Raw genomic sequence first — 56228 nt, 5'->3', positions numbered from 1 at the left:
TGACGGTCAGGATCTGCAGACGCTGGATGCTTCCCGGCTGGGGCTGGCGGGTGGACTCGCTGCTCACGCTCGCTCCTGTGATTCAGTGACGGTTACTCATGGGACTGATGGCCGGCACTCACGTTCAGCTTATTTTCCGCCCGGGCCCGGCCTACATCAGGATGATTTCGTAGGGCAGGCGCAGGCGCTCCAGCAGAATCGGCGACAGCGACGGTTCCAGGCCGATCTCCGGTTCGCCCTGCAACTGGCTGGCGTAGGCGTGGGCCGCGTGGCGCTTGCGGGCCACGGTCCAGGTGTCCAGGCGCAGCTTGCGTGCCCGTTGCCAGGGAATCTGGTGCTCCTCGCGCGAGGACCAATGCCAGGCCCAGATCGGAATCTCGTAAAAGCGTGCGCCCACCTGCCCGGCAGCCTTGGCCGCGGCCCGGCCCACGGCCTCGTGATCGAGGTTGCCGTCGCCGCGCCAGGTGCTGAACACCACATCGCTGTCGCGCAGGTAACGGCTGATGAATGGCACCAATTGCTGTTCGCGCTCGCTCAGGGCGCTGTCGGCAAAGCCGCCACGAATCCACTTCAGACTGTGCAGGGGCAGGCCCAGGCGACGCAGGGCTTCGGCGCTTTCCTGGGGCCGGAACACGCTGAGGCGGCGCTTGGGCCACAGCTCCGAACCTGGGTGACTGGCGCTGCCGTCGCTGATGGAAATCAGTTGCAGGGGGTGGCCATGGTGGGCGAGCACTTGCAGCAGGCCGCCGCTGGCCACCACTTCATCACCGGGGTGGGGGGCGATGATCACGGCCCGGGAGCCGGGTGGAACCAGATTGCCCAGGTTGATGGGGGGAACGTCGGCCAGATGGCGGGCACCGTTCCAGATCTGGCTGGGCCAGCTGCTGTCTATTGCGGTTATGGCTTTCATGAGGTGTCACATCCCTGTTTTCCGGGTCACGGCAATGGCGCCTGAACATCCGTTCAGTGGCGACCCTGGGTTTGCACGCACGCTGATTCCATGGCATCTGCCTCAGCGTGAAGTACCGGTGCTCCATACCTTTGGGGCACCCTGATCCGAGCGCAATCATACTCAGCCCGTGGCTGCCTACACAGAGGATTGAATTGAATTTGTCGATTGCGACCCGTTTCTCAGGGTAGTCGCATTTTGTTGTCAGGGCCGAGGTCCTGACGAAAGCCTGGAATTTGTCGGTGTTTGGCGTGCCAGCGAAGGCATCGGTGAATTGGCGCAGGGTCTGTTCGCCGGCAAGCCGGCTCCTGCGGGTTGTGGTGGATTGTAGGAGCGGGCTTGCCAGCGAAGGCGGCATCGAGGGCGCTGCAAGCCTTGCGCTCAGTCATCCTCTTCATGCTGAAGTTCGAAGAACAGCAGCGAACGCCCGGTCACCGAATATTCGTGACCAAAGGCGAAGCGCTCCTGGCCGCGCACCGCCGGCTGGTGGGTGTCGAGCATGCAGGTCCAGAACTCTCCGGCGGGCACGTGCGGCAGGCGGAAATTGACGATGTCGTGGTGGGCGTTGACCACTAGCAGCACGGTGGCATCCGCCCCGGGGCGGCGGATGCCGGTTTCCTGGGCGCGGCCGTCCAGCAGCATGCCCAGGCAGCGGCCATGGGTATCCTGCCAGTGCTCGGTGGTCATTTCGTTGCCGTCGGGAGCCAGCCAAGTGACGTCCTTGACGCCAATGTCCTCGTTGTAGTTGCCCACCAGGAAACGCCCGCGGCGCAGGATCGGGTAGCTCAGGCGCAGCTTGATCAGGCGCTTGACGAACTTGAGCAGCGACTTGCCGTCGGCATCCAGCTCCCAGTTGACCCAGCCGATCTCGCTGTCCTGGCAATAGGCGTTGTTGTTGCCGTGCTGGGTGCGGGCGAACTCGTCGCCGGCCACCATCATCGGCGTGCCCTGGGCCAGCAGCAGGGTGGCGAAGAAGTTGCGCATCTGGCGCAGGCGCAGGGCATTGATCTCGGGGTCGTCGCTGGGACCTTCGACGCCATGGTTCCAGGACAGGTTGTTGTTGCTGCCGTCCTGGTTGTTCTCGTCATTGGCCTCGTTGTGCTTGTCGTTGTAGGACACCAGATCGTGCAGGGTGAAACCGTCGTGGGCGGTGACGAAGTTGACTGAAGCATAGGGGCGGCGGCCGCGCTGGTTGAACATCTCGCCAGAGGCGGTCAGGCGTCCGGCAAAGTCCGCCAACTGGCCGTCGTCGCCTTTCCAGAAGGCCCGTACCGTATCGCGGAAACGATCGTTCCACTCCACCCAGCCCGGCGGGAATTTACCCACTTGGTAGCCACTGGGGCCACAGTCCCAGGGTTCAGCGATCATTTTCACCTGGCGCAGCACCGGGTCCTGGCGGCACGCCACGAGAAAGCTGTGGCGCTCGTCGAAACCATCGTGATAACGACCGAGGATGGTCGCCAGGTCGAAGCGGAAGCCGTCCACGTGCATCTCCGTGGCCCAGTAGCGCAGCGAGTCGGTGACCATCTGCAGCACGCAGGGGTGGCTCAGGTCCAGGGTGTTGCCGGTGCCTGAATCGTTGATGTAGAAGCGCTTGTCGTCGGGCATTAGGCGGTAGTAGGAGGCGTTGTCGATGCCGCGCATGGACAGGGTCGGGCCTTGCTCGTTGCCTTCGGCGGTGTGGTTGTAGACCACGTCCAGAATCACCTCCAGCCCGGCTTCGTGCAGGTGGGCGACCATTTCCTTGAATTCGGCGATCTTGCCGCTGGCCAGGTAGCGCGGGTCCGGGGCGAAGAAGGCGATGCTGTTGTAGCCCCAGTAGTTGGTCATGCCCTTGTGCAGCAGGTGCTGGTCGTTGACGAAGGCGTGGATCGGCAGCAGCTCCACCGACGACACCCCGAGCTTGCGGATGTGCTCCAGCACGTCATCCACCATCAGCCCGGCAAAGGTCCCCCGCAGGTTCTCGGGCACCGAAGGGTGGCGCATGGTGAAGCCGCGCACGTGGGTTTCGTAGAGGATGGTCTTGTCCCAGGGCACGCTGACCCGCTGGTCGTGGCCCCAGGTGTGGGCCGGATCGATGACCTTGCACTTGGGCACGAAGGGCGCGCTGTCGCGCTCATCGAAGCTGAGGTCGGCGTCAGGATGGCCGATGGTGTAGCCGAACAGCGCCTCGGACCATTTCAATTGGCCCACCAGCTGTTTGGCATACGGGTCGATCAACAGCTTGTTGGGGTTGAAACGGTGACCGTTGGCCGGATCATAGGGGCCGTGCACCCGGTAGCCGTAGATCAGCCCGGGGTGAGCGTCGGGCAGGTAGCCGTGGAAGATCTCGTCGGTGTATTCGGGCAGTTCGATACGTTCCAGCTCCACTTCGCCGGCGGCGTCGAACAGGCAGAGTTCGACCTTGGTGGCGTTGGCCGAGAACAGCGCGAAGTTGACGCCCAGGCCATCCCAGGTGGCGCCCAGAGGGAAGGGCAGGCCTTCACGGATGCGCGAGGGTTCGTTTTCGGGAGTCGACGGGGTCTGCTTGGATCTGCTCATGGTTGCTCCTGCAAAAAGGATCGGAGGGCCAGCCGGAGGTTTTCCGGGGCGCAGCCATCCTGGGTGGCGCAGGGGCGCGCCACCGGTTTAGGGCGATAGACGGGGCGGGAGTGTCGTCAGTGCGCTGGCGGCTTGCGCGGGCCCCGGGGTTTCTTCGCCGCAGCAGGCTTCTCGCCCGGCGGCACTACCACCGCGGCGGCCGACTTGGCCCCGGGTTTGCTCGCGCTCTTGCTGGCCGGCTTGGCCGTGGCAGGTTTGGCCTTGGCGGTCTTGGGCGGCTGGCTGGGGGCCAGGGCCTCGGCCTCGGCGAGCTTGCGGGCCATTTCCCAGTGTCGGGCTTCGTGGCCCTCCGGTTTCCCTTCCGACTCCCAGATCTGATAGGCGAATTCACGAATGCGTTTGTCGTCGGTACTCATCGAAATGCTCCTGGACTGAACTCAATGTTGAATCAAAAGGTTGAGCGGAAAGTCTTGCAATACGGCGCTGATCAGCAATTCCTTGTGGGGTGTGACTGCTCCGGTTGAAAAAAGTCCATTCAGGTTGCGGCCCGAAGCGGTGAACGGTAGTTGCACCCGGGTATCGCCCCATCGCTGCGCATCCACCTGGGGGATTGCACTGTCATCCAGCAGGCCGGCCACCCGGATCGGCACTATCACCACGGCCCGTTGCTCCTGGTATTCACGCATGAACGCCAGCACCCGACCGGCTTCCTGACCCAGCACCGGCAATGGCTGGTAGCTGCCGCGCTGGAACAGCTCCGGGTATTGACCGCGCAGGCCCAGGGTGCGGGCAATCAGGCCCTGCTTGATGCGTCCGTCACGCCACTGGACCAGCCACTGCCGAGGATCGCGCGGGCTGTCCAGAGCCCGTTGCCGGGCCGGGTAGTCCGGCAGTCGGCGGTTGTCCGGGTCCACCAGGCTGAAATCCCAGAAGTCGTTGCCCTGATACAGGTCCGGCACCCCCGGTACGGTCATGCGCAGCAAAGTTTGCGCCAGGCTGTTGAGGGCGCCGCCAGGAGCGATGCTGTTGGCGGCCGCCGCGAGCGACTGGCGCAGGGCCAGGCCTTGCGGCGAGCCCAGCACGGCGCTGACAAAAGCCTGCACTCCCTTTTCGTAGTCAGGGTTGGGCGCTGCCCAACTGCTGTGCAGCTTGGCTTCACGCAGGGCCTTGAGTTGCCATTGCCAGATGCGCTGGGCATAGCGCTCCAGGCCCGGCTGATCCTCAGCCTGCAAATCCAGAGGCCAGCTGCCCAGGAGGGTTTGGTAGAGGATCAGTTCATCGCCCGCCGAGGGGGCGTCGGGGTGCTGGCGCAAGGGTGCGGCCAACAGTCGCCAGCTGGCCACCTGACGGGCATACCAGGGAGCCCGCTCACTGAGCAGGGCCAGGCGCGCGCGGCTGTCTTCGCCGCGCTTGTGGTCATGGGTGGCGCTGGTCAGCAGGTTGTCGGGGAAGCTCTCCAGGCGCTGCTGGCAAGCGCTGTGGAAGGCCGAGATCGGCGCGCTGAACTGTTCGCTGTTGAAGCCCACGTCATTGCGCGCCAGGAGCACCGCCGAGCGGTAGAAGGCGGTGTCTTCCACGGCCTTGGCCGCGGCTGGCGAAGTCAGTTGCTGGAAGCGCACGCAGGCGTGGCGCAACAACTTGCGCGCCCGGCCCGGTGGCTGCCGGCGCCAGCCCTGGCCACCGAGCCAGCGTTCCAGGCAGTCCAGCACCGGCCAGTCGGCCTCGCTCAGGCTGCCTCGGGCACCGTCCATGGCCTGCTGGAAAAACAGCTGGTCCTGGGGGCCGCGGCCCTGGGCGCTGATGTAGGTGCGATACACCGCAAAGTGCACGATCAGCTCCTGCAGCGCCCGGCGGATGGCCCCCAGGGTCAGGTCGCGGCTCATCAGGTCCAGCCGTGCCACTTGCAGCAGCGCCTGGGCCACGTTTTCAAAGTCGCCGGCCAGGGAACCGTTGAGGATCTGCCGGCGTGCCAGCAGGGCTTCCTCGCCGAATTGCGGCGAACGCTGACTGTGCCGGCTCCAGAGTTCCGCCAGCAGCGGCTGGCCGTCGGGCGCCTGTTGCAACAGCGACAGCTGGTTCATGAATTCGTAGCCGGTGCTGCCGTCCACGCCCCAATCGCGATGCAGGGTCTCGCCAGGGCCGAGGATCTTCTCGACGTAGATCGGCAGGTGCTGCCCCGGGCGCAGGCGGTCGACCCGGCGCCGCAGCTTGCGGCAGTAACCCCGGGGATCGGCCAGGCCGTCGATGTGGTCGATGCGCAGGCCATCCACCAGATTTTCTTCGATCAGCTGGAAGATCTTCGCGTGGGTGGCTTCGAACACGGCCGGGCGTTCGACCCGCAGCCCCCCCAGTTCATTGACGTCGAAGAAGCGTCGCCAATTGATGTCATCGGCCGCGGTGCGCCAGCTGGCCAGGCGGTAGCTCTGTTGTTCCAGCAACTGATGCAGACGGGTGAAACCGTCGGCCTGGCGCGAGTCGTAGCGTTGCAAGTGGGCGTCGATGGCCTGGCGTACTGACGGCTGCTGCAGTTGGTGTGCCAGGGCCTGTTGCAGGGGCCGGGCCTGGGTATGGGCGTCGCTGTTGAAGCGCAGCGCAGCAAAACCGTCGGCCAGGGACTTCAGGGCGGCGCTGGACTCGGCGTCCAGCGGCTCGGGGAGGCGCAGCAGTTGTGCGTAGTCCCAGGGGCAGATGGGAAAGTGGTGTTCATGGTGCTGCACATGAAAGCCACCCAGCTCGTCGTCCAGTTGCAGCTTCAAGCTGCCTTCCTGCAGCGCCACGCCATAGTCGCTGCCAAGGAACGGCAGGAGCAGTTGGCCTTCCATCAGCGGGTCCGCCGAGTGCCACTGGATATCGAAGAATTCGCCATAGGGGCTCAGGCGCCCCCATTGCAGCAGGTCCAGCCACCAGGGGTTGTCGCTGCCGCCCACGGCCATATGGTTGGACACGATGTCGAGGATCAGACCCATTTCATGTTGACGCAGGGCCGCCACCAGACGCCGCAGGGCCGCTTCGCCCCCCAACTCCGGGTTGACCCGGGTCGGGTCAACCACGTCATAGCCGTGCTGGGAGCCGGCTCGGGCCCAGAGCAGGGGGGAGGCATAGAGATGGCTGATGCCCAGGCGAGCGAAGTAGGGCACCAGGGGCACGGCGTCATCGAGGGTGAAGCCTTGATGAAACTGCAGGCGCAGGCTGGCCCGCAGCAAGGGCAGGGACGGCAAGGTCATCGGTCACGCTCAAGGGCTTGTTGCCGGGCGCAGGCCAGCAGTTCCAGGCGCCGGGCGGCATCGCTGTCGTCCAGCAGGCGCCGGCTGGCACTGGCCAGGCGCCGGCGCCAGTTGGGATGGCTGTCGAGGGTGCCGGGCAGGTTGGCCTGCTCGTCGATGCCCAGGGCATCTTCCAGGGGCAGCAGCACCAGGGGCGCGCGGGTATGGCCGAGAAAGCGCACGCTGGCGTCCAGCACTTGATCGGCTTCGTGGGCCTCTTGGTGAAAGTTCTGTGGGTCCCTTGCCAGGGCCTGGCGCAGGCCGTCACGTTCGCGCTGGCGGTGTTCGCGCCATTGCCGCGCCCCTTGTTCATCCACCATGCCCAGGTGCAGGTTCCAGTCGATGTCGCGGCCCTGCCACCAGCCGTTGAGGGTCGGCAGATCGTGGGTGCTGGTGGTGGCCAGGGCGTTGTCCGGCCAGTCCAGGATCGGCTTGAAGTGGCAGCCGTGATCCTGTTCGAACAAAAGCACGCGCATGCCGAGCATGGCCCGGGCGGCGAGTTTTTCCCGCAAGCCGTCGGGCACCGTCCCCAGGTCCTCGCCGAGGACAATGGCCTGGTGCCGATGGGATTCCAGGGTCAGCAGGCGCAGCAGATCGTCCACTGGGTAATACAGGTAGGCGCCGTCGCTGGGAGGCGCCCCCAGAGGAATCACCCAGAGCCGTTGCAGGCCCATCACATGGTCGATGCGCAAGCCGCCGGCATGGGCGAAGTTGGCTCGGAGCATTTCGATGAAGGCGCGAAAACCATGGCGCTGCAAACCTTCGGGAGAGAAGGCCGAGATGCCCCAACCCTGGCCCTGGCGATTGAGAATGTCCGGTGGCGCACCCACGGTCAGGGCTGCCAGCAACTGCTCCTGGCGGCTCCAGGCCTGGCTGCCGCCGCCGTCGGCGCCCACCGCCAGGTCGGCGATCAGGCCGATGCCCATGCCGCTGCTGCGGGCCGCGCTCTGCGCCCGTTCCAGGCTGCGGGCGATCAGCCATTGGCAGAAGGCATGGAAGCCGATTTCATGAGCCTGCTCCTCGGCGAACCGGGCCAGGGCCGGGCTCGCTGGGTTGCGCCAGTGTTGCGGCCAGTGGCGCCAGTCCGGGTCTTCGCCGCGGGCGGCGCGCTCGGCCTGGATGGCTTCGAAGCGGCAGTGGTTTTCCAGGGCTTCGCCGGCGCTGCGCCGATAGCTGGCGAAGTCCTCGTGCAAGGGGTGCTGGCCATGGCAGAAGCCTTCGTACAAGGCGCGCAGCGCTTGCTGTTTGGCCTGGGCCGCCTGGGGCCAATCGATCAGCGGTTGCTGTTCCAGTGCCTGCAACGTCTCGCCAAGGCCACAGGATTCGATGGCGCTGCGCCAGGCGCGGTCGCCGAGAATGGCCCCGGGAGCGGCATACAGGCTGTTGAGAAACAGCCGGCTGGAGGGCGAATAGGGGCTGTAGCGTTGAGGGTCGCTGCTGAACATGGCATGCAGCGGACTGATGGCCAGGGCATCGGCGCCGCGCTCGGCGGCTTGCCGGGCCAGCTCTTCCAGCGCCTGGGTGTCGCCGAATCCGCCGTCACCGGGGCGGCGCAAGGCATACAGCTGGACACTCAGGCCCCAGGCACGCGGCGTGGGCTGGGCCACGGCGTCGGCCACGCTGTAGCAGCGTTCGGGGGCCACCGCGAGGATGAAGTGTTCCTCCTCGATGCGCACCGAGTGGTAACCCACCGGGATCTGTCCTGGCAGTACGCTCTGTTCATCGAGCAGCAACGACAAAGGTTCGCCATTTTCCAGTTCGATGGCACAGCGGGTCCCGGGGGCGAAGTACCGAGCCAGGTCCAGGCCCTGGCCGACGTCGGCGGTCAGCAACGGTGGCAGGTGTCGGCTTTGCTGCAGCTGGTGCAACTGCTGCAGGCTGTCGGCGATTTCCTGGTCGCTGTCGGCGGGGTGGCCAAGGCCTGCCAGCACGGCCCGCAACACCCGAGCCTCAACTTTTTGCGGCCGGCCGTTGGCGTCGGTCCAGTCCACTGCCAGGCCGGCGCGGCTGGCGAGTATTTCCAGTTGCGCATCGCTCATAGGCGTTCTCCATGGGGGGCGGTGGGGCAAGGCCCGCTGTCCAGTTGCACCAGTACGCTGAAGGCCGGTAGCCAGCCCTGCTGCCAGTGCTCAAGGGTGTGCGGTGGGTGTTCGAACCAGAGTTGCGCTGTTGCTTCGGGCTCCAGCTCGACCCGGTGCGGGCTGAGGTTGAGGTCGATGCGCAGCAGGCTGCCGTCTCCCAGGCGCCAGCGTGCGCTCAGGGCACCTTCGGCCAGCACTTGGCTGTCCATGGCCTGGGCACCGGGCAGGCGCGGGATCAACTCGCGGTGCCGGATACGTAGCAGGCTGCGGTACAGCTCACGGGTCGTCTCGGCCTGTTTCGACTGGGGCAGGGGGCGTGACGCCTGGAAGGTCGAGAGGGCGTTGGGATCAGGGATGCGCTGGCGCTGCGCGGCGTCGGCAAAGGCGCTGAAGGCGGCGAACTCGTTGCGCCGGCCTTGGCGCACGGCCTCGGCCAGTTCCCCCTGATGGCTGGTGAAGAACAGGAACGGCTCCTGGGCCGCCACTTCATCCCCCATGAACAGCAACGGAATCATCGGTGACAACAGCAGCAACACCGTGGCCGCCTGCAGGGCCTGGGTCGGCGCCAGTTGGTTGAGGCGCTCGCCGAAGGCCCGGTTGCCGATCTGGTCGTGGTTCTGCAGGAACAGCACAAAGGCGCTGGGGGGCAGGTGGCCGCTGGGTTCGCCCCGGGGTTCGCCGTGGCGGTTGGCATGGCCCTGGAAAGCGAAGCCCTGGCTCAGGCAGCGGGCCAGTTGCGCGGTGGGTTCGTCGGCGAAGTCGGCGTAATAGGCGTCGGTTTCTCCGGTGAGCAGCACGTGCAGGGCGTTGTGCCCGTCGTCGTTCCACTGGGCGTCGAAACCCCGTTGCAGCAGGCTGGCCTGGTTGAACTCGTTTTCCAGGTTGAGCCACACATGGCGCGAAGCCGGCACCGCCTGGCGTACTCGCTGGGCCAGTTCATGGAGGAAGTCCGGGTCGTCGATGGCGTGCACGGCGTCCAGGCGCAGGCCGTCGAAACGGTAGTCCAGCAGCCACATCAGGGCGTTGTCGATGAAAAAGTCGCGCACCTGTCGCCGGCGAAAGTCGATGGCCGCGCCCCAGGGAGTGTGCAGATCCTCCCGGAAGAAACCCTTGGCGTAGCGTTGCAGGTAGTTGCCGTCGGGGCCGAAGTGGTTGTAGACCACGTCGAGGATCACCGCCAGGCCCAGGCCGTGGGCGGCGTCGATTAGGGCCTTGAGGTCGTCGGGAGAACCATAGGAGGCTTCCGGGGCATAGGGCAGGACGCCGTCGTAGCCCCAGTTGCGCTCGCCGGGAAACTCCGCCAGGGGCATCAGCTCGATGGCGGTCACCCCCAGGTCCACCAGCGCCGGCAGGGCCTGCTGCACCGCCTTGTAGCCGCCCATGACGCCGACATGCAGTTCGTAGATCACCGCCTCGTGCCAGGGCCGGCCACGCCACTGTGGCTGCTGCCAGGGGTAGACGTTGTGGTCGACCACCAGGCTGGGGCCATGTACATCGCCGTCCTGGGCCCGGGAGGCCGGGTCCGGCACCTGGATCTGCCGATCGAGGGTGAAGCGGTAGCGGCTGCCCGCCGGGCAACGTGCCTGAATCACGAACCAACCGTCAGCCTCGGCCAGCATCGGCAGTGACCGGCCGTCCGCCAGTTCCACGCAGACCTCACGGACATCCGGGGCCCACAGGGCGAACCGGGTGTGTTCGCTGTCCAGCATCACTGCGCCATGGGTCCAGCTGTGCCGGGTGCTTGATGGCATCGATCCAGGCCCCCTTACTGTCTGGCAGCCTGCCCCAGGGCCTTGGCCACCAGTTGTTCGTAGAGTTCGGCGTAGGGTTCCACCGCCTTGCACCAGTTGAAAGGGGCCGCCATGGCCCGGCAGCGCATGGCGTTGAGCAGCGCCGGATAGGCGAAGACCTTGAACGCCCGGGTCAGGGCTTCCTGGTAGCTGGCGACCGTGGATTCGTCGAAGAGGAAACCGGTGACACCATTCTCGATGGTGTCCGCCAGGCCGCCGGTGTTGCGCGCCACTGGCAGCGAACCAAAGCGCTGGGCGTACATCTGGCTCAGCCCGCAGGGCTCGTAGCGCGACGGCATGAGCAGGAAGTCGCTGCCGGCGAACATGCGCCGGGCATCGGTTTCATTGAAGCCGATATTGACCCCGATGCGCCCGGGAAAGCGCCGGGCCAGGGCCCGCATGGATTGTTCCTCTTCCGGTTCGCCGCGCCCGATGATGGCGATCTGGCCGCCGCTGGCGACGATGAATTCGGCCACGCCCTCGGTGAGGTCCAGGCCCTTCTGGTAGACCAGCCGCGAGACCACGGCGAACAGCGGGCCGTTGCTGGCGTCAAGCCCGAACATTTGCCGCACATGGGCGGCGTTGGCCGCCTTGCCGTCCCAGTCGCCCATGCTGAAGGGGCAGAACAGGTGCGCATCGGTGGCCGAGTCCCAGCTTTCGTCGATGCCATTGGGGATGCCACTGAGCAAACCTTGCTGGGTCTTGCTGGCGAGAAAACCGTCGAGTCCGCAACCGAAGGTTGGGGTGGTGATTTCCTGGGCGTAGGTGGCGCTCACGGTGGTGATGTGGCTGGCGTAGGCCATGCCGGCCTTGAGGAACGACAGCTTGCCGTAGAACTCCATGCCTTCTTGTTGCAGGGCGTGTTCGGGAATGCCCAGTTCCGGGCACGAGGCCAGGCTGACCACGCCCTGGTACGCCAGGTTATGGATGGTGAACAGCGTCGGCGTGCGCTGCCCGCGCCAGTGCATGTAGGCCGGGGCCAGACCGGCGGGCCAGTCGTGGGCGTGCACCAGATCGGGGCGCCAGTGGATTTGTGCCAGGTTGGCGGCGATGTCGGCAGCGGCCAGCCCCAGGCGGGCAAAGCGGATGTGGTTGTCGGGCCAGTCGCGGCCATTGTTGGCGCCGTAGGGCGAGCCTTCGCGCTCGTATAGCTCCGGGCAGATCAGTACATAGATCACCAGGCCGTCGGGCATGTCCATGCGCCCGATCTTGCAGGCCGGCAACGCCGCGTGGCCCCCCAGCTCGCCGATGATATGGATGGGGTTCTCGCTGTGCAGCACCTGGGGATAGCCGGGGATCAGCACCCGCACATCGTGCAGGTGGGCCATGGCCCGGGGCAGGGCAGCGGAGACGTCGCCGAGACCGCCGGTCTTCACCAGGTCGGCGATTTCCGAGGTGACGAACAGCACCCGCTTGCGGTTGGGGTTCTGACGAGCCAGCGGCAGTACGGTCTTGCCTCCAGGGATGGAAATCGCCTGGGGGGCACGTTCACCGGCCTGCTGTTGAGGATGCTCTCCCTGAGTGTCCAATGCGGCGCTGATCATAGGTCTCTCCCGTTTTATTGATCTGTTCTGGTGACTCAAGCGCTACTGTCGGGCCATTCCTGTGGCCGGGCGCAATCGCGCCACACATCGATCAGCCTGAGCTGCTCGAGCGCTGCAGCAGAAAGGATGGAGGAGCCGTTGCAAGGAATGCACCAGTGGCAGCGGCCCTACCTTTAACCTGACCTTGGGCCGAAGCGAAAAGTTTCGACTTTTTCAATGCAAAAGTGACCGCTCGGTCACGATGCGAAAAGCAGTCTAGGACAGAACCTAGAGCGGTGCCGGGCGGGGCGGGGTTTTCCCCCGGGGCGGGAGTTGGACAACGGATTTATCCCGACGAAAGGTCGGTCGTGCACCGCCGCAGAGCGGGGGCGAAATGGCCTCGGCGCGAAAACGGTGAGGGCGCGCGAGGGGGTGGTGCAGGCACCTGGCGGCCTTGCCCGAAAATGGGCAAGGCCGCCGCGGGAGAGGCTTGCGGTGTTGCGCTTAGTTGAGCGGACGGATCGGCTGGCCGGCGTGCCAGGCCTGCAGGTTCTCGATCATCTGGGTGAAGAACTGCCGGTAGTTCTGCTGGCTGACATAGCCGATATGGGGTGTGGCCAGGACATTGGGCAGGCGCCGGAACGGATGGTCGGCGGGCAACGGCTCGCGGGCGAACACATCCAGAGCGGCTCCCGCCAGGCGGCCCTGCTCCAGGGCGGCGATCAAGGCCGCCTCATCGACGATCGGGCCCCGGGCGGTGTTGACCAGCAAGGCCTCGGGCTTCATCCAGCCCAGGGCCTGGGCGTCCACCAGGCCACGGCTGCGTTCGCTGAGTACCAGGTGCACCGAGAGCATGTCGGCCTGCTCGAACAGCTCCTGTTTGCTGACCAGGGTTGCCCCGGCGATGGCCGCGCGCTCGGCGGTGAGGTTCTCGCTCCAGGCAATGACCCGCATGCCGAACACCTGGCCGAACTGCGCCACCCGCTGGCCGATGCTGCCCAGGCCGAGAATGCCCAGGGTCTTGCCGTGCAAGTCGCCCCCCAGGCCCTGTTGCCAATGGCCGGCGCGCAGAGCATTGGCTTCATTGAGCAGATTGCGGGTCAGAGCCATGAGCAGGGCCCAGGTCAGTTCCGGAGCGGCGTGCTTGTAACTGTCGGTGCCGCAGACCTGGACCCCCAGGGCCGTGGCGGCCTTGAGGTCGATGGCGGCGTTGCGCATGCCGCCGGTCAGCAGCAATTTGAGCCGGGGCAGGCCTTGCAGCAGGGCTGCGTCGAACACTGTGCGCTCGCGCATCAGGCAGATTACCTGGAAGGGCTGCAGACGCTGGATCAGCGTGGCGTGGTCCGCTGGATAGTCATGCAGGAAGCTGACCTGGCCAATGCCTTGCAGCACCGACCAGTCCACCACGTCGCGGGCCACGTCTTGCCAATCATCGATGACCGCAATCTGTACAGCCATGTTCAGGCTCCTTTCTGGGGGACGGTTCACGTGGCCTGGCAGGGCCTGTTGACGCAGCCGATCATGTCGCAGATTGGCCTCGGGTTCCATTTACAAAAGCCATGGTTAACGGTGTAGGAGCCGGCTTGCCGGCAAAGAGGTCTGTGAAGTGGGCGTTTGTCGTGAGGGCGCTTTCGCTGGCAAGCCAGCTCCTACGGGGGGGCGTGTGCGTGGGCGTGGTTCAGCCTAGCCAGCCCAGGGTCAGCCACACCAGCACGGCGTAGCGGGCGCCCTTGGCCAGGCTGACGATCAGCAGGAAACGCTTGAGGGGTTCGCCCATGACGCCTGCCACCAGGGTCAGCGGATCGCCGATCACGGGCATCCAGCTCAGCAGCAGCGTCCAGTGGCCGTAGCGCTGGTAGTGCACCCGGGCCCGCTCCAGGTGACGCGGGCTGAAGGGAAACCAGCGACGGTCCTTGTAGGTGTCAAGGCGCCGCCCCAGCCACCAGTTGACCAGGGAGCCCAGGACGTTGCCCAGGGTCGCCACCAGCCAGAGCCCGAGTACCGCCAGTTGGCTGTTGTGCAGCAGGCCGACCAGCAGTGCTTCCGACTGCAGGGGCAGCAGGGTGGCGGCGGCGAAGGCGGCGAGAAACAGGCCGAGGTAGGCGCTGGCGATCAACGGGCCGGGTAGTCCGCTACTACGACATCCTGGCCGTCACGGGTCAGGCCGATGACCTGGAAGGCCTCGGCGCCCATGCCGTCCATTTCCATGCCGGGGGAACCCATGGGCATGCCCGGGGCGGCGATGCCCAGCAGGTCGTTGCGCTTGCGCAGGGCCAGGACCTGTTCAGCGGGGACATGGCCTTCGACGAATTTGCCGTCGATCACCGCGGTGTGACAGGACCCCAGGCGCGGGGCGACACCCAAGCGCTGCTTGACCGCGCTCATGTTGCTTTCCACGTGGTCGGTGACGGCAAAACCGTTGTCCTGCAGGTGCTCGATCCACTTTTTGCAGCAGCCGCAGTTGGCGTCGCGGTGCACGTCGATGGGGATCAGTTCGCCAGCCTGAGCCAGGGAGCTGATCAGCAGGGCGGACAGGGCCGCCAGACGCAGTGAAGTTTTCATCGAAAGTCTCGTTGTCGCTGTTGAATAAGGGGCGCTGGCAGGGCCGGGCCCCGCGGGTGCGCGCTCGGGGTGGTGCATTTTGCGGTTTTTTTTGCCAGCTGCCGGGGGCTTTTGTTTCAAGTTGATACCAAGCTCCGGGAGCGGATGAAGGGTTCTAGAATCACATCCGTCACCGCAAAACCAGACAGGCACCGTTGTCCGGGGCGTCATCGTTGCTGGCGTAGTCAGCGGTCCGCGCCTTGCAGGCCGACCACCAGGGCCTTGACGAGGGTGCGTCGGGACGGGGTGTGCCTTGAGGTAGGGAGCGGCATGGCAGGCTTTCAGTCGGTCAGCGGATTGGAGGGGACTCTAATCAGCGCTGGCTGTCAGGAAACTGAGGCGGGCATTACAGATTTGTCAGTCGTCCGGGTGCTCCAGACGTTGCTTGAGATTGCCCAGGGCCTGGGTCGAAAGCTGCTCCATGCGCGCCCGCAGGCTGCTTAGTTGCAGGTCGGTGCAATAGTCCAGCGTGTGCCGCAACAGCGTGCCGTCGTCTTGCTTGTTCAGTTGGTAATGGACAGTGCCGTCCAGGGCCGCGGAGCTGAAGACGACCTTGAACTCTTTGGGAAATACCGCGATCAGCACACGATAGCTCATGGGGATCTGTACCCCGAGGAGATTCATGACTTCGCTGAAGCGGTGACCCGTCGGCAGCGAGCCACACAGACCGGTGTCGGCCCGCAGGCTGGATGGGTGCCACTCCGGCCAGCGCTCCGGTTGGGTGACGTAGTAATAGACAGTGTCGATTCCGGCCTGGATATACAGTTCATGGCTGATGCGCTCTTGCAGCAGATGTGATTGGCGCTGGCCCATGTTGCCCCCCACTTCCTTGTGACCTGAGGCTGCAAATATAGCCCCGCCGTGGCGCGTCGCCAGCGGCGGGGGCCGACCGTTCAGCGGACTTTGAAGCGGCCCATCAGGTGGCTGACCCGGGCATTGGCCTGCAACAGGCTCTGGGTATTGCTTTCACCGGCCCGGGCACTCTCCACCAGCTCCTCGACCATGTGTCGGATGCTGACCATGCTGCGGTTGATCTCCTCGGTCACCGCGCTCTGCTGTTCGGCAGCGGTGGCGATCTGGGTGCTCAGACTGTTGATCTGATTCACCGAGTCGGCCATTTCATCCAGACCGCTGTTGACCCGGGCCGTGGCGTCCGCCGCGGACTGGCAACTGGCCTGGGTGTTTTCCATGGCGCTGACCGAGGAGCTCACGCCCTGGGTCAGGCGGCTGAGCATTTCGTTGATCTGCGAGGTGCTGTCCTGGGTCCGTGCGGCCAGGGCCCGGACCTCATCGGCGACCACGGCAAAGCCCCGTCCCTGTTCCCCGGCCCGGGCCGCCTCGATGGCGGCGTTGAGGGCCAGCAGGTTGGTCTGCCCGGCAATGGCACCGATCACCCCGAGGATCTCGGTGATGCGTTGAGCGTCGGCTTGCATGGCCTCGACCTTGTGGGTGGCATCAGCCACTTCGTCGATCAGCGCGATGACACTGCCGGAGGCTTCGCCTACGACGACCCGCGAGTGTTCGGCATGCTCGTTGGCGCGCCGGGTGAAGTCCGCGGTCTGGGCGGCGTTGGCCGCGACACTGTCGGCCGTGCTGCTCATCTCGGTGATGGCGGTCACTGTCTGATCGGTTTCCGAGGCGTGCCGCATCAGTATCTGTTGGCTGTGGGCCGAGGTCTGCTGCAACTGCGCCAGGCTGCCGGCCATGGCTTCGGTGGCCTGGGTGACTTCGCCGATCATGTTCTGCAGGTACTGGATGAAGTGGTTGACCGAGTGACCGATGGCCCCCAGTTCGTCCTCGGCGCGGATCACGATGCGTCGGGTCAGGTCGGCGTCACCGGTGGCCAGTGCATCGATATTGCCCTTGAGGATCTTCATCCGCTGCACCAGTTGGCGGATCGCATAGACCTGCAGCAGCACCAGCAGGATCACCATGGGGATCTGCAACAGGCTCAGGGTGCTCAGCACGTCGTCGCGCTGGGCAGTGATCAGGTGGGTGGGCAGGGCGCTGGCGAGGAACCAGGGGGTGCCTTCAATGGCGCGCATGAAGAAGGTGCTGGGCACCCCGGCGTTATCGAACTCGATGCGTTGCGCGTTGTTGTCGCGACGTTCCAGGGCGCTTTGGACCTGGGCCGCGAAGGGCGAGCCGGCAGCCAGTTCGCGGATGTTCTTCAGCACGATCGGGCCGTTGATCCGCGAGCTGTTGCTGATGATCTTGCCGTCGGCTTCGACGATCAGCATCTCGGCGTCGAGCTCCTTCTCCTGACGGGCCACCAGATCGTTGAAGAAACCCAGGGTGACGTCGATGGTGGCCACGCCCCAGGGCTGGCCGTCGCGACGGATGGCCATGGCGCAGTTGGTGCGCGGCTCGGCGCTGGCGTCGTCCTTGTAGGCCGCGGCCCAGGCGCACTGGCCGGGAGCGGTCTGCATGCCGCCCTTGTACCAGGACTGGTCGTAGTAGTTGGGCGCCGGGTCGCTGTTCCAGAAGGTGTTGACCACCAGCTTGCCGGACGCATCACGGTGCCAGAAGGTGCTGTGCTTGTTGCGCTCCGGGGTGCGCTGGCCGGGCAGGGGCCAGATCCCGCCGCCGAAGACCTTTTGCTCGCCGTACTGGTCCACCAGGCCCGGCAGGACCTTGTCGATGCTGTCGCTGTCGAGCAGGGGGATGGTCTGGGTGATGCTGCGTTGCTGGGCCTGGACCTTGTTCAACTCGCCCTGAATGCGCTGCGCCACTTCGGCGATGCGATTGAGGGCCACTTGTTCCTCGGTATGGCGCAGCTTGGGCGCCACCAGTTGGCTGATTCCCACGACCGTGAGCACCAGCATCAGGACAATGAACAGGACCAGAAAGAGCGTGTAGCGGGCTTGAATCGTGCGCAAAGCGGGCATGGGACCTGTCCTTACCGAGCGTTTTTTATTGTTTGGAGAGGGTGAGCCTTGTCAGGGCATCCACAGGATGTCGGCGCGGTTTTTGTGCTCTTTAGTACGTTCGTCCAAAAAAGTTGGGTGGTGTTTAAAAAAGCTGTCGCAGGTGACACGCAGGAGGGGCCGACAGCGGCTGAACGGTTCAATCGTGAGCATGAAAAGATGACGATTTGAAGGTTGCGCAAACAGCCGGCGCCGCTTAAATCGGGCCTTTTGGCTAATTGTGTCGAGTTTGTACAAAAATTGTAAATTGCGGAAATAAAGCGTTGTTGGGAAGTCGTCCTGGCGTTGATACTTGCGCCCATTCAGATGATTCAACACGGTTTGCGCCCAGTTTCAGACGCTAGACAAGACTTTTCCGGTCTTCTCTGAGCCAGGCTGAACAGGGGGATTGGCAAGCCGGACTACAGGAGTGTCAGCATGGCAATCGGATACGTTGGAGGCTGGACCAGCAAGGCGGGTCTGTTGGTTCAGGACGGCGGTGGCAGCGGTTCTTCCAAGCCGGTCTCGCAAAGTGCCAAGGTACGGCAGATGTTGAGCCTGGTGGGAAGCAACCCCACCGTGCTGGATATCCGCAAGATGGACCAGTTGAAGCTTCACAAGCAGATCAAGGGTTTCGACCCGACCAACGTGACCACCAAGTCCCTGGGTGGCATGAGCACCTTTCTCAAGAACAATGGCCTGATTTCTGACATCACCGCGCTGAACCTGATCAACGCCGGCGACAAGTTCGACCGTTTCGGCATTCCGAAGAACCCGGATGAGCCGTTCAATGCTCTTGAATACTTTGCGATGAAGCTCGATGACATCCAGAGCAACAACATCAAGGGCAACAAGTACGCCAACTACCTCGTTCCCGAGTACAAGAAGGCGATCTACGTTCTGCAGAGCCTGCAGAGCTATGGCAAGGGCAACGGCACCACGGTGACCGACAAGAACGTTTCCGCCAAAGCCTGACCCACCAACGGCGCGCGCTCCCTGGTCGAGCCCGCGCCGCGTTCCCTGCGTCAGCGATCCAGCAGCGCCATCACCTCCTCGGTGTACCGGGGGCCGGCGGTGGTCTGCGGGCTGAAGATTGCCTCCAGCGAAGTCAGTTCCCCGGCACTCAGGCGGATCTGCAGCGCTGCCACGTTTTCCTCCAGATAGCGCCGTTGCTTGGTTCCGGGAATCGGAATCAGGTAGTCGCCCTGAGCCAGTACCCAGGCCAGGGCCAGTTGCCCGGCACTGACCTGTTTGTCCGCCGCCAGTTGCTGCACCTGCGCCACCAGTTGCAGGTTGCGCTGGAAATTCTCGCCTTGGAAACGTGGGTTGGAGCGCCGGAAGTCATCGGCGGCAAAGTCGTCAGGGCTTTTCAGGGCGCCCGTCAGAAAGCCTCGACCCAGAGGGCTGTAGGGGACAAAGGCGATCCCCAGGCGCTGACAGGCGGCCAGGCAGCCGTTGTCTTCCTGGTCCCGGCTCCATAGCGAGTATTCACTTTGCAGGGCGCTGATGGGGTGTACCTTGTGGGCGCGCTCCAGGGTGCTTGCCGACGCTTCACTCAAGCCCAGGTAGCACACCTTGCCGGCCTTGACCAGTTCCGCCATGGCGCCGACGGTCTCTTCGATGGCCACGTCCGGGTCGACCCGATGCAGGTAATACAGGTCCAGGGTGTCCACGCCCAGGCGCCGCAGGCTGCCGTCGATGGAAGCACGCACGTATTCGGGACGGCCGTTGACGCCGCGGGCATCCGCGTCGCCCGGATCGCGGACGATGCCGAACTTGCTGGCCAGGAACACTTGCTGACGCTTGCCGCGAATCGCCTGGCCGATCAATTCCTCGTTGCTGTGGGGACCGTACATATCGGCGGTGTCCAGCAGGTTGATCCCCAGTTCCAGGGCTCGGTGCAAGGTGGCGATGGCCTCCTTGGGGTCGTTGCCGGTGGTATAGAAATCGCTCATGCCCATGCAGCCCAGGCCAATGGCGGAAACCTGTGGACCCTGATGGCCAAGTTGTCGAGTGTGCATTGCCGATTACTCCGATGAGTGGGGAAGAGCGCTCAGTTTGCTACTCGACAAAAGACCTATAAACCAGCTAAAAGCGCTATCACTATTATCATTATCTAAATAATCGCGAGCCTGTTTCATGGACCGTTTCAACGCCATGCGCGTCTTCACCCGGATTGTCGAGCTGGGCGGTTTCGCCAGGGCCGCCGAGGATCTGCACATGCCGGCAGCCTCGGTCACCATCCTGATCAAGCAACTGGAAGCTCACCTGGGTGTGCAGCTTTTGCACCGCACCACCCGCCAGGTCCGCCCCACCCTGGACGGCGCCGCCTATTACCAGCGCTGCGTGCGCCTGCTGGCGGACCTGGAGGAGGCCGAAGCGGCCTTCTCGGTCACCCGGCACAACCCGCGGGGGCTCTTGCGCATCGATATGCCGGTGGGAATCGGTCGGCTGATCGTGATTCCCGCGTTGCCGGAGTTCTCTGCCCGCTACCCGCTGATCGAACTGGAGATCGGCCTCAATGACCGCCCCGTGGATCTGATCCGTGAGGGGGTGGATTGCGCCTTGCGGGGCGGCCCGGCCCTGGACGACAGCCTGGTGGCCCGGCCGCTGGTGCAATTGCAACAAGTGACGTGCGCCAGCCCCGGCTACTTGCAGCAGCGGGGAACGCCCCAGTCGCCGGCAGACCTGGAAGGGCATCGGATGGTGGAGTATTTCTCCAGCGTCAGCGGCAAACGTTATGGTCTGGAGTTCTACATCGATGGCCAGTTGCGCCCGATGGAGTTGCCCAAGCAGGTGGCGGTCAACAGTGCCGACGGCTACCTGGCGGCCTGCGAAGCCGGTTACGGACTGGTGCAGACGCCGTATTACAACGTTGCCCGACAGTTGCGGGCCGGAGTCTTGCGAGAGGTCCTGGAGGATTTTCCGGTGCCGTCGCTGCCGCTGACCGCCATGTATCCGCCCCAGCGTCATCTGTCCACCCGGGTGCGGGTGTTCGTCGACTGGCTGCTGGAGTTGTTCGCCCGCCCTGGCAATGGCACCTCGCGACCCTGAAGGCTTGCCGCAAAGAGCAGAACGCCCGCGGCGGGGCGGGCGTTGGCTGGGGGAGTGGCAGATTCAGCGGGGCCGATGAACTGGCCGGATGACTCAGCGGTGGTAGTAGCCCGGGCCGCCGTCGTAGTAACGGTGATGCCCGCCATCGCGGGGCATGATGATGCAGCCTGACAGGGTCAGGATTGCCAGCAGGGGAATCAGCAGTGTGATTCGACGGAACATTTCTCAATCCTCAAAGGGCACGGGGAACTCGACAGGACGATGAAGGAGAAAAATCTCCTTCGCGCCTGTACCATGTGACCCCGATTTCCCCGGCGCATCCCCGAATCCGGGTATGTGCTTGGCATCGTTCTTGATACACAGCGGATACATTTTCAGCTTCAGGACCCCGCAATGACCCAGTCACAACGCTTGAAATACTCGATCCTGATTTCCCTGGTGGTACTGGGGATCATGCTTGGCCTTTCCTACCTGCAGAACCACGGCGTCATCAGCGAAAAACTGTTCCAGTACATCGCCATTGGTGTGGCGGTGGTCGTGGTGGTGATCAATGGCGTGATGCGCCGCAAGGTCAAGCCCTGAACCGTGGCTCGACCGTCTCAGGAGAGACCGTCGAGCACCGCTGCGGCCTGCTGGTGCAGGCTGTAGCTCTTGTCGGCATTGAGGGTCAGGACGCCCTCGGTGCACAGGCGCTTCAAGACTTCCCGGACGCTTAGAAACGACAGCGGAATATCCAGTTCCAGCAGTTGACTGTGAACCCCCCGCACACCCAGGGAGCGCTCGCTCTGGGCTGCTGTGAGCAGGGCGTCGATGACTTTCAGGCGAATCAGACTGGTGCGCAGGCCAAAGCTTTTCAGCAGGTGCTTGATTCGTTCATTACTGTTGCGCTCGGCGTTCTTGCCGAAGACACCGGCGCCGGCATTCAGGGAAGGCGTGTTGTTCACGGTGATGCCGTCCATTGGCAGTTGCGGGTTGTACATGCAAAAACTCCTTATCAGAGCCTTATCAGGAAAAGAATGATGGGTGCTCTAGTAACTAGACGTACGAGCACGGCAAATCATGAAGCCCAGGATGTAGAAAATTTGTCGGTATCAAGTTGCTGACATGTCATTGGCCGGTCCGTGCCGACCTCTTGGGGGTAATTTTTTCTGCGCTGATTCGTCCATAGGGTCAGGCAGGCGTCGGTTGATCCGTGCGCGGCTGGATTCCCAGACTGGCGGCGTTGCCAAACCCTTCCTGCACACCAGTCCTGGTTCTGTATTTTTGCATCAGGAGTCGGCGTGATCATTTCCAGGCAGTTACCGCATTTTTGCCTTGCAGCCTTGTTTCTAAGTTTCAGTTGCGGTGCCTACGCACTGGCGCAGCCTGAACAGACCCGTGCCGAGATTCGCCGCACCAGCTTTGGTGTCCCGCATATCCGTGCCAGCGACGAGCGCGGCCTGGGCTACGGCATCGGTTACGCCTACGCCCAGGACAATCTGTGCCTGATGGCCAATGAAGTGCTGACGGTGAACGCCGAGCGGGCCAAGTACTTCGGTGCCGAAGGCCAGACTCTGGAGCAACGGGACAACCTGAGCAGCGATGTGTTTTTCAGTTGGCTGAACACGCCCCAGGCGGTAGCCGGCTTCTGGCAGGCACAGACCCCGGCGGTGCGTGAGCGCATGCAGGGTTATGTTGAGGGCTACAACCGCCAGTTGGCGGAGCGCCGGGTCCAGGGGCTGCCCGAGCAGTGCCAGGGCGACTGGGTACGGCCGCTGGCTACCTCGGACCTGGTAAAGCTGACTCGGCGCTTGCTGGTGGAAGGCGGCGCCGGTCAGTTCGCCGAGGCCCTGGCGGGAGCCACGCCGCCGGGCGTCACCGCCCAGGCGGCACTGAGCGAACGTCGCTGGCAACTGGCAGCAGTCCGCCAGCAAGGTTTTGCCCTGGACCGTGGCAGCAATGCCGTGGCCATCGGCAGCGAGCGTTCGTTCAACGGTCGCGGCCTGCTGCTGGCCAACCCGCATTTCCCCTGGGTCGGCGCCATGCGTTTCTATCAGATGCACCTGACCATTCCCGGTCAGTTGGATGTGATGGGGGCGGCCTTGCCGGGCCTGCCGCTGATCAATATAGGTTTCAACCAGCACTTGGCCTGGACCCACACGGTGGATGCGTCCAAGCATTTCACCCTGTACCGCCTGCAATTGGACCCCAAGGACCCGACCCGCTATCTGCTGGACGGTCGCTCCCAACCCCTGGAGCGCCAGACGGTCACGGTGCAGGTCAAAGGCCAGGATGGCCAATTGCACAGCCAGTCGCGGACGCTCTACAGCTCGGTCTTCGGCCCGGTGGTGCAGTGGCCTGGGGAACTGGACTGGGACCGCGAACATGCCTACAGCCTGCGTGATGCCAACCTCGACAACACCCGGGTGCTGGCCCAGTGGTATGCGATGAACCAGGCCAACAGCGTGACCGGCCTGCAAGACAGCGTGCATCAGTTGCAGGGCATTCCCTGGGTCAACACCCTGGCGGTGGACGACCAGGGCCGTGCGCTTTACATGAACCAGTCGGTGGTGCCCAACGTCACCCAGGCCAAGCTGGCCCAGTGCAGCGATCCACGGATCGGCACTCAGGTCATCGTCCTCGACGGCTCCCGCAGCACCTGTGCCTGGGATATCGACCCGGCGGCGGCCCAGCCGGGTATTTTCGCCGCCGGCCAATTGCCGCAACTGGCCCGCAACGACTACTTGCAGCACTCCAATGACTCGGCCTGGATGGTCAACCCGGCGGCGCCGCTGCAGGGCTTCTCGCCGGTGATCAGCCAGCAGGATGTGCCCCTGAAGATGCGCGCGCGTTTCGCCCTGGATCGCTTGAGCCGGATGCCCAAGGCCCAGGTCAGCGATCTGCAGCATATGGTCACCGATGATCAGGTGTACCTGGCCGGTCAGGTGATGCCGGACCTGCTGCAATTCTGCGCGCAGGACCTGGGCCCCGACGCCCGGCGACTGGCCACGCTGTGCGCCAGCCTCAAGTCCTGGGATCGCAGTGCCGGGCTGCAGACGGGCCTGGGGTTCGTGCACTTCCAGGGCATCATGCAGCCGTTGCTGCAGAGTCCCGACATCTGGCGTGTGGCCTTCGACCCCAAGGACCCGCAGCACACGCCACGGGGGTTGGCCATCAGCCGTCCGTCAGTGGCCCAGGCCCTGCGTGAGGCGATGCTGGCCTCGGCGCAGCAAGTGGAGCAGGCCGGGCTGGGCGCCGATGTGCGCTGGGGCGATATCCAGCAGGTGAGCCAGGGTGGGCGGCCGACCCCGGTGCCTGGCGGCCCGGAAAGCCTGGGGGTGTACAACGCTATCCAGAGCGTGCCGGGTGCCGACGGCAAGCGCGAGGTGGTGAGCGGCACCAGCTACCTGAATGTGGTCAGTTTCGACGAGCAGGGGCCGCGAGCCCTCGGGCTGCTGGCGTTTTCCCTGTCCAGCGATCCGGCGTCGCCGCACTTTCGCGACCAGACCGAGGCCTTTGCCCGGAATCAGTGGAGTGTGCTGCCCTTTACCGAAGCGCAGATCCGCGCCGATGGCCAGTATCAGTCGCAACTGATCCAGGAGCCGCGGCGGGATTGGCAGCCATTGCTCAAGTAGTGGATGTCAGCGGTTGAAGTGAATCGAGGCCGCCCCCGCAACGGGGCGGCCTTCAGCTTTTTGGCGGCGACTGAGGCAACGAGTTGATCACCGGGTTGCCTTCGCGATTGCGCGTCAGGTAGACCGGCAGCACCTTGGGCAGCGAAGTCAGCAGGCTCTTGATCTCCCGGGTGTTGTAGATGCCGCCGACGCGGATCTTGCCGGTCGAGTTGTCAGCCAGTTGCACCGGGGTGTCCAGGTAGCGATTGATCAGCGGCAGGGCATCGCTGAGGGCCAGGTTGTCCAGCACCAGCTTGCCGTTGCGCCAGGCCAGAGAACTGTCGTTGCTGTAGGTCTGGCTGATCTGCGGCGCGTAGTCGCCATCCTTGTAGCGGGCCTGCATACCCGGCTCCAGGCGGAAGCCTTCGCCGGGCAGGGCAGTATTGCTGGTGACCAGCACCGAGCCCTGGAGCAGGGTGACCCGTACCTGATCTTCATACATCCACACGTTGAACTGGGTGCCGGTGACCTTGACCTGGCCATGGGCGGCCTTGACCACGAACGGATGGCTGCTGTCGTGGCTGACCCTGAAGAACGCCTCACCCTTTTTCAGAGTGACCCGGCGCTGATCCTTGTAGTTGCTGTAGGTCAGGCTGCTGCCCAGGTTCAGTTCCACCTGGCTGCCGTCGGCCAGGGTCACATTGCGCAGACTGTCGCCGGCTTCGAAGCGTTCGTAGGACGACGGCAGCCAGCCCAGCTCCCAGCCGCTGTAGGCGGCCAGGGGCAGGGCGCACAGGGCGACGGCAGCGGCCACGCCGTAATGTTGCCAGGTGCGTCGAGGGGCAAGCTTGACCGGAGTCGGTGCCAGTGTGGAGGGAGGCAGTTGATCGGCCACTTCCCATATCTCCCGCATCGCCTCGTATTCGAAAGCGTGCAGGGGGTCGGCATCATGCCATTGCTGAAAGGCCAGACGCTCCGCATCGCTGCAGTCGGCTTCATGCAGGCGCATGCACCATTGCGCCGCAGCTTGGGTAATGGCGTCGTATTCGGCTTCTGAGAGGATCTGTTCGCTCATTGACTCTTCCTGATTTCCCGCATTCTACCCTCCGCCGTAAGGCTTGTAGAACAGGCGTCATGGCTAATGCGCATCAAAGTGAACTTATTTTCATCTGCCACGCCTTGAAAACACGCTGTGTATCGAAAGTGTCTACAAATCGGCAAGCCTGACGACAGTGTCTGTGTGTCAGCAACACTGGCACCTTCCCTGCAACCCATGGGATCGGGTTGACAGGGCCAACAGTCGCCGTTGTTTAATCGACGGGTCACATGCTGTCGCCCCCTCCAATAATTACTCTGGAGCTTCAGATGTCTGCATCATCCCCGGTTGTTGAAACGCCCTGCCAATACCTCTCTCTACCCGCTCTGGTGCAGTTGCTGGAGACGATTTTCCTGCGCCATGGCTGCCGCGCCGAAGTGGCCCGCTGCCTGGCCGAGAACTGCGCCGCTGCCGAGCGCGACGGTGCCCAGAGTCATGGTGTGTTCCGTATTCCCGGTTATGTCTCGACCCTGGCCAGTGGCTGGGTCGATGGTCGGGCGGTGCCTGTGGTGGAGGACGTTGCGGCAGCCTTTGTCCGGGTCGACGCCGGCAACGGCTTTGCCCAGCCGGCCCTGGCGGCCGCTCGCGAGCTGCTGGTGAACAAGGCCCGCAACGCCGGGATCGCGGTGCTGGCGATCCGTAACTCGCACCATTTCGCTGCACTCTGGCCAGATGTCGAGCCCTTTGCCGAAGAGGGGCTGGTGGCCCTGAGCGTGGTTAACAGCATGACCTGTGTCGTCCCCCACGGCGCCGACCGGCCGTTGTTCGGCACCAATCCGATTGCCTTCGCCGCCCCCCAGGCCCAGGGCCAGCCGATCGTCTTCGACCTCGCCACCAGTGCCATCGCCCACGGCGATGTGCAGATCGCCGCGCGCAAGGGCGAGCGCTTGCCCCTTGGCATCGGCGTCGACAGCCTGGGACAGCCGACCCAGGACCCCAAGGCGATTCTCGAAGGGGGCGCCTTGCTGCCGTTTGGCGGCCACAAAGGTTCGGCCCTCTCGATGATGGTGGAGTTGCTGGCCGCGGCCCTGACCGGAGGTCACTTTTCCTTCGAGTTCGACTGGTCCAATCACCCCGGGGCGAAGACGCCCTGGACCGGGCAATTGCTGATCGTCATCGACCCGAGCAAGGCTGCCGGACAGAACTTCGCCGAGCGCAGTCAGGAACTGGTGCGGCAGATGCATGCGGTGGGACTCAAGCGTTTACCGGGGGATCGTCGGCATCAGCAGCGCGAGCGCTCGCTGCAAAAGGGAATCGCCATGGGCGTGGAGCAACTGCAGCAGCTGCGGGCGCTGGCGCAGGACTGAAACGAAAAAAGGGCCAGGCCGCCACTGGCGCGCCTGGCCCTGGAGCGGGGGGCGGTTACGAACGCCGGCCCAGCAACAGGCCGACCACCAGGCCAAAGCCGGCGGAGATGGCCACGGTCTGCCACGGGTGGCCACCGATGTATTGCTCGGTGGCATCCACCACCGGTTTGCTGCGCTCGCGCACGTTGCTGACCGATTCCAGCGCCTGCTTGAGCTTGAGGCTCACTTGCTGGCGCAAGCTTTCACCTTCTTCGCCCACCAGGCTGGCGCTGCCCTTGAGCAGCTTTTCCGATTCTTCGATCAGCGCCTGCAGTTCGCTGAAGGCCTGGTCCTTGATTTGATCGCTTTCCGCTTGCGCGGCAGATTTACGAGCCATGAAGTTTTTCCTTGGAAATATCGCCGCTGGTGCAACGCCAGCCTCTGTTGCTGGGCCGATTGCTGCCTTTGCCAGCGGCTACAGGTGAATGGGTGGCAAGCAATGGAGTTCGGCGCGGGGGCAAAAGTTGCAGCCATTTTGCGCCTTGCTCGCCACCCTTGAGTAAAACCCTCAGCCCCTACAGTGTAAGATGGCGCCTATTTTACGCAGCAGGAATTTCCCATGAGTTTCAATCTGGCTAACAAGACCCTGGCCGAACGCGCCGCCATCGAGGACGAGAAGTCCCGTCTGTTCGACTTGTGGCAGAGCAACCTGGGCAAGGCCAAGGGCGAGGCGGCACGGCTGTTCGGCGAGCGCGGCAAGCGCAAGGGCAAATGGGCCGAGTGGGTTCGTGCAGAACTGGACGGCATGTCGCCGCCGGAGTACTCCAACATGGTGCGCAGTGAAGTCAATCGGCTGATGGCGGCGAACAAGTAATCGCGAAACTCTCGACAATCGCTTCACGCACCTTCACCAGCAGCGGGTCGATCTGCGGGCTGGTGCGCCAGCCCAGTTCGATCGGATAGCGCGGCAGCGCCAGGGGGCAGGGCAGCAGTTGCAGGCCGGTGAACTCGGCGATGCGCCGCGCGGCATGGGCGGGAATGGTCGCCACCGCCTGGCTGCCCTTGAGCAGAAAGGGCAGCGCGGCAAAATGCGTGGTCGAGGCGCAGACCTGACGACTGAGTCCCAGATTCGCCAATCCTTCATCGGTGATGCCGATAAACCCTTGTGACGACACCAGCAGGTGTTCGCGCCGAACGAATTCTTCGAGGTCGATCTGCCGTTGCCCGGGGGCCAGGCTGGCCGGGTCCGCCAAACACAGGTAGTCGCCTTCCCCCAGCACCTGCCGACTGAGCAGGCGCTCGGCAAAGCCACCGGCGCTGATGGCCAGGTCGACGCTGCGCTGCAACAGCGCCTCGGCGACGATCTGGCTGTGGGTCTGGCGGAAGATCAGTCGCAACTTGGGTGCGCGGCGGGCCACGGCTTCGATCAGGCGCCGGCCGTAGGCAATCTCGAAATCATCCGACAGGCCGACCGTCACCGAGCGTCCCTGATAGTCGGCGCTGTCCGGGGCGACCATGGCCAGGCTCTGGCGGCATTTGTTCAGGGCCTCAGTGACCACCGGCTTCAATTGATTGGCCTTGAGAGTCGGCGCCAGGCCGCGGCCGGTGCGAACGAACAATTGATCGCCATACAACTCGCGCAGGCGGCGCAAGGCCGCACTCATGGCCGATTGGGTCACTCCCAGGCGCAGGGCCGCGCGGCTGGCGCTGGACTCGTCATGTAGGGCTTCGAAAGCCTTGAGCAGGTTGAGGTCGACGCTGGCGATATTCATCTGGTTCATATCATTAAGCACTGAGTTGGGGTTTATCGATGATCAGCGGCCGCAGGACAATGCGCAACACCTGATCGTACGAGGAGTCATGTCATGCCCAAGTCCATAGTCGCTGCCCTGCAAATCGGTGCCCTGCCAGAAGGCAAGGCCGCCACCCTGGAGCAGATCCTCTCCTATGAGGGCGCCATCATCGACGCGGGTGCGCAGTTGGTGGTGATGCCCGAAGCGCTGTTGGGGGGCTATCCCAAGGGCGAAGGCTTCGGCACCCAACTGGGTTACCGCTTGCCCGAGGGGCGTGAAGCCTTTGCCCGTTACTTTGCCAATGCCATTGATGTACCCGGGGTCGAGACCGAAGCTCTGGCCGGTTTGTCGGCCCGAACCGGGGCCAATCTGGTGCTGGGGGTGATCGAGCGCAGTGGCAGCACCCTGTATTGCACGGCGCTGTATTTCGATCCGCAGCAGGGGCTCGTGGGCAAGCATCGCAAACTGATGCCCACCGGCACCGAGCGCCTGATCTGGGGCCAGGGCGACGGCTCGACTCTGCCAGTGCTGGACACCCAGGTGGGCCGGGTCGGCGCGGTGATCTGCTGGGAAAACATGATGCCGTTGCTGCGCACCGCGATGTACGCCCAGGGCATCGAAGTCTGGTGCGCGCCTACGGTGGACGAGCGCGAGATGTGGCAGGTGAGCATGCGTCACATCGCCCATGAAGGTCGTTGTTTCGTGGTCAGCGCCTGTCAGGTCCAGGCCTCGCCCCAGGAACTGGGGCTGGAGATTGCCAACTGGCCGGCAGAGCGCCCGCTGATCGCCGGTGGCAGCGTCATCGTGGGGCCCATGGGCGACGTATTGGCCGGGCCGCTGGTGGGGAGCAGCGGGCTGATCAGCGCCGAGATCGACACGGCTGACCTGGTGAAGGCCCGCTATGACTACGACGTGGTCGGCCACTATGCGCGTCCGGATGTGTTTGAACTGAGCGTGGACCAACGCCCCCGATCCGGGGTGCGCTTTATCTGACTCGCCGGCGTTGTTCAGCGTCGGCGGCGCCACTGTTCGCGGGTGATTTCCCAGATGTCCAGGGGGAAATGCCCGCCGACAAAGTCGCCGCTCTCGGAGCGGACCAGGCGCATGCCGCCGCGCTCGGAGATTCGCCGCGAGCCCTGGTTCGGCGCAGCCTTGGGCACCCGCATCAGCGGTTGTTGCAGCACTTCGAACCAGAATTCGTCGACCACGGTGCAGGCTTCGCTCATGTAACCCTGGCCTTGCCACGGCGGGGCCAGCCAGAAGCCGCGGTTGTTGTCGGCTTCGTTCATCAGGCTGATGCTGCCGATCATTTGCTCCGGTTCGCTGCGCAGACGGATTGTCCAGTGCCATTCTGTGCCCCGGGCCATTGCCGGCAGGGCCATGTCCCGCAGGTAGCTCAGGGCGCCGTCGGCCGGGTAGGGCCAGGGCACCACGGCATTGAGGTAGCGCACCACTTCCCACTGCGGGAACAGCTGCTGGATGGCCTCGGCGTCCGCCAGTTCCAGGGGGCGCAGCAGCAGGCGTTCGGTGTGCAGGGTCGGAACAGGGTCGATCATGAGCGGGACTCCTTGTGGGGGTTGCCTAGCCTCAGTCGCTGGCTGAGAAAGTCGACGAAGACCCGCAATTTTGGCAGCAAGTGCCGGCTGCTGGGCCAGAGAATGGAGAACTTGCCGCGCTCTTGCTGATAGTCGTCCAGCACCGAGATCAGGCTGCCGTCGGCCAGGGCGCCACAGACCACGAATTCGGGCACGTAGGCGATGCCCAGGCCCTGGCTTGCGGCGTGGATCAACGACTCCAGGTTGTTGCTGGTCAGGGTGCTGCCCAGTACCAGCGGTGGCGCGCCGTCGGGCAGGCGCAGACTCCATGGCTGCAGCACGCTGCCGCCGGGGAACTTGTAGCGCAGACAGGCGTGCTGCTCCAGGTCCCGGGGGGTGTGAGGGATGCCGCGCTGGGCAAAGTAGCCGGGGGCGCCGATCAGCACGAAGCCGAAGGGGCCGAGGCTCCTGGACTTGAGTTGGGAGTCTGGCAGCTCGCCGCTGCGGATCACCGCGTCGACGCCTTCGGCGATCACGTCGATCAGCCGGTCGTTGAAGTCCAGGTCCAGCTCGATGTCCGGATAGCGTGCGGCGAATTCCGGCAGGATCGGCAGCAGCATGCGATAGCCGATGGCGGGCAGGCTGACCCGCAGCCGGCCCCGGGGCTTGTCGCTGATCCGCGCCAGCTCGGCCTCGGCCTCCAGCACCTCGTCGACGATACGCTGGCCGCGCTCGTAGAACAGCGCGCCTTCGTCCGTCAGGCTCAGACGCCGGGTACTGCGATTGAGCAGGCGTACGCCGAGTCGTTGTTCCAGGCGCGCCAGGGCCTTGCCCACCGCTGAGGCGGACAGTCCAAGACGCTCGCCGGCCCCCACCAGGCTGCCGCTCCGGACTACGCAGACAAACACTTGCAGGCCGTTAAGGTTGTCCATCTCTCACCTCGATTGCAGCGTTTTTGTCCGTAAAGAGCGGAAGAATGCCTGGTTTTTTGCCTATTGCGGCACCTCTATCATGGATTTTTCTGCAAATCGCCCGGGTTGTCAGGGCTGAGAGGTGTGCGTGAATCCTGAACTCGAATTGTCCCTGAGGCCGGCGGCCCGCGCCCGCGAACGGGCTTCCTATGGGGTACTGGCCGCGGTCTGTCTGGCGGCCTTGATGTTGCCCCTGACCTTTGTCGGCGTGGCGGTGGCGACGCCGGCCATTGGCCGCGAACTGGGGGGCAGCCCGCTGGCCCTGAGCTGGACCACCAACGCCTTCATGCTGACCTTCGGCAGTGTGCTGATGGCGGCCGGCACCCTGGCCGATGAGTACGGTCGCAAGCGTTTGTTCAGCCTGGGGGTGGCGCTGTTCGGCCTGAGCTCCCTGGCCCTGGTGTTCGTGCCGTCGCTGCTGTGGCTCAACTTGTTGCGCGGGGTCCAGGGCCTGGCAGGCGCCGCCGCCCTGGCCGGTGGCTCGGCCGCCCTGGCCCAGGCCTTCGAAGGACCGGCGCGAACCCGCGCCTTCAGCCTGCTGGGCACCACCTTCGGCGTCGGTCTGGCCTTTGGGCCGATCCTGGCCGGGGTGCTGATCGAGCACAGCGGCTGGCGCGGGATCTTCGTCTCCGGGGCGCTGATCGGCGGCTTGTCCCTGGGCTTTGGTGTGCCGCGCATGGAGGAGTCCCGGGACCCCGAGGCCCAAGGCGTGGACTGGCCCGGCACCTTGAGTTTCACCCTGGCCCTGGTGCTGCTCACCTGGGGCATTCTGCAGGCGCCCCAGAGTGGTTGGGACAGCCCCTGGGTCCTGTTGTTGCTGGCGGGAGCGCTGTTGGCGCTGGGGCTGTTCATTGTTGTGGAACGCCGGGCCTTTCGGCCGATGCTTGACCTGTCGCTGTTTCGCTACCCGCGCTTTGTCGGGGTGCAAGTGCTGCCCATCGCCACCTGCTACTGCTACGTGGTGCTGCTGATCCTGCTGCCGATCCGCTTTATCGGCGTCGAAGGCTACAGCGAGATCGACGCCGGAATCCTGATGATGGCCCTGTCGGCGCCGATGCTGGTGGTGCCCTTTGCCGCAGGTTGGCTCAACCGCTGGTTCAGCGCTGGCAACCTGTCGAGCCTGGGTTTGCTGGTGGCTGCCGGCGGGCTGTTCTGGCTCAGTCGGATCGAACCGGGGCAGGCCGCTGTCGAGCGGGCCTGGCCATTGCTGGTGATCGGCCTGGGCAGCGGATTGCCCTGGGGCTTGATGGATGGGCTGTCGGTGAGCGTGGTGCCCAAGGAGCGGGCCGGCATGGCCAGCGGCATCTTCAGTACCACCCGGGTGGCGGGTGAGGGCATAGCCCTGGCCTTAGTGGTGGCGCTGCTGGCGGGGCTGTTGCAACACCGCCTTGCAAGCCTCGCGGCGCCGGGAGAGTCGCTGCTGCTGGCCGCGCGGCAGTTGGCCGGTGGCGATCTGAAGGCCAGCGCCGGGTCCTTGCCAGCGTTGACCCGGGAGGGGGTGCTGCACCTCTACTCCGAGGCGTTCAGCCAGCTGTTGCAGGTGTTGATGGTCATCACCCTGCTGTCTGCCCTGGTGGTGAGGGTGGCGTTGCATGAGCCGCGCCACCCGCATCAGGCCGGCGACTGATCAGCGGAATTCGAAGAACTCATAGTGCAGGTTGCCTTCGGGAATCCTGTACTCGTTCATCAGTTCCCGCACCTGGGCCAGCAGGCCCTTGGGTCCGCAGAAGCTGATCTGGATCTGCTGCGGGTCGGTTTCCGTGGCCGTGCGCTTGAGGGTCTGGGCCAGGGATTGAGTGCCGCCGCTGTTGGCGACGAAGTCCACACCACGGGCCTGGGCCATGCCTTGCAGGGTGTCGACGCTGGGAAAGGCCCGAGACGGGTTGTAGCAGTACACCAGGGTCGCCTTGTCGAACTGCCCGGCGGCCGAATCCTGCAGCCAGGAAATGAACGGCGAGATGCCTACGCCGCCGCCAATCCAGATTTCCCGAGCCGCTTCCCGAGGCCGCTTGAAGCGGCCATAGGGCGCGTAGAGGTCAGCGCGCATGCCGGGTTGCACCTGCTTGCGCAACCGTTGGGTGTAGTCGCCGAGGGCGCGGATCACGAATTCGATGCGCCCGTCTTCGGTCTGGGCGCTGGCGATGGTGAAGGGGTGCGGCTCGCGCAGGCCTTTTTCCTGCATCGACAAAAAGGCGAACTGGCCGGCCTTGAACGGAAAGCCCCGACCCAGGGGCTGCAGTTCCAGGTGCAGGGAGTTCTTTTCCACCTTGACCGCGCTCACTTGGTACTCGCCGACCTTGGCCACGAAAGGGTAGAGCAGCAGCTTGTATAGGGCCCCGAGCACCCCGAGGATGCACAGCGCGCCGAGCCAGAGACCCGAGGGCGAGTCCAGGGTGATGGGCGACTTGAAGCTCAGCCAGTGCAGGATGACGATCAAAAACAGCGGGCCGGACAGCTTGTGCCACCAGCGCCACTGGCTATAGGGAATGTTGCGGTTCAGCGCCAGGAGCACGATCAGGCCCAGGGCCACGTAGCTCAGCTGGCGCACCAGGCGGGTCCAGTACTTCGACAGTTCGAGGATCGGCACGCTGTTCCATTCTTCCAGGTTGGCCTTGAACACCAGGTGATAGCTGGCGAACGCCAGGGCCCAGATGCCCAGCCATTTATGCGCTTCGTAGACCCGGTCGAGGCCGCCGAACAGGCGCTCGACAAAACCCCAGCGGGCAGCCAGCAGGCAGGACAGGGCCATGTAGGCCAGGGCGGCGCTGCCCAGGATCATGCTCAGGGTGGCGGAGGTCAGCCAGGTGGCGGAAGGAATCTCCAGCAGGAGGGTGAAGGTGGTGATCAGCAGGACACCAACGATCGTGTGCCAGGTTTTCAAGGGTGCATGACTCCGCTCAGGAAATGCCGTCATGGCGTGAACATCGACTGCCGCAAAGGGCCCCTTTGCAACGGGTGGGTGCTGCCAAAGGGAGCGATGTATGGAGTGGTGTGGCGCTGAGATTAAGCTGGATATGACAGGTTTTTCGCGCGTGACCGGATGCCATTCTAGCGCTTAAACCTTAATTCAAGCTGATGCTGGTCATGGATTCGGTTTTTTATGATTGCTAAAAATGATCGAATATCAATTGCATTTCGATTTCATGTGCAGGGCGTTGGCGCGGCTGGCGGGTAGGAGCCGGCGTGCCGGCGAAGGGGCTCTGGAGACCTGTGCAGGGCCTGGATTGTTTTCGCTGGCAAGCCAGCGGCTACGGGATGGCGTAGGCCCGGCTAGCGCCTGCGAAGTGGCGGCGGATTTGCACTCGGGTGTGCTGCGCAGGCCCTGGCGCGCGTCTAGCAGCCATAGCCCCGCAGCCGTATCGGGGCCCGTGATGATGAGCCCGACCATGCAAGCCCTGTTGAACCAGATCCTCGATGAAGTCCGCCCCCTGATCGGCCAAGGCCAGGTCGCCAACTACATTCCAGCCCTGGCCGATGTGCCGGCCAATCAGCTGGGGATTGCCGTGTATGGCAACGACGGCCAGGTGTTCAGCGCCGGTGACGCCGATACGCCGTTTTCAGTGCAGAGTATTTCCAAGGTCTTCAGTCTGGTGCAGGCCATCGGCCATTCCGGCGAGGCGATCTGGGAGCGCCTGGGTCATGAGCCTTCGGGGCAGCCGTTCAATTCCCTGGTGCAGCTGGAGTTCGAGCGTGGTCGGCCACGCAACCCCTTTATCAACGCCGGGGCTCTGGTGATCTGCGACATCAACCAGTCGCGGTTCGCCGCGCCGGCCTTGTCCATGCGCGACTTTGTCCGGCGTCTGTCGGGCAACAGTCAGGTGATGGTGGATGGCCGGGTGGCCGATTCGGAATACCAGCACCGTGCCCGCAACGCGGCCATGGCCTACCTGATGCAGTCCTTCGGCAACTTCCATAACGATGTGGAGGCGGTACTGCGCAGTTATTTCAGTCACTGCGCCTTGCGCATGAGCTGTGTCGATCTGGCCCGAGCGTTCTGCTTTCTGGCCAACGACGGTTTCTGCAAGCACAGCGGCGAGCAGATCCTCAGCCGGCGGCAGACTCAGCAGGTCAACTCGATCATGGCCACCAGCGGGCTGTACGACGAAGCCGGCAATTTCGCCTATCGGGTCGGCTTGCCGGGCAAGAGCGGGGTGGGCGGGGGGATTGTCGCGGTGGTGCCGGGGCAGTTCACGGTGTGCGTGTGGTCACCGGAACTCAACAGCGCCGGTAACTCCCTGGTGGGCATGGCGGCCCTGGAGCTGCTCAGCCAACGCATCGGCTGGTCAGTGTTCTAGGACTTACCAGGCGCCCGGGTTGCTCAGGCTGATCTGCCCGCGATCGATGAAACGCTGGGTGCCGAACAGGCCGCCGGCCAGCTTGCCTCGCAGTACATAGGGCAGGTTGTCCAAGGTCTGGGTCTGGCTCAGGCCCAGGGTCTGGCGCAGTACGGAAAACGCCGAGACGCTGACTGGAATCACCAGGATGTCCTCCGAGTAACGGCCGATATGCCCGCGCTGGTCGCTGACCCCGGACGCCAGCGGGCGGCCGTTGACTTCCAGGTCCAGGGCGACGCCGTTGTAGTCGATGGCGTTTTCGTTGGGGTTCTGCAGGCGCAGTTTCACCGCGAAGCGCATTTCCAGTTCCTGGCTGGGCAGCGGCTCGATGCCCACCACGTTGATCGCCAGGGGATCGCGGTTGGGCAGCAGGGCACAGGCGCTCAGACTGAGCAGTACCAGGGTCAGGGCGATGAGTTTGCGCATGGAGCACCTGCTTGCAAAAAAAGGGCGGGGTGTACGACGGGCGCCGCGCACGCAGCATAGACGCCCGCCAGCCTCAGGAGTTCGCTTTGCCGCTCATGTCCGGGTCCTGCATGACCTTGAGGGTCGCCGCTTCGGGGTCGAATTCATCCTCCTCCAGCTCGAGGAACTCCTCCGGCAGGAAAATGTTGAGGAAGATCGCGCAGAAGGCGCCCACGGTGATCGGCGATTCGAAGATGTTATGCAGCGCCTTGGGCAGCTCACGCAGGACTTCCGGCACCGCCGCCACCCCCAGGCCCATGCCTAAGGAAATGGCCACGATCAGCACGTTGCGCCGATGCAGGCCGGCTTCGGCGAGGATCTTGATCCCGGCCACGGCCACGGTGCCGAACATGATCAGGGTGGCACCGCCCAGCACCGGCTTGGGCATCAGTTGCAGCACCGCGCCGATCACCGGGAACAGCCCCAGCAACACCAGGAGCCCGGCAATGAAGTAGGCCACGTAGCGGCTGGCCACGCCGGTCAACTGGATCACGCCGTTGTTCTGGGCAAAGGTCACCATCGGCAGGCTGTTGAACACCGCTGCCACCGCCGAGTTGAAACCGTCTGCCAGCAGCCCGGACTTGATGCGTTTGATGTATAGCGGACCCTTGACCGGCTGCTGGGAAATCATCGAGTTGGCAGTCAGATCGCCGGCCGCTTCCAGGGGCGAAATCAGGAAGATCACCGCCAGAGGAATGAAGGCGATCAGGTCGAAGGAAAAACCGTACTTGAACGGCACCGGCACGCTCACCAGCGGCACCTCGGGCATGGCCGCCATGTCCACCCGGCCGAGCATCCACGCCACCACGAAGCCCAGGGTCAGGCCGATGACGATCGAGCCCAGGCGCAGCATCGGGTGGTTGAAGCGGTTGAGCACGACGATGGTCAGCAGCACCAGGGCCGCCAGCCCCAGGTTGCTCGCCGCGCCCAGGTCGCTGGCGCCGTAGCCGCCGGCCATGTCGGTGACCGCTACCTTGATCAGCGACAGGCCCATCAGGGTAATGATGGTGCCGGTGACTACCGGGGTGATCAGCTTGCGCAGCTTGCCGATGAACTGGCTGAGGAACATCTCGATAAAGGCTGCGACAAAGCAGATGCCGAAGATGGTGGAGAGGATCTCGTGGGTGTCGCCGCCACGCCCCTTGACCATGAAGCCGGCGCTGAGCAGCACGCTGATAAAGGAGAAACTGGTGCCCTGCACGCACAACAGGCCGGAACCGATGGGTCCCAGGCGCCGGGCCTGGACGAAGGTGCCCAGGCCGGAGACGAACAGCGCCATGCTGATCAGGTAGGGCAGTTCGCTCTCAAGCCCCAGCACGCCGCCGAAGATCAGGGTCGGGCTGATGATGCCGACGAAACTGGCCAGCACGTGCTGCAGGGCGGCGAAGATCGCCGCGCTGAAATGCGGACGGTCATTGAGGCCGTAGATCAGGTCGGACTTGTAACGGGGAGGGGAACGATCAGGTGCGGTCATGGGAGAAGGCCTGCCAGTGGCGTGCGAATACAGCAAGGCGCACGCCGGAATGTGGACGGGACTTGGGCCGCATCGTCATGTCATCGGACAAGACTTGCGCACCCGGTCAGAAAAAAGGAGGCGCAGGATGCCAGAAAGGTACCGCTGTCAGAAGGGCAAACAGGCGGAAAAGCGCAACTTTGCAGGGATACGAAAGATACTGTTTCTCATTTGCCGTTGTGGAATAATCCGCCTCCCCGATTTGCGGACCTTCCCTCGATGCTGCCCATACCCAGCCTGCTGCGCAGCTTTCAAGAGCACTACGACGACTTGCTGAGGTTTCTCACCCGGCGTATGAGCGATCGCCAACGGGCGGCGGACGTGGCCCAGGAGACCTACCTCAAGCTGCTCAAGGTCGACCAGCAGACAGTGGCGGTGCAGAACGATCGCCGTTTCATTTTTCGCGTTGCCGGCAACCTGGCCATCGATACCCTGCGCCGCGAGCAGCGCCTGGCGGCCAATCTCAGCGACACCCAGGAACACCGTGAAGTGGTGGACCCGGCACCGGCGCCGGAAGCGGTGCTGCTGGCCAAGGAACGCCTGGCAGTGCTCGACGAGGCCCTGCAGCAACTTTCGGAGAATGCCCGTCAGGCCTTGCTGCTCAATCGCCTGGAAGGCCTGACCCAGGCGCAGATTGCGTTACGGCTGGGCGTTTCCGAAAGCATGGTGGCAAAATACATCGGCCAGGCCCTGCGCCATTGCCGCGACTGGTTGCAACAGCATCATGAGTGATTCCCCCTTGCCAGTCGCCGACACCCCCATGACCGAACACCCCGAAAGCCTTGAAGACGCTGCGATCCAATGGCTGGTGTTGCTGCACTCCGGCAGCGCCACGGCGGCCCAGCGCATGGCCTATCAGCAATGGCGCCAGACCAGCCCGGCCCACGCGGCAGCAGCGCAAGCGGCGCAGCAGTTGTGGGGCGACCTGGGCCAGACCCAGGCCGCCCAACAGCACCGGGCGGCGACGCCCCCCCGTTCCTGGCGTGGGTGGCCGGCGCTGGCGGCTTCCCTGGTACTGGCCGTGGCCAGCGGCGTCGGCTGGTTGCAGTGGCCGGCCCTGACCTCGGACTACCACACCGCTGTCGGCCAACAACAGAACATCACCCTGGCGGACGGTTCCAGGGTCACGCTCAATAGCGGCAGCGCATTGTCGGTGGCTTATTCGGCGGGTGAGCGCCGGGTGATCCTGCAAGCTGGCGAAGCGCTGTTCGAGCCCGTTGCCGACCCGCAGCGGCCGTTTGTGGTGCAGGCCGACGCCCAGTCTCTGCACAGTGCCGCCAGCGCCTTCAGCCTGCGCCGCGACGGCAGCCGGTTGACGGTGGTGGTGCGCGAAGGCCAGGTGCAGTTCACTGGCGATCATGCGCCGGTGCTGCTCCAGGCCGATCAGCGTCTGCAGTATCAATCCGGCCAGCCGCTGCTGGCCCAGCAAGCCGTGGACGCTGCCAGTCTCACCGCCTGGCAGCGGGGCAAGCTGATTTTCAACGGTCGCCCCCTGGGGGAGGTGATCGGCGAGCTGGAGCGTTATCAGCACGGGCGCATTCTGATCTCCGATAGCCAGCTGGCGGCCCTGGCCATCAGCGGTGTGTTCGATCTGCACGACCCTCAGGGTTCGCTGCAGGCCTTGCAGCAGCGCTATCCGCTGCAGGTGACCTACCTGCCGTGGCTGGCGGTTTTGCACTGAGTCGATTTTTTTTGCTTGGGGCACTGCAAGTTCTTTCCCGGCCAATCGTCGTAGTGAGACTGAGAAGACAATCATTCTCATTGACGTCATTTCAACGGGCTGGGAAGGAACACGTGAAAGCTATGTTCAAGCTGTCGATACTGGGGCGCGGTCAACACATCATGCGCCGCACATTACTGGCCCAGGCGCTGTTCGCCGGCGCCGTGAGCCCGCTGCTGGCCCAGGCACAGGACGCCAGCTCTGCCAGCCAGGGCAGCAGCACCCAGGAGCGCCGGGTGGCGCTCAAGCTGCCGGCCCAGTCCCTGGATCAGGCGCTGACCCGTTTTGCCGATCAGGCCGATCTGCGCCTGCTGTACACCACCGCTGATGTGGACGGCCTGCAAGCGCCGGCCCTGAACGGTGAGGTTACGGTGGCCCAGGCCCTGCAGACGCTGCTGGCCGGCAGCGGCATGAGCTGGTCCTTCAGCGATTCGCGCACGGTGATCCTGCGTCGCGCCACGGCCCCGGCCGCCAGCCTCAACCTCAAGCCGACCCAGGTCAGCGTGGCGTCGCGTACCAGCACCGCCATCAGTGAGATCCCCGGCACGGTGTGGGTGGTGGAGCAGAGCCAACTGCGTGAGCAACTGAGCACCGGAGTCAGCCTCAAGGAAGCCATCGGCAAGCTGGTGCCGGGCCTCGACCTGGCCCCTGAAGGGCGCACCAACTATGGCCAGAACATGCGCGGGCGCAACGTCCTGGTGATGATCGACGGGGTCAGCCAGAACAGTTCCCGGGGCCTGTCCCGGCAGTTCGACAGCATCTCGCCGTTCAACGTCGAGCGCGTCGAAGTGCTGTCCGGGGCCAGCGCCATCTACGGCGGCGGCGCCACCGGCGGCATCATCAATATCGTCACCAAGAAAGGCGAACCGGGCCCGGCGCGTTTCGAGACCCAGCTGGGGGCCAGCAGTGGCTTCAACAACAGCGACGACCTGAGCACCCGCATTGCTCAGTCGGTGAGCGGCGGCAACCAAGCCATCAGCGGCCGGCTGGCGGTGGCGGGGGAGCAGAACCAGGCGTTCTATGACGGCGCCGGCAAGCAGATCTTCATCGACAACACTCAGACCGACCTGCAGTACAACCGCACCCTGGACCTGATGGGCAGCCTGGCCCTGCAGTTCAACGAAGAGCAGAGCCTGGACCTGCTGGCCCAGTACTACGACTCCGGCAACCACGGCAGCACCGGTATCTATTTCCCCAACCTCAAGTACAAGGCACCGTCCAACCTGGAAGACGCCGAGCTGCGCGGCGGCTATTCCACGGACCTGGAACCGCGTACCAAGCGCCTGCTGCTCAACGCCAACTATCACCACAGTGATGTGCTGGGCCAGGACTTCTACCTGCAGGCTTCGTACCGCAAGGAAGACAACAACTTCTTTCCGTTCCCCTACTACAACAGCGGCAGTCCGGCGGGCTCCAAGGGCGTGTATTTTGCCGCGTCGCAGCAGAATTTCGAGGTCACCAGCCTCAAAGCGCTGTTCGCCAAGGAGTTCGACGCCTTCAAGCTCACCTACGGCGTGGACCTGGACCGGGAGCGCTTCAACGCCGAGCAGAGCACCTTCGACCAGGGCATCTCATCGGGCAGCGGCGGCCTCGACCTGGTGACCCTGAGCAAGGCGCCGCGCTATCCCAGCTATCGGGTCGACGGCCTGTCCGGCTACGCCCAGCTGGACTGGCATGCCACCGATAACCTGACGGTTTCCGGCGGCTACCGGCGTCAGCAGATGGACGTGGATGTCGGCCGCTTCAAGAACGTGCCCGGTGGCAGCAACGAATACGCGGTCAACCTGTACAACCTGGGCAGCATCTATGACTTCAAGAACGGTCATCAGGTCTGGGTCAATTACGGCGAGGGCTTCGATCTGCCGGACCCGGCCAAGTTCTACGGCAAGCCGGGGCTGAGCGTCGGCGACAACCCCCTGGCCGGGATCAAGAGTCGCCAGGTGGAAACCGGCTGGCGCTTCTCCGATAGCGACTGGGAGGCCCAGGCGGCGCTGTACTACATCTGGTCGGACAAGGTGATCACCACCGACCAGGCCACCCTGACCATTGACGTCAAGGACCAGAAAAGCCGCGACTACGGCTTTGAGAGCGCCCTGACCCGGCACTTCCAGAACGGCTGGGAAATGGGCGGCACCCTGCATGCCGTGCGTTCCGAGGAGGAGAACAAGAACGGCGGCTGGAGCAAGCGCGACGCCCGTTACGCCTCGCTGTCGAAACTCACCGCCTTTGTCGGCTGGAAAGGTGACAGCAGCAACGTGCGCCTGCAGGGCAACCACGCCTTCACCCTCAAGGACGATGCAGTCAAGGTCATCGACGCCACTCACAGCGTCGACGCCCCCAACACCATCGACGGTTACACCACCTTCGACCTGCTGGGCAGCCACGACACCGAGTTCGGCACCTTCAGCGGCGGTATCCAGAACCTGCTGGACAAGCAATACAGCACCGTCTGGGGCCAGCGCGCCAAGCTGTTCTACTCACCGACCTATGGGCCGGACTATCTGTACGACTACCAGGGCCGTGGCCGCACCTACACCCTGAGCTGGAGCATGGCCTACTGAGGCGCCCGGGTCTGGGCTCGGCTCAGGCAAAGGCCCGCAGCAGGTCTTCTTCGAAGGCTTGCTGGGCCTCGCCGGGAGCCTGGGCGCGGTGTCGGGCGAGGTAGAAGTCCACCTCGAAACTCAACGCGGGCTGCCCCAGGGGCTTGAGTTGACCGGCGTCCTCCCAGCTGCGGGCAAAGTGGCTGGGCAGGTAGCCGATGTGCTGTCCGGAGAGGATAAAGGCCAGGGTGCTTTCCACCTGTTCGGCCCGGGCCGAGCAACGCGGGTTCTGCAAGGGCTCGTCCGGACCGAGAAAGCGGTAGGGATGGTCGACCTGATTGGCCTGGCGCAGGGCGTCGAGGTCCGGCTGCGCCACCTCGAACAGCGGATGGCCGGCCGCGCAATACAGGTGTTGGGTTTCGCTGAACAGGCGGCGGTAGTCAAAGGCGCGCTGAACCTGGGAGAAATAGCCGATGGCCAGGTCCAGGCGCTGCTGCAGGAGCAAACGCTCCATTTCTCCAGGCATGGCGCTCATCAGTTCGATACGCACCGATTCGTCGCGCTGGCGAAAGTCGCGGATCGCCGCGGCAACCTTCTGCAACACCGACCGGTCCAGGGCTTCGGACAGCCCCAGGCGCACCTCGCCGATCAAGCGCCCGGCGACCCCGTTGGATTGATGGCGAAACACTTCGATGGACTGGAACAGCGGGCGGGTGGCGCTCAGCAGCTGTTCGCCCTTGGGGGTCAGCTTGAAGCCGGCCTTGCCTCGGCTGCACAGGCGGTAGCCGAGACGGGTTTCCAGACGGGCCATCTGCTGGCTGATGTTCGACTGGCTCAAGCCCAGCTCACCCTGGGCGGCGCTGAAGCCGCCGCACTCCACCACGCGGACGAACAGCCGCAATAGCTGCAAGTCCAGATCGTGCAATTGACCCAGCATCAAACATTACTCCTGTGGCATGTCAGCGTAACGAGGTGTGTATTTTTCTAATGTATGGGCCCGGGCAAGCTGGCGCCACCGCTTCTTCGCAGGTGCTCCTCACGCGTCGGTCTTGGTCCTCGCGTAGCGGCAGCCTCTTGCGTCAGCGCCACCCCCGAGGAGAGACCCATGGATATCGCCGATCTCAACGATCAGGCCCTGACCCGCGACAGCCTGTACGGCACCCGGGCCGAAGCCACTTACGCCGGCATCACCAGCTTCATGCGCCGGCGCTACAGCCGTGACTTGCGCGGCGTCGACCTGGTGGTCAGTGGCGTGCCCTTCGACACCGCCACCACCAACCGCCCCGGAGCACGCTTCGGGCCTCGTGGCATCCGCGCGGCCTCCGCGGGCATTGCCTGGGAGCGCCACTGGCCCTGGGCTTTCGACCCGTTCGATCATTTGGCGGTGATCGACTACGGCGACTGCGCCTTCGATCACGGCACTCCGCAATCGGTGCCCGAGCGTATCGAGGCCCATGCCCGGCGCATCCTCGATGCCGGCTGCGGGATGTTGACCCTGGGCGGCGATCATTTCATCAGCTACCCGCTGCTCAAGGCCCACCATCGGCGTCACGGGCCCCTGGCGTTGATTCACTTCGATGCCCACAGCGATACCTGGCCCGATGAAGAGGGGCAGCGCATCGATCACGGCACCATGTTCTGGCACGCCGCCCGGGAGGGCCTGGTGGACCCGAGCCGCTCGGTGCAGATCGGTCTGCGCACCACCCATGACGATCATCAGGGTTTCCAGGTGCTGGATGCGCGGCAGGTGCACCGTCAGGGCTGCGAGGCGATTGTCGCGGCGATTCGTCAACGGGTAGGGGATCACCCGGTGTACCTGACCTTTGACATCGACTGCCTGGACCCGGCGTTCGCCCCCGGTACCGGCACCCCGGTCTGTGGTGGCCTGAGCACCACCCAGGCCCTGGAGATCCTTGGCGGGCTGCGGGGGATCAATCTGGTGGGCATGGATCTGGTGGAAGTGGCCCCGGCCTATGACCATGCCGAGATCACCGCCCTGGCGGGGGCGACCCTGGCCATGGAGATGCTCTGTCTGTATGCCGCCCGGCACAAGGTCGACCGCTGATTCGTGGCCTGTCTTGCCCCGCAAGCCTCCTGACACTGACTGTCAGGAGGCTCTGATATTCTGCGCCGGTGTTTTTTCTCCGGAGTCCACCCAAGGTGTCGCGAGCCAGCCGTTTACTCACCCTGTTGCAGATGCTGCGGGGCAAGAGCCGTCCCGTTACCGCGGCCACCCTGGCGGCGGAGCTGGAGGTGTCCGAGCGCACCCTGTATCGCGATATCGCCGAGCTCACTTCACTGGGCGCGCCGATCTACGGTGAGGCGGGCATCGGCTATGTGTTGCGCAGCGGGCTGTTCCTGCCGCCCTTGATGCTCAATGCCGACGAGACCGAGGCCGTGGTCCTGGGGTTGCGTTATGTCGATCAGCGCGGCGATGAGGTGCTGAGCAAGGCCGCTGCCGATGCCATGGCCAAGATTGCCGCGGTGCTGGCCCCGGCGGCCCAGGACGCCTTGCGCAACCCGACTTTGCTGCCGGGGCCGGCGGGTTATGGCTTTCCGGACAATCCGGTGTCGCTGAACGTGTTCCGCCAGGCGATCCGGCATCAGGCCAAGCTGCTGATCGACTATGCCGACGTCAACCGCACCCCCAGCCAGCGGCTGATCTGGCCCCTGGCACTGGGGTTTCTCAACGAGGCCCGAGTGATCGTCGCCTGGTGCGAGTTGCGGGGCGATTACCGGACCTTTCGCACCGACCGCATTACCGCCGCCCAGGAGCAGGGCCAAGCCTACCCGGGACGTCGCAGCGACTGGCTGCGGACCTGGCGCAAGGGCTTGCAAGGGGATGGCCAGGGCAGTCAATTCACTCCTGACAGGAAGTGACGCAGGGGGCTCTTAACATGGCGCGCTCATCGACTCACCAGGAGCTTTTGTCATGTCAGGAATCGACCCTTCGCTGGCCCCGGCCATCCGTGCTTACGTGGTGGCTGCCAATACCGGCGACAGCTCGGCGGCGGCAGCGATCTTCGCCGCCGAGGCCCAGGTGTTCGACGAGCGAGAACACCGCGTAGGGCCGCAGGAGATTGCCCGCTGGATGGACACCAGCCATCGCCAGCGTCCCCGGCTGCAGGTCCTCGGGGTCCAGCAGCGCACCGGTAAGGTGTTGCTGGACAGCCTGGTCTGCGGGGATTTTCCCGGCAGTCCCCAGACGCTGCGCTACACCTTTCGCCTGGACCCGCAGGGGCGGATTGCACGGCTGGACATTTCCCGCTGAAGCTTGTCGGCCAGTGTATTGGCCGCCTCGCCGGCAAGCCGGCTCCTACATGGAACGGGTGGCGATGGCATACTGCGGCTTTTTTGCCGGGAGGCCAGCGGCTCATGCCATTCGATTCCCCCTTGAGCGCCTATCGACAGGCCCTGGAGCAGGACGGCTTTGTCGCCGACGAGGCACAGGCGCGGGCCGTGCAGGCCTTGCAGAACTGCCACGAGGCCCTGCATCAGGGGCGTACAGCGGTGCAAGGGGTCTATCTGTGGGGGGCGGTCGGGCGGGGCAAGACCTGGCTCATGGATCAGTTCTACCAGAGCCTGCGGGTGCCGGCGCGGCGTCAGCACTTTCATCACTTCATGGGCTGGGTGCATCAGCGTTCGTTCCAGCTCACCGGCACCGCCGATCCCTTGCAGGCCCTGGCCCGTGAGCTCGCCGAAGAGGTGCGGGTGCTGTGCTTCGATGAGTTGTTCGTCAACGATATCGGTGACGCAATCATTCTCGGGCGCCTGTTCCAGGTGATGTTCGAGCAGGGCGTGGTCATGGTCTGCACCTCCAACCAGCCCCCCGAGCAGTTGTATGCCGATGGCTTCAATCGTGAACGTTTCCTGCCGGCAATCAGCGCCATCAGCCAGCATATGCAAGTGGTGGCGGTGGACGGCGAGCAGGATCACCGTCTGCACCCGGGGGCCGCCGCGCAGCGCTACTGGCTCAGGGCCGAGGGCCAGCCCAGTGCCCTGGAACCCTTGTTCCGGCAGTTGAGCGAGGGCCAGTCGGTCTCCACTGCGCCGCTGTTGATCGGCTATCGGCCGGTGCAGGTGGTCAAGGCCGCCGGCAGCGTGATCTGGTGTCGTTTTGCCGATCTGTGCGAACAGCCGTTTTCCGCCATGGACTTCATGGCGCTGTGTGACAGGTTCAGCGCGATTCTCCTCAGCGAAGTTCCCAACCTCAGTGCCCAGCAACGCCCGGGGCGCATTGCCCGAGGCACCGAGGATGGCGCCCAGCGGGTGGTGGCCGGTGACCGCGAATTGCCCCAACTGTCGATCCATGACGACAGCGTGCGTCGCTTCATTGCCCTGGTGGATGAATGTTACGACCGCAAGGTGCCGCTCTATCTGGAGGCCCAGGTACCGATGGACCAGCTGTACACCGAGGGTTACCTGGAGTTTCCCTTCCGCCGCACCTTGAGCCGACTGCAGGAAATGCAGCTGCAACGGTTTGCCACGGCGCCTGGCGCTTGAGGGGGAAGGGCTTCCGGCTGCGGTTCATCCTGGCCAATCATTAGGATTTTTCTGCTGCAAGTGGGTGAAAAATCTTCGTTTGGTCAAATCCCCCAGCCTACAATCGAGGCTGCCTGAGCCCTGAGCGCTCACTTTCAATGCGTTGATCGAGGATGAACATGGACGTTGCCGATGTCGTGGTGCTGCAAGCCAGTTACAGCAACCCGGTGCATGCCGAAGCCATAGGCGTGCTGCTCAATCACTATGCCCAGGACCCCATGGGCGGCGGCCAGCCCCTGGCGCCGGACCAGCTTCAGCAACTGCCGGCAGAGCTGGCCAAGCGACCTCAGGCGTTCAGCGTGCTGGCCTTTGCCGGTGGCCAGCCAGTGGGGCTGGTGAACTGCTTCGAGGGTTTTTCCACCTTCGCTTGCCGGCCCCTGGTGAATGTCCATGATGTGGTGGTGCTGGACAGCTTTCGCGGCCAGGGCCTGAGCAGGCGGATGCTGCAGAAGGTTGAGGACATCGCCCGGCAACGGGGTTGCTGCAAGATCACCCTGGAGGTGCTGGAAGGCAACGCCCAGGCCCAGGCCGCTTACCAAGCCTGCGGTTTCGCCAATGCCATGCTCGATCCCGCCCATGGCCGCATGCTGTTCTGGAGCAAAGCCTTGTAATGCCCACGGTCACGCCCCCGGCTGGAATACCCGATGCCAAGGAAAGCCCTTGGCGCATTTTCCTGATTTTCCTGCGCCTGGGGCTGACCTCGTTCGGTGGGCCGGTGGCGCACTTGGGGTATTTCCGCCAGGAGTTCGTCCAGCATCGGCGCTGGCTGGGAGAGGCGGCCTATGCCGAGCTGGTGGCGCTGTGTCAGTTTCTTCCGGGACCGGCCAGCAGCAAGGTCGGCATGGTCCTGGGCCTGTCGCGTGCGGGCCTGTCCGGCGCGGTTTGCGCCTGGGCCGGTTTTACCTTGCCATCGGCGCTGGCCCTGGTCTTGTTGGCGTTGGGTATTGGCAATGGAATCGCTCCCGGGGTGCTCAAGGGCCTGCTGCTGGTGGCGGTCGCGGTGGTTGCCCTGGCGCTTTGGGCAATGGCCCGTAGTCTGTGTCGCGGGCCTTTGCGCATCGCCATTGCGCTGCTCGCCGCCGGGTGGGTGCTGCACTGGCCGGGCCTGGGGGGACAATTGCTGGTGATGCTGCTGGCGGCGTTGGCGGGAGCCGCGCTGATCACCCCGGCGGCCCGGCCCGAGGCGGATGCCCTGGCGCCTTGGGGCAGTCGGCGCCTGGGCTGGCTGTTGCTGGGGACGGCCCTGCTGTTGTTGCTGTTACTGCCCGGGCTGGCGGCGCTGTGGCCAACACCCTGGTTGCGCTGGTTCGACGGTTTTTATCGCATCGGGGCCCTGGTGTTTGGTGGCGGTCATGTGGTGTTGCCGCTGTTGCAGAGCCAGGTCGTGGAGTCGGGCTGGATCAGCGATCAGCTGTTCATGACCGGCTATGCCAGCGCCCAGGCGGTGCCTGGGCCCCTGTTCAGTGTCGCGGCTTTTATCGGAACGGCCCTCGGCGGCTGGCCCGGGGCGCTGATCTGTCTGGTGGCGATCTTCCTGCCGGGCTTCTTGCTGGTGATCGGTGTGCTGCCTTTCTGGCAGACCTTGCGTCATCGTCGCGATATTCAGGCGGCGCTGGGCGGGGTCAACGCCGCTGTGGTGGGTGTCCTGGCCGCCGCGCTGTACCAACCCCTGTGGACCAGCAGCGTGACCGGGCTCCCGGAACTGCTGGCGGTGCTGCTGGCCCTGGTGTTGCTGCACAGCGGCCGGCTGCCGCCCTGGGCCCTGGTGCTGTTGGGTGCGGCGCTGGGCGGCTGGCTGCTCTAAGCGTCGTGCAATGCCGGGTCGAGCTTGGGAAACACCAGACGGAACTCGGTAAGGCTGTCCGGCACGCTGTCGACCTCGGTGCGCCCCTGATGCAGGTTCATGATCGAGCGCACGATCGCCAGGCCCAGTCCGGTGCCGCCTTCGGCTCGGGTGCGACTGCTGTCGACCCGATAGAAACGCTCGAACAGATGGGGCAGGTGGCAGGCGGCGATACCCGGTCCGGGATTGCTCACGGCAAGGCTCACGCTCTGCAGTTGGCGCTCGATCCGCAGGTCGATTCGGCCCCGGTCCGGGCAATGGCGGATGGCATTGGACAGCAGGTTGGAAATGGCCCGCTGGATCATCAGGCGATCCCCCAGCACCCAGGCGTCACCGCGCAGTTCCAGCTTCAGTTGCCTGTCCTCGGCGCTGAGGGCAAACAGGTCCATGACCCGTAGCGCTTCCTCGGCCAGGGATACCCGGGCGAAGCGCGCCTGGGACGCCGGTTGGCTGACCTGGGCCAGGAACAGCATGTCGGCGACGATCCGCGTGACCCGCTCCAGCTCCTCGATGCTGGCTTCCAGCACGGCCTTGTATTCCTCCGGGGGACGCTCCCGGGACAGGGTCACTTGGGCCTTGCCCATCAGGTTGCTGATGGGCGAGCGCAGTTCGTGGGCCAGGTCGTCGGAGAACTGCGACAGGCGCTGCACGCCGCCATCCAGGCGGTGCAGCATGACGTTGATGCCTTGGCCCAGTTCCGCCAGTTCCCGAGGCAGCTTGTCCAGGTTCAGGCGATGGGTCAGGTCCTGGGTGGTGACCTTGGCGGCTACCCGGGTGAACTGCTGCAGCGGGAGCAGACCCCTCTGTACCAGCCACCAGGCGCCGATGCCGATCAGCAACAGCAGCAGGGGCAGGGCAATCACCGTGGAGCGCAGGTAGGCGCTGAGCAGCGCCTGGTCGTTGCTGCGGTCCAGGCTCAATACCACTCGCACCTGCTCGCCGTTGCGCAAATTCATTGGCCGGGTCGCACTGAGCAGTTGGTTGCCGCGGTTGTCGCGCCAGTCGAGGTAACCCTCGGCGGTGTTCTCCCTCAGGGCCTGGGGCAGCGGTTGCTGAGCCATGCCGCCGACATTGAGCAGGGGCTCGGCCTGGGGATCGCTGCTCAGGATGTTCAATTGCAGATTGTCGTGGCCCATCACCAGGTCCAGCAGGGAGTGGGGGCGGGCGGCCAGGTCACTGCTCTTGAGGTCGCTGGTGAGGCTGTGCTGGATCTGCTCCAGCTTGCTCTCCAGGCCCTTGCGCGCCAGGTTGCCCAACTCGTGGCTCAGGGCCAGATAGGCCAGGGTCGCCAGCAGCAGGACCAGAGCCGCCCCCATCAGGCTGACGGTCAGCCCCAGACGCATGGACAGGCTGCTGTTGGTCGGCGCGGCCGGGTGGGGCGTCATTGGCGCACTTCCAGGACATAACCGACACCGCGCAGGGTGTGGATCAGCTTGACCTCACTGGCATCATCGATCTTGGCCCGCAGGCGGCTGATGGAGACTTCCACCACATTGGTGTCGCAGTCGAAGTTCATGTCCCAGACCAGGGAAATGATTTGCGTGCGGGTCAGCACTTCACCCGAGTGGCGCATCAATACATGCAGCAGGGTGAATTCCTTGGTCGTGAGATCTATCCGTCGGTTGCCGCGATAAGCCCGATGGCGTCGGGGATCAAGTTGCAAGTCAGCCACCTGCAATACTTGCGGTTGGGCCACGGGTTCACTGCGGCGAATCAAGGTCCGGACCCGAGCCAGCAATTCAGGAAATTGAAAAGGTTTGACCAGATAATCATCGGCGCCCATATCCAGGCCCTTGACCTTGTCTTCCAGGCGTCCGCGAGCGGTCAACATCATGACCCGGGCCGGAGAATGTCCACGCATATGTTCCAATACTTGCCAGCCATCTTTGCCCGGCAGGTTTATATCCAGGATCACCAATTCGTAAGGCTGTTGCTGTATCAGGTGCAGGCCGTCCACACCATTATTGGCGCGGTCCACTACATAACCACTTTCACTTAGGCCCTGATGCAGGTAGTCCGCTGTTTTGGGCTCGTCTTCAACCACCAGAATGCGCATTGCCAGATCCTCTCCAAACCGCTTGGGTACTATCGAATGAGTGCAGGGTGAAGCCTGAAGTAGCTACAGGGTCAACAAAATTAATCAGCTAATTCATGGGATTAGCCAGGTGACCCGATAAGCGGTGAGCGCTCGGGCGCAGGCATGCTAGTTGAACGGGCGCAAGGAAAGTGGCGAATGACAGAGTTGTAATATTCCAGTCATTGTCGTGACAGTGAGTGGTTGCCCGCAGATATAAAAAAGGCGCCCTGGGCGGGCGCCAAACGTCCATCTCTGCCAAAGGAGCACATTGTCCAGAGTGGGTACTGCTTTAAAGATGTGTCAGGCGTCGGGCTGCTGTTGCTTGGCGTCCGAAGCGGAATAGTGCGGGTCGGTTTTCTTCTGTTCGGCCTTGGCGGTGTTCTCGGTCTTATCACCGTGAATCTGTTGCTGGGCGACGCGGAAGTTGTCATAGAAGCGTTGCATATGCTCGGCTCCGCCTTCGGCAAAGGCTGCACTGGAACTGGCCAGAATCAAGCCGCTAAATACCAAAGTTGAAAGTTTCATGCTGTGTTTCCTACTTAAGAGTGTTCGGTAACTTGTTTCGTCCCTGCACAAGAAGTGATGGGAGAAGTTTCACCGAAGTGTATTAAGTGAGGGTTAACGTCAGCCTGAACGGGACATTACATTCTTGACATCATGTGTCCGCGGACAGGAGCCGGCTTGCCAGCGAAGGCGTCCGAGAGGTCGGTGCAGGGCTTGATGGCCTCTTCGCCGGCAAGCCGGCTCCTACGGGGAACTGCACGGTGTATCTGACTGCTGTAGGAGCTGGCTTGCCAGCGAAGGCGTCCGAGAGGTCGGCGCAGGGCTTGATGGCTTCTTCGCCGGCAACCCGGCTGCTACGGGTGTAAGGGGGCTGTTGCGTAGGGACGGGTTTGGGGGCCGTTGCGGCCCCCGAGTCGGGTGCTTACTTCTGTACCACGGTCGCGTCCACCGGCGCTTTGGGTTTCATCAGGCTGAAGTCGATCAGCGGCTTGCTCTGGCGTGAGTAGGGGTCGCCAATCAGTAGCGGACGCGGTTTGAAGCTGTCGCTGACCAGACTGCGGCTGTGGTCCAGCTGGTCGAAACTCAAGCCCGCCAGGTCGGCCCAGGTATGAATCAGCTGGGAGCTGCTGTAAGGGCGGCTGAGGTCGGATGCAAAGTTCCAGTCATGGGTTTCCCGCCACTTCGGTGAGGCCCAGGCCATGAACGGGATGGTGTACATAGGCGCCGTGGGCTTGCCTTCGTTGCGCCCCAGGGTGTCGTGGCCGGCGGAGTCGAAGACGTCTTCGCCGTGGTCCGACAGGTACAGCAGGAAGCCGTTGGGATCGCTCTTGGCGTAGTCCTTGATCAGGCTGGAGACCACGAAGTCGTTGTACAGCACCGCGTTGTCGTAGCTGTTGTAGGTCGGCAGTTGATCGTCACGCACGCCGGCCGGCACTCCCTGGCGATCGGTGAACTTGTCGAAACTCGGCGGGTAGCGGTACTGGTAGCTCATATGGGTGCCCAGCAGGTGCACCACGATGAACTTGCGCGGAGCGCTGTCGGCCAGGGCCTTGGAGAAGGGCTCGAGCACATCGCCGTCGTACTGGCGGGCGTTCTGGTTGCGGTTGTTGTTCAGGTACACCTGCTCGTCCGCCTGCTCGGAGAAGGTGGTGAGCATGGTGTTGCGCTTGGTCATGGTCTGCTGGTTGGTGATCCAGTAGGTCTTGTAGCCGGCCTGCTTCATCACGCTGACCAGGGACGGGGTCTTGAGGTAGAGATCGGGGTTTTCTTCGTCGGCGAAGGTCAGCACCTGTTGCAGCGCCTCGATGGTGTAGGGGCGCGGGGTGATGACGTTGTTGAACACCGCCAACTGGTCCTTGAGCTTGTCCAGTTCCGGGGTGGTCTGGCGTGGGTAGCCGTAGAGGCTCATGCGCTGGCGGTTGGTGGACTCGCCGATCACCAGCACCAGGGTGGCCGGCTGGTTGGCCATGCTGTCCTTGAGGTTGGTCAGCGGCGGGATCTTGCTGACGCTGTCGAGCATGCCCTGCATGCCGTCCAGTTGCTCGCGGTAGCGGCGATAAGCGACCACCATCTGCCACGGCACGGCAGGTTCGATACGGGTTTCGAACTTTTCCAGGCCGTCCGCCAGGGTGTCGGTGCGAGCGAGTTGCTTGACCAGCGGGTAGCCGACAATCGCCACCAGGATCGCCACGGCAGCCACTAGGGCCTGGCCCCGGGGCAGGTAAACCGGGCGCAGACGGGTCCAGAGGAAGACCGCGAAGGCGGTGTGGGCCAGGAACGCCAGGAGCATCCACCAGGCAAAGTACTGCGTCAGGTATTCACCGGCTTCCGAGGGGTTGGACTCGAACATGATGAAGATGACGCTTTGCGAGAACTCCTGCTGATAGACGAAGAAGTAGCCCAGGCTGGCCATGGAACAGGCCCAGAGCACCACGCCGATCACTGCGGCCATGACTTTGGTGCGTGCCGGGAACAGCAGCATCGGCGCCAGCCAGATGGCGCTCATGAAGAACGCCTGGCGGAAACCGGCGAATCCGGAAGTGTCGGTCAGTTGAATCAGCAGTTGGGTGATGCCGGAGAAATACCAGAAGAACAGGAACAGCCAGAGCAGCCCCATCCAGTCAAAACCTGCCGCAGACGTGCTACTGCGTTTGAACCATGCCATTGAGCGCTCCCCACAATTCCATGATCATTGCGCGCCGGTTCAGCGCCGCGAATGAAGGCCGTCGTCTGTAACAAGACGGCCACAATGGCCGCGAGTATCGATAGGCAAGTGTGAAAAGTTCGTTAGCACAGCGTTGGATTTTTGTTCGGCGTAGCAGGCGCCAGGATCAGGCGTGGCGGGGGATTTGTGGCGGGGAGTGAGTAGAGCTGTGAACGCAGGCGGGGCCTGCGTTCCGGGGCGAGGTTCAGCCTGCGGAGGGAAGGTGCCGCGCTGCTGCGGGGGCTTGCCCCTGGTTCTGCAACATCAGGCGCAATTGGGCGAGTTCCCGTTGCAATTGATCGCGCTCGTCTTTGAGTTGGCGCAATTCGTCACGACGAATGGTCACGTAGAGAGTCTGTGCTGGTCGTGCCGGTAGTACTGTGCCCATTGCTTCACCTCGCAACTGGTATGCCTCAACTATGCTTTGTTGGCCGCATCCCTTGCGCAAAGCACCATCGCAGGCAGCGTGAAAACTACTGTGTTCGGCAATACCGCGTTAAAAACAGTCTTGCCTTCACTCGTGACGTTTTCACAGCGCCTGATGGCGGCGATTTTATTTCTTTTTTGGGCAATTGGAACTTTTTTATTTTTCGTGGTCGTTGTGCCTTCCTGGCGTTTTGCGTCGTTATCCCTCCAAGTTTTCAGAAACTTCGTCCCAAGTGTCGGGACTAATCTTCACGCAGTCCGCGCCGGCTGGGGCAGGTGATCGGGCTTGGGTGCGCCGCATTGCGCGCAGGTCGCCGCAAAAACTGGCGTTTTGTCTGAAGATTGCGCTGTCTTGGAGCGTCTCGCCTTGTATAGTTGCGCCCCTCGACGTTTGCACCCAGCCCTTTGGGCTATACATTTTTGATCTGAATTTTTTGCAGTAGGAGCATCAGCACATGCAACTGGGGATTATTGGACTGGGCCGCATGGGCGGCAACATTGCACGGCGCCTGATGCTCAATGGGCACGAGACCGTAGTCTTTGACCGCAACACCGATTTCGTCAGCACCCTGGCCGCCGAAGGCGCCAAGGGCGTCGCCGACCTGCCAGGCCTGGTGGCCGGCCTGGAAAAACCCCGCGCGGTCTGGGTCATGCTGCCCGCCGGCGCACCCACCGAAGAGACCATCGACACCCTGAGCCAGTTGCTGGAGCCGGGTGATGTGATCATCGACGGCGGCAACACCTACTATAAGGACGACATCCGCCGCGCCCGGGATCTGGCGCAAAAAGGCCTGAAGTACATCGACGTCGGCACCTCCGGCGGCGTCTGGGGCCTGGAGCGCGGCTACTGCATGATGATCGGCGGCGATGCTGATGAAGTGCTGCGTCTGGACCCGCTGTTCTCGGCCCTGGCCCCCGGCCTGGGTTCGATTCCACGGACCAAGGATCGCGTTTCCGATGACGACCGTGCCGAGCGTGGCTATATCCATGCCGGTCCTGCCGGTGCCGGGCATTTCGTCAAGATGATCCACAACGGCATCGAGTACGGGATGATGCAGGCCTTCGCCGAGGGCTTTGACATCCTCAAGACCAAGTCTTCGGACATCCTCCCGCAAGACCAGCGCTTTGACCTCAATGTGGCGGACATCGCCGAAGTCTGGCGTCGCGGCAGCGTGGTGTCCTCCTGGCTGCTGGACCTGACCGCCGATGCCCTGGCCGGCGATCCGAAGCTCGACGGTTTTTCCGGTGCCGTGGCCGACAGTGGCGAAGGGCGCTGGACCATCGAAGCGGCCATGGAGCAGGCGGTACCGGTTCCGGTGCTGTCCAACTCGTTGTTCTCCCGCTACCGTTCTCGCGGCCAGGGCACCTATGGCGACAAGCTGCTGTCAGCCATGCGCTTCGGCTTTGGCGGCCATGTGGAGACCGGTAAGAAATGACCTCTACGCGAAAGAAGTCCAAGGCGTTGCCCGCGCCGCCGACCACGCTGTTCCTGTTCGGCGCCCGCGGTGATCTGGTCAAGCGCCTGCTGACTCCGGCGCTGTACAACCTGAGCCGCGACGGCTTGCTGGATGAGGGACTGCGGATTGTCGGCGTCGACCACAACGCGGTGAGCGACGCTGAGTTCGCCACCTTGCTGGAAGACTTCCTTCGCGATGAAGTGCTCAACAAACAAGGCCAGGGGGCGTCCGTGGACGCCGCCGTCTGGGCTCGCCTGACCCGTGGTATCAGCTACGTCCAGGGCGACTTCCTCGACGACTCCACCTATGCCGAACTGGCGGCGCGGATTGCCGCCAGCGGCACCGGCAACGCGGTGTTCTACTTGGCCACCGCGCCGCGCTTCTTCAGTGAAGTGGTGCAGCGCCTGGGGGCTTCGGGGTTGCTGGAGGAGGGGCCGGATGCCTTTCGCCGGGTGGTGATCGAGAAGCCCTTCGGCTCCGATCTGCAGACTGCCGAGGCTCTCAACGCTTGCTTGCTCAAGGTCATGAGCGAGAAACAGATCTATCGCATCGACCATTACCTGGGCAAGGAAACGGTCCAGAACATCCTGGTCAGCCGTTTTTCCAACAGCCTGTTCGAGGCGTTCTGGAACAACCATTACATCGACCACGTGCAGATCACCGCGGCGGAAACCGTCGGGGTCGAAACCCGTGGCAGCTTTTATGAACACACCGGCGCCCTGCGGGACATGGTGCCCAATCACCTGTTCCAGCTTCTGGCGATGGTGGCCATGGAGCCTCCAGCGGCCTTTGGCGCCGATGCAGTGCGCGGCGAGAAGGCCAAAGTGGTGGGGGCGATCCGCCCCTGGTCACTGGAGGAGGCTCGGGCCAACTCGGTGCGCGGCCAGTACCGCGCCGCCACCGTTGCGGGCAAGGTCCTGGCGGGCTACCGCGAAGAAGCCAATGTCGCGCCGCACAGCAATACCGAAACCTATGTCGCGCTGAAGGTGATGATCGACAACTGGCGCTGGGTCGGGGTGCCGTTCTACCTGCGCACCGGCAAGCGCATGAGCGTGCGTGACACCGAAATCGTCATCTGCTTCAAGCCGGCACCCTACGCGCAGTTTCGCGATACCGAAGTTGATCGACTGTCGCCGACCTACCTGCGGATCCAGATCCAGCCCAACGAAGGCATGTGGTTCGACCTGCTGGCGAAGAAGCCCGGGCCAAGCCTGGACATGGCCAATATCGAACTGGGCTTCGCCTACCGGGACTTCTTTGAAATGCAGCCGTCCACCGGCTACGAGACGCTGATCTACGACTGCCTGATCGGTGACCAGACGCTGTTTCAGCGGGCGGACAATATCGAGAACGGTTGGCGCGCCGTGCAGCCTTTCCTCGATGCCTGGAAGCAGGACGCGACGGTGCAGACCTACCCTGCGGGTGAGGATGGCCCGGATGCCGGTGATGAGCTGCTGGCCCGGGACGGTCGCGTGTGGCGGGCTCTCGGATGAAGGGGGGCAAGGTGCGGCCCATCGAGTTCCTGCTCAGCGATATGGACGGCACCCTGTTGCGCCCGGATCACCGCTTCAGCCCTCGAACCCTGGACGCAGTCCGCGCCCTGCGTGAAGCCGGCGTAGCCT

At 64.0% G+C, this 56228-nt stretch carries 51 protein-coding genes and 2 pseudogenes (2 of these 53 only partly in view); 21 read left to right on the top strand and 32 right to left on the bottom strand.

The window, feature by feature from the left end; translation table 11 throughout:
• The 15 genes and pseudogenes from ACSSVC_RS20230 to ACSSVC_RS20160 all read right to left on the bottom strand — a co-directional run.
• A protein-coding gene (locus ACSSVC_RS20230; RefSeq protein ID WP_404936940.1) for an endonuclease/exonuclease/phosphatase family protein crosses the window boundary here: on the bottom strand, positions 1-67 show its start. The gene continues 740 nt to the left of window position 1, outside the view; 67 of the gene's 807 nt are visible here — the first part of the coding sequence; the start codon lies at positions 65-67; the stop codon falls past the left edge of the window.
• A gap of 84 nt (positions 68-151) precedes the next feature.
• Positions 152-910 carry a PIG-L deacetylase family protein gene (locus ACSSVC_RS20225; protein WP_346634308.1) on the bottom strand — a complete coding sequence of 253 codons (759 nt, stop codon included), beginning with the start codon at positions 908-910 and terminating at the stop codon, positions 152-154.
• Between the two features lie 420 nt (positions 911-1330).
• Positions 1331-3490, bottom strand: a complete 2160-nt coding sequence (gene glgX, locus ACSSVC_RS20220) for a glycogen debranching protein GlgX (protein WP_492611252.1) — start codon at positions 3488-3490, stop codon at positions 1331-1333.
• A 116-nt stretch (positions 3491-3606) separates the two neighbouring features.
• Positions 3607-3906: a DUF2934 domain-containing protein gene (locus ACSSVC_RS20215; protein ID WP_446440499.1), complete on the bottom strand. Its 300-nt coding sequence runs from the start codon at positions 3904-3906 to the stop codon at positions 3607-3609.
• A 21-nt stretch (positions 3907-3927) separates the two neighbouring features.
• Positions 3928-6714: a malto-oligosyltrehalose synthase gene (locus ACSSVC_RS20210; protein ID WP_492611251.1), complete on the bottom strand. Its 2787-nt coding sequence runs from the start codon at positions 6712-6714 to the stop codon at positions 3928-3930.
• Positions 6711-8792, bottom strand: coding sequence for a 4-alpha-glucanotransferase (gene malQ / locus ACSSVC_RS20205; protein ID WP_492611250.1), 2082 nt, complete (start codon positions 8790-8792; stop codon positions 6711-6713). Before malQ ends, ACSSVC_RS20210 begins: the two co-directional genes overlap by 4 nt.
• Entirely contained in the window at positions 8789-10585 is a 1797-nt protein-coding gene (gene treZ, locus ACSSVC_RS20200) for a malto-oligosyltrehalose trehalohydrolase (RefSeq protein WP_346634313.1), read from the bottom strand. The genes malQ and treZ overlap by 4 nt, the downstream gene beginning before the upstream one ends.
• Before the next feature lie 14 nt (positions 10586-10599).
• On the bottom strand, positions 10600-12168 hold the full coding sequence (gene glgA / locus ACSSVC_RS20195) for a glycogen synthase GlgA (RefSeq protein ID WP_492611249.1): 1569 nt from the start codon (positions 12166-12168) through the stop codon (positions 10600-10602).
• A 483-nt stretch (positions 12169-12651) separates the two neighbouring features.
• Positions 12652-13605, bottom strand: coding sequence for a D-2-hydroxyacid dehydrogenase family protein (locus ACSSVC_RS20190; RefSeq protein WP_346634315.1), 954 nt, complete (start codon positions 13603-13605; stop codon positions 12652-12654).
• 220 nt (positions 13606-13825) lie between these two features.
• Positions 13826-14263, bottom strand: a complete 438-nt coding sequence (locus ACSSVC_RS20185) for a YqaA family protein (RefSeq protein WP_492611248.1) — start codon at positions 14261-14263, stop codon at positions 13826-13828.
• Positions 14260-14709, bottom strand: a complete 450-nt coding sequence (locus tag ACSSVC_RS20180; protein ID WP_492611247.1) for a DUF411 domain-containing protein — start codon at positions 14707-14709, stop codon at positions 14260-14262. The genes ACSSVC_RS20185 and ACSSVC_RS20180 overlap by 4 nt, the downstream gene beginning before the upstream one ends.
• 396 nt (positions 14710-15105) lie before the next feature.
• Positions 15106-15561: an SRPBCC family protein gene (locus ACSSVC_RS20175; protein ID WP_492611246.1), complete on the bottom strand. Its 456-nt coding sequence runs from the start codon at positions 15559-15561 to the stop codon at positions 15106-15108.
• A gap of 80 nt (positions 15562-15641) precedes the next feature.
• Positions 15642-16163, bottom strand: a pseudogene (locus ACSSVC_RS20170) (methyl-accepting chemotaxis protein); the annotation flags it as partial.
• Between the two features lie 339 nt (positions 16164-16502).
• Positions 16503-17573, bottom strand: a pseudogene (locus ACSSVC_RS20165) (cache domain-containing protein); the annotation flags it as partial.
• 114 nt (positions 17574-17687) lie between these two features.
• Positions 17688-17993, bottom strand: coding sequence for a hypothetical protein (locus tag ACSSVC_RS20160; protein WP_492611245.1), 306 nt, complete (start codon positions 17991-17993; stop codon positions 17688-17690).
• A 99-nt stretch (positions 17994-18092) separates the two neighbouring features.
• Here ACSSVC_RS20160 and ACSSVC_RS20155 point away from each other — a divergent pair, with 99 nt between their 5' ends.
• Positions 18093-18629 (top strand): hypothetical protein, encoded by a 537-nt coding sequence (locus ACSSVC_RS20155; protein ID WP_346634321.1) that lies wholly within the window; start codon positions 18093-18095, stop codon positions 18627-18629.
• Positions 18630-18679: 50 nt separating this feature from the next.
• Here ACSSVC_RS20155 and ACSSVC_RS20150 read toward each other — a convergent pair whose 3' ends face one another.
• The gene (locus ACSSVC_RS20150) at positions 18680-19675 is read right to left on the bottom strand and encodes an aldo/keto reductase (protein WP_492611244.1); all 996 of its coding nucleotides are present in this window, start codon (positions 19673-19675) and stop codon (positions 18680-18682) included.
• Between the two features lie 118 nt (positions 19676-19793).
• Here ACSSVC_RS20150 and ACSSVC_RS20145 point away from each other — a divergent pair, with 118 nt between their 5' ends.
• Positions 19794-20708: a LysR family transcriptional regulator gene (locus ACSSVC_RS20145; RefSeq protein ID WP_346634323.1), complete on the top strand. Its 915-nt coding sequence runs from the start codon at positions 19794-19796 to the stop codon at positions 20706-20708.
• Positions 20709-20801: 93 nt separating this feature from the next.
• Here the strand turns inward: ACSSVC_RS20145 and ACSSVC_RS20140 are convergent, their stop codons facing one another.
• Positions 20802-20930: a hypothetical protein gene (locus ACSSVC_RS20140; RefSeq protein ID WP_256596732.1), complete on the bottom strand. Its 129-nt coding sequence runs from the start codon at positions 20928-20930 to the stop codon at positions 20802-20804.
• Positions 20931-21101: 171 nt separating this feature from the next.
• On the opposite strand from ACSSVC_RS20140, the gene ACSSVC_RS20135 reads away from it, so the two are divergent.
• Complete coding sequence (locus ACSSVC_RS20135; protein ID WP_042941707.1) at positions 21102-21290, top strand: hypothetical protein; 189 nt, start codon at positions 21102-21104, stop codon at positions 21288-21290.
• A 17-nt stretch (positions 21291-21307) separates the two neighbouring features.
• Here ACSSVC_RS20135 and ACSSVC_RS20130 read toward each other — a convergent pair whose 3' ends face one another.
• Entirely contained in the window at positions 21308-21688 is a 381-nt protein-coding gene (locus ACSSVC_RS20130; RefSeq protein WP_346634324.1) for a fe2+ zn2+ uptake regulation protein, read from the bottom strand.
• 300 nt (positions 21689-21988) lie between these two features.
• On the opposite strand from ACSSVC_RS20130, the gene pvdQ reads away from it, so the two are divergent.
• Entirely contained in the window at positions 21989-24322 is a 2334-nt protein-coding gene (pvdQ, locus tag ACSSVC_RS20125) for a bifunctional acylase PvdQ (RefSeq protein WP_492611243.1), read from the top strand.
• 52 nt (positions 24323-24374) lie between these two features.
• Here the strand turns inward: pvdQ and ACSSVC_RS20120 are convergent, their stop codons facing one another.
• Positions 24375-25376 (bottom strand): FecR family protein, encoded by a 1002-nt coding sequence (locus ACSSVC_RS20120; protein WP_404936930.1) that lies wholly within the window; start codon positions 25374-25376, stop codon positions 24375-24377.
• Positions 25377-25666: 290 nt separating this feature from the next.
• On the opposite strand from ACSSVC_RS20120, the gene ACSSVC_RS20115 reads away from it, so the two are divergent.
• A complete protein-coding gene (locus ACSSVC_RS20115; protein ID WP_346634327.1) occupies positions 25667-26704 on the top strand; it encodes an Ldh family oxidoreductase in 1038 nt (345 codons plus the stop codon).
• A 55-nt stretch (positions 26705-26759) separates the two neighbouring features.
• Here the strand turns inward: ACSSVC_RS20115 and ACSSVC_RS20110 are convergent, their stop codons facing one another.
• Positions 26760-27080, bottom strand: coding sequence for an ElaB/YgaM/YqjD family protein (locus tag ACSSVC_RS20110; RefSeq protein ID WP_123725292.1), 321 nt, complete (start codon positions 27078-27080; stop codon positions 26760-26762).
• Between the two features lie 222 nt (positions 27081-27302).
• Here ACSSVC_RS20110 and ACSSVC_RS20105 point away from each other — a divergent pair, with 222 nt between their 5' ends.
• Positions 27303-27557 (top strand): hypothetical protein, encoded by a 255-nt coding sequence (locus tag ACSSVC_RS20105; RefSeq protein WP_011061196.1) that lies wholly within the window; start codon positions 27303-27305, stop codon positions 27555-27557.
• Here the strand turns inward: ACSSVC_RS20105 and ACSSVC_RS20100 are convergent.
• Complete coding sequence (locus ACSSVC_RS20100) at positions 27529-28464, bottom strand: LysR family transcriptional regulator (RefSeq protein ID WP_123725290.1); 936 nt, start codon at positions 28462-28464, stop codon at positions 27529-27531. The genes ACSSVC_RS20105 and ACSSVC_RS20100 overlap by 29 nt on opposite strands.
• An 84-nt stretch (positions 28465-28548) precedes the next feature.
• Between ACSSVC_RS20100 and ACSSVC_RS20095 the strand changes: the two genes are divergently transcribed.
• Positions 28549-29469: a carbon-nitrogen hydrolase family protein gene (locus tag ACSSVC_RS20095; RefSeq protein ID WP_446440504.1), complete on the top strand. Its 921-nt coding sequence runs from the start codon at positions 28549-28551 to the stop codon at positions 29467-29469.
• A 14-nt stretch (positions 29470-29483) separates the two neighbouring features.
• Here the strand turns inward: ACSSVC_RS20095 and ACSSVC_RS20090 are convergent, their stop codons facing one another.
• Positions 29484-30032, bottom strand: coding sequence for a GNAT family N-acetyltransferase (locus ACSSVC_RS20090; RefSeq protein WP_430962729.1), 549 nt, complete (start codon positions 30030-30032; stop codon positions 29484-29486).
• Positions 30029-30943: a LysR family transcriptional regulator gene (locus tag ACSSVC_RS20085; RefSeq protein ID WP_492611242.1), complete on the bottom strand. Its 915-nt coding sequence runs from the start codon at positions 30941-30943 to the stop codon at positions 30029-30031. The genes ACSSVC_RS20090 and ACSSVC_RS20085 overlap by 4 nt, the downstream gene beginning before the upstream one ends.
• Before the next feature lie 127 nt (positions 30944-31070).
• On the opposite strand from ACSSVC_RS20085, the gene ACSSVC_RS20080 reads away from it, so the two are divergent.
• On the top strand, positions 31071-32609 hold the full coding sequence (locus tag ACSSVC_RS20080; RefSeq protein ID WP_404936919.1) for an MFS transporter: 1539 nt from the start codon (positions 31071-31073) through the stop codon (positions 32607-32609).
• Here ACSSVC_RS20080 and ACSSVC_RS20075 read toward each other — a convergent pair whose 3' ends face one another.
• Positions 32610-33863: a ferredoxin reductase family protein gene (locus tag ACSSVC_RS20075; RefSeq protein WP_346634339.1), complete on the bottom strand. Its 1254-nt coding sequence runs from the start codon at positions 33861-33863 to the stop codon at positions 32610-32612.
• A 505-nt stretch (positions 33864-34368) separates the two neighbouring features.
• Between ACSSVC_RS20075 and glsB the strand changes: the two genes are divergently transcribed.
• The gene (glsB, locus tag ACSSVC_RS20070) at positions 34369-35277 is read left to right on the top strand and encodes a glutaminase B (RefSeq protein WP_268561460.1); all 909 of its coding nucleotides are present in this window, start codon (positions 34369-34371) and stop codon (positions 35275-35277) included.
• Between the two features lie 3 nt (positions 35278-35280).
• Here the strand turns inward: glsB and ACSSVC_RS20065 are convergent, their stop codons facing one another.
• Together ACSSVC_RS20065 and ACSSVC_RS20060 are read right to left on the bottom strand one after the other, a co-directional pair.
• Positions 35281-35742 carry an LEA/WHy family protein gene (locus ACSSVC_RS20065; protein WP_346634340.1) on the bottom strand — a complete coding sequence of 154 codons (462 nt, stop codon included), beginning with the start codon at positions 35740-35742 and terminating at the stop codon, positions 35281-35283.
• Positions 35743-35815: 73 nt separating this feature from the next.
• Positions 35816-37255, bottom strand: a complete 1440-nt coding sequence (locus tag ACSSVC_RS20060; RefSeq protein ID WP_346634341.1) for a nucleobase:cation symporter-2 family protein — start codon at positions 37253-37255, stop codon at positions 35816-35818.
• 258 nt (positions 37256-37513) lie between these two features.
• Here ACSSVC_RS20060 and ACSSVC_RS20055 point away from each other — a divergent pair, with 258 nt between their 5' ends.
• The 3 genes from ACSSVC_RS20055 (at position 37514) to ACSSVC_RS20045 (ending at position 41575) form a co-directional block, all read left to right on the top strand.
• The gene (locus ACSSVC_RS20055; RefSeq protein ID WP_346634342.1) at positions 37514-38026 is read left to right on the top strand and encodes an RNA polymerase sigma factor; all 513 of its coding nucleotides are present in this window, start codon (positions 37514-37516) and stop codon (positions 38024-38026) included.
• On the top strand, positions 38019-38975 hold the full coding sequence (locus ACSSVC_RS20050) for a FecR family protein (RefSeq protein ID WP_492611241.1): 957 nt from the start codon (positions 38019-38021) through the stop codon (positions 38973-38975). Before ACSSVC_RS20055 ends, ACSSVC_RS20050 begins: the two co-directional genes overlap by 8 nt.
• Before the next feature lie 161 nt (positions 38976-39136).
• On the top strand, positions 39137-41575 hold the full coding sequence (locus tag ACSSVC_RS20045; protein WP_492612579.1) for a TonB-dependent receptor: 2439 nt from the start codon (positions 39137-39139) through the stop codon (positions 41573-41575).
• Positions 41576-41597: 22 nt separating this feature from the next.
• On the opposite strand, the gene ACSSVC_RS20040 is transcribed toward ACSSVC_RS20045, so the two are convergent.
• Entirely contained in the window at positions 41598-42491 is an 894-nt protein-coding gene (locus ACSSVC_RS20040; protein WP_346634344.1) for a LysR family transcriptional regulator, read from the bottom strand.
• Positions 42492-42659: 168 nt separating this feature from the next.
• Here ACSSVC_RS20040 and speB point away from each other — a divergent pair, with 168 nt between their 5' ends.
• The 6 genes from speB (at position 42660) to chrA (ending at position 47900) form a co-directional block, all read left to right on the top strand.
• Positions 42660-43619, top strand: coding sequence for an agmatinase (gene speB, locus ACSSVC_RS20035; protein ID WP_346634345.1), 960 nt, complete (start codon positions 42660-42662; stop codon positions 43617-43619).
• 95 nt (positions 43620-43714) lie between these two features.
• Positions 43715-44434, top strand: a complete 720-nt coding sequence (locus ACSSVC_RS20030) for a helix-turn-helix transcriptional regulator (protein WP_492611240.1) — start codon at positions 43715-43717, stop codon at positions 44432-44434.
• 52 nt (positions 44435-44486) lie between these two features.
• Positions 44487-44825, top strand: a complete 339-nt coding sequence (locus ACSSVC_RS20025) for a nuclear transport factor 2 family protein (protein WP_346634347.1) — start codon at positions 44487-44489, stop codon at positions 44823-44825.
• A 104-nt stretch (positions 44826-44929) separates the two neighbouring features.
• Positions 44930-46057 carry a cell division protein ZapE gene (gene zapE, locus ACSSVC_RS20020; RefSeq protein WP_492611239.1) on the top strand — a complete coding sequence of 376 codons (1128 nt, stop codon included), beginning with the start codon at positions 44930-44932 and terminating at the stop codon, positions 46055-46057.
• Positions 46058-46215: 158 nt separating this feature from the next.
• On the top strand, positions 46216-46707 hold the full coding sequence (locus tag ACSSVC_RS20015; protein WP_346634349.1) for a GNAT family N-acetyltransferase: 492 nt from the start codon (positions 46216-46218) through the stop codon (positions 46705-46707).
• Positions 46707-47900 carry a chromate efflux transporter gene (chrA, locus tag ACSSVC_RS20010; RefSeq protein WP_492611238.1) on the top strand — a complete coding sequence of 398 codons (1194 nt, stop codon included), beginning with the start codon at positions 46707-46709 and terminating at the stop codon, positions 47898-47900. The genes ACSSVC_RS20015 and chrA overlap by 1 nt, the downstream gene beginning before the upstream one ends.
• On the opposite strand, the gene ACSSVC_RS20005 is transcribed toward chrA, so the two are convergent.
• The 5 genes from ACSSVC_RS20005 to ACSSVC_RS19985 form a co-directional block, all read right to left on the bottom strand.
• Positions 47897-49324: a heavy metal sensor histidine kinase gene (locus tag ACSSVC_RS20005; protein ID WP_492611237.1), complete on the bottom strand. Its 1428-nt coding sequence runs from the start codon at positions 49322-49324 to the stop codon at positions 47897-47899. The genes chrA and ACSSVC_RS20005 overlap by 4 nt on opposite strands.
• Positions 49321-49995, bottom strand: a complete 675-nt coding sequence (locus tag ACSSVC_RS20000; RefSeq protein ID WP_346634352.1) for a heavy metal response regulator transcription factor — start codon at positions 49993-49995, stop codon at positions 49321-49323. Before ACSSVC_RS20000 ends, ACSSVC_RS20005 begins: the two co-directional genes overlap by 4 nt.
• Positions 49996-50316: 321 nt before the next feature.
• Positions 50317-50541, bottom strand: coding sequence for a hypothetical protein (locus ACSSVC_RS19995; RefSeq protein WP_346634353.1), 225 nt, complete (start codon positions 50539-50541; stop codon positions 50317-50319).
• Between the two features lie 400 nt (positions 50542-50941).
• Positions 50942-52684, bottom strand: coding sequence for a phosphoethanolamine transferase CptA (locus ACSSVC_RS19990; protein WP_346634354.1), 1743 nt, complete (start codon positions 52682-52684; stop codon positions 50942-50944).
• 244 nt (positions 52685-52928) lie between these two features.
• A complete protein-coding gene (locus tag ACSSVC_RS19985) occupies positions 52929-53111 on the bottom strand; it encodes a DUF6026 family protein (RefSeq protein ID WP_346634355.1) in 183 nt (60 codons plus the stop codon).
• 493 nt (positions 53112-53604) lie between these two features.
• Between ACSSVC_RS19985 and gnd the strand changes: the two genes are divergently transcribed.
• The 3 genes in view from gnd to ACSSVC_RS19970 are tightly spaced (each overlapping or abutting the next) and all read left to right on the top strand, a layout consistent with a single transcriptional unit that may run on beyond the window.
• On the top strand, positions 53605-54585 hold the full coding sequence (gnd, locus tag ACSSVC_RS19980; protein ID WP_346634356.1) for a phosphogluconate dehydrogenase (NAD(+)-dependent, decarboxylating): 981 nt from the start codon (positions 53605-53607) through the stop codon (positions 54583-54585).
• Positions 54582-56099 carry a glucose-6-phosphate dehydrogenase gene (gene zwf, locus ACSSVC_RS19975; protein ID WP_492611236.1) on the top strand — a complete coding sequence of 506 codons (1518 nt, stop codon included), beginning with the start codon at positions 54582-54584 and terminating at the stop codon, positions 56097-56099. The genes gnd and zwf overlap by 4 nt, the downstream gene beginning before the upstream one ends.
• Positions 56096-56228, top strand: partial view of a Cof-type HAD-IIB family hydrolase gene (locus ACSSVC_RS19970; RefSeq protein ID WP_346634358.1) — the start only. 689 nt of this gene lie beyond the right edge of the window; only the first 133 of its 822 coding nucleotides appear in the window; its start codon is at positions 56096-56098; the stop codon falls past the right edge of the window. The genes zwf and ACSSVC_RS19970 overlap by 4 nt, the downstream gene beginning before the upstream one ends.

The sequence above is a fragment of the Pseudomonas sp. E1BtOHC1 genome (assembly GCF_058744285.1).
Note: the sequence above shows the minus strand (reverse complement) of the source record. Positions and strands in the feature narration are given on the sequence as shown.

Bases quoted from the DNA above. Each gene is read 5' to 3' on its own strand.
- ACSSVC_RS20225 (WP_346634308.1), bottom strand. From the start codon at position 910: ATGAAAGCCATAACCGCAATAGACAGCAGCTGGCCCAGCCAGATCTGG.
- glgX (WP_492611252.1), bottom strand. From the start codon at position 3,490: ATGAGCAGATCCAAGCAGACCCCGTCGACTCCCGAAAACGAACCCTCG.
- ACSSVC_RS20215 (WP_446440499.1), bottom strand. From the start codon at position 3,906: ATGAGTACCGACGACAAACGCATTCGTGAATTCGCCTATCAGATCTGG.
- ACSSVC_RS20210 (WP_492611251.1), bottom strand. From the start codon at position 6,714: ATGACCTTGCCGTCCCTGCCCTTGCTGCGGGCCAGCCTGCGCCTGCAG.
- malQ (WP_492611250.1), bottom strand. From the start codon at position 8,792: ATGAGCGATGCGCAACTGGAAATACTCGCCAGCCGCGCCGGCCTGGCA.
- treZ (WP_346634313.1), bottom strand. From the start codon at position 10,585: ATGCCATCAAGCACCCGGCACAGCTGGACCCATGGCGCAGTGATGCTG.
- glgA (WP_492611249.1), bottom strand. From the start codon at position 12,168: ATGATCAGCGCCGCATTGGACACTCAGGGAGAGCATCCTCAACAGCAG.
- ACSSVC_RS20190 (WP_346634315.1), bottom strand. From the start codon at position 13,605: ATGGCTGTACAGATTGCGGTCATCGATGATTGGCAAGACGTGGCCCGC.
- ACSSVC_RS20180 (WP_492611247.1), bottom strand. From the start codon at position 14,709: ATGAAAACTTCACTGCGTCTGGCGGCCCTGTCCGCCCTGCTGATCAGC.
- ACSSVC_RS20175 (WP_492611246.1), bottom strand. From the start codon at position 15,561: ATGGGCCAGCGCCAATCACATCTGCTGCAAGAGCGCATCAGCCATGAA.
- ACSSVC_RS20155 (WP_346634321.1), top strand. From the start codon at position 18,093: ATGGCAATCGGATACGTTGGAGGCTGGACCAGCAAGGCGGGTCTGTTG.
- ACSSVC_RS20150 (WP_492611244.1), bottom strand. From the start codon at position 19,675: ATGCACACTCGACAACTTGGCCATCAGGGTCCACAGGTTTCCGCCATT.
- ACSSVC_RS20145 (WP_346634323.1), top strand. From the start codon at position 19,794: ATGGACCGTTTCAACGCCATGCGCGTCTTCACCCGGATTGTCGAGCTG.
- ACSSVC_RS20140 (WP_256596732.1), bottom strand. From the start codon at position 20,930: ATGTTCCGTCGAATCACACTGCTGATTCCCCTGCTGGCAATCCTGACC.
- ACSSVC_RS20135 (WP_042941707.1), top strand. From the start codon at position 21,102: ATGACCCAGTCACAACGCTTGAAATACTCGATCCTGATTTCCCTGGTG.
- ACSSVC_RS20130 (WP_346634324.1), bottom strand. From the start codon at position 21,688: ATGTACAACCCGCAACTGCCAATGGACGGCATCACCGTGAACAACACG.
- ACSSVC_RS20120 (WP_404936930.1), bottom strand. From the start codon at position 25,376: ATGAGCGAACAGATCCTCTCAGAAGCCGAATACGACGCCATTACCCAA.
- ACSSVC_RS20115 (WP_346634327.1), top strand. From the start codon at position 25,667: ATGTCTGCATCATCCCCGGTTGTTGAAACGCCCTGCCAATACCTCTCT.
- ACSSVC_RS20110 (WP_123725292.1), bottom strand. From the start codon at position 27,080: ATGGCTCGTAAATCTGCCGCGCAAGCGGAAAGCGATCAAATCAAGGAC.
- ACSSVC_RS20105 (WP_011061196.1), top strand. From the start codon at position 27,303: ATGAGTTTCAATCTGGCTAACAAGACCCTGGCCGAACGCGCCGCCATC.
- ACSSVC_RS20100 (WP_123725290.1), bottom strand. From the start codon at position 28,464: ATGAACCAGATGAATATCGCCAGCGTCGACCTCAACCTGCTCAAGGCT.
- ACSSVC_RS20095 (WP_446440504.1), top strand. From the start codon at position 28,549: ATGCCCAAGTCCATAGTCGCTGCCCTGCAAATCGGTGCCCTGCCAGAA.
- ACSSVC_RS20090 (WP_430962729.1), bottom strand. From the start codon at position 30,032: ATGATCGACCCTGTTCCGACCCTGCACACCGAACGCCTGCTGCTGCGC.
- ACSSVC_RS20085 (WP_492611242.1), bottom strand. From the start codon at position 30,943: ATGGACAACCTTAACGGCCTGCAAGTGTTTGTCTGCGTAGTCCGGAGC.
- glsB (WP_268561460.1), top strand. From the start codon at position 34,369: ATGCAAGCCCTGTTGAACCAGATCCTCGATGAAGTCCGCCCCCTGATC.
- ACSSVC_RS20065 (WP_346634340.1), bottom strand. From the start codon at position 35,742: ATGCGCAAACTCATCGCCCTGACCCTGGTACTGCTCAGTCTGAGCGCC.
- ACSSVC_RS20060 (WP_346634341.1), bottom strand. From the start codon at position 37,255: ATGACCGCACCTGATCGTTCCCCTCCCCGTTACAAGTCCGACCTGATC.
- ACSSVC_RS20055 (WP_346634342.1), top strand. From the start codon at position 37,514: ATGCTGCCCATACCCAGCCTGCTGCGCAGCTTTCAAGAGCACTACGAC.
- ACSSVC_RS20050 (WP_492611241.1), top strand. From the start codon at position 38,019: ATGAGTGATTCCCCCTTGCCAGTCGCCGACACCCCCATGACCGAACAC.
- ACSSVC_RS20045 (WP_492612579.1), top strand. From the start codon at position 39,137: ATGCGCCGCACATTACTGGCCCAGGCGCTGTTCGCCGGCGCCGTGAGC.
- ACSSVC_RS20040 (WP_346634344.1), bottom strand. From the start codon at position 42,491: ATGCTGGGTCAATTGCACGATCTGGACTTGCAGCTATTGCGGCTGTTC.
- speB (WP_346634345.1), top strand. From the start codon at position 42,660: ATGGATATCGCCGATCTCAACGATCAGGCCCTGACCCGCGACAGCCTG.
- ACSSVC_RS20025 (WP_346634347.1), top strand. From the start codon at position 44,487: ATGTCAGGAATCGACCCTTCGCTGGCCCCGGCCATCCGTGCTTACGTG.
- zapE (WP_492611239.1), top strand. From the start codon at position 44,930: ATGCCATTCGATTCCCCCTTGAGCGCCTATCGACAGGCCCTGGAGCAG.
- ACSSVC_RS20015 (WP_346634349.1), top strand. From the start codon at position 46,216: ATGGACGTTGCCGATGTCGTGGTGCTGCAAGCCAGTTACAGCAACCCG.
- chrA (WP_492611238.1), top strand. From the start codon at position 46,707: ATGCCCACGGTCACGCCCCCGGCTGGAATACCCGATGCCAAGGAAAGC.
- ACSSVC_RS20005 (WP_492611237.1), bottom strand. From the start codon at position 49,324: ATGACGCCCCACCCGGCCGCGCCGACCAACAGCAGCCTGTCCATGCGT.
- ACSSVC_RS20000 (WP_346634352.1), bottom strand. From the start codon at position 49,995: ATGCGCATTCTGGTGGTTGAAGACGAGCCCAAAACAGCGGACTACCTG.
- ACSSVC_RS19995 (WP_346634353.1), bottom strand. From the start codon at position 50,541: ATGAAACTTTCAACTTTGGTATTTAGCGGCTTGATTCTGGCCAGTTCC.
- ACSSVC_RS19990 (WP_346634354.1), bottom strand. From the start codon at position 52,684: ATGGCATGGTTCAAACGCAGTAGCACGTCTGCGGCAGGTTTTGACTGG.
- ACSSVC_RS19985 (WP_346634355.1), bottom strand. From the start codon at position 53,111: ATGGGCACAGTACTACCGGCACGACCAGCACAGACTCTCTACGTGACC.
- gnd (WP_346634356.1), top strand. From the start codon at position 53,605: ATGCAACTGGGGATTATTGGACTGGGCCGCATGGGCGGCAACATTGCA.
- zwf (WP_492611236.1), top strand. From the start codon at position 54,582: ATGACCTCTACGCGAAAGAAGTCCAAGGCGTTGCCCGCGCCGCCGACC.